54 protein-coding genes and 1 tRNA gene (1 of these 55 only partly in view) are annotated in these 57,671 nt (G+C 35.9%); 25 read left to right on the top strand and 30 right to left on the bottom strand.

Annotated elements, in window-relative coordinates; all coding sequences use genetic code 11:
- From ffh to HMPREF9071_RS07225, 5 genes are all read right to left on the bottom strand, one after another.
- On the bottom strand, positions 1-1,252 hold the 5' portion of the coding sequence (ffh, locus tag HMPREF9071_RS07245) for a signal recognition particle protein (RefSeq protein ID WP_009745957.1). The gene continues 95 nt to the left of window position 1, outside the view; only the first 1,252 of its 1,347 coding nucleotides appear in the window; its start codon is at positions 1,250-1,252; the stop codon falls past the left edge of the window.
- 111 nt (positions 1,253-1,363) lie between these two features.
- Positions 1,364-1,660 carry a hypothetical protein gene (locus tag HMPREF9071_RS07240; RefSeq protein WP_009745956.1) on the bottom strand — a complete coding sequence of 99 codons (297 nt, stop codon included), beginning with the start codon at positions 1,658-1,660 and terminating at the stop codon, positions 1,364-1,366.
- A 76-nt stretch (positions 1,661-1,736) separates the two neighbouring features.
- Complete coding sequence (gene lon / locus HMPREF9071_RS07235) at positions 1,737-4,202, bottom strand: endopeptidase La (RefSeq protein WP_009745955.1); 2,466 nt, start codon at positions 4,200-4,202, stop codon at positions 1,737-1,739.
- A gap of 267 nt (positions 4,203-4,469) precedes the next feature.
- Positions 4,470-6,059, bottom strand: coding sequence for a peptide chain release factor 3 (locus HMPREF9071_RS07230; RefSeq protein WP_009745954.1), 1,590 nt, complete (start codon positions 6,057-6,059; stop codon positions 4,470-4,472).
- Positions 6,060-6,317: 258 nt separating this feature from the next.
- Complete coding sequence (locus HMPREF9071_RS07225) at positions 6,318-8,279, bottom strand: M3 family metallopeptidase (protein ID WP_009745953.1); 1,962 nt, start codon at positions 8,277-8,279, stop codon at positions 6,318-6,320.
- 118 nt (positions 8,280-8,397) lie between these two features.
- On the opposite strand from HMPREF9071_RS07225, the gene HMPREF9071_RS07220 reads away from it, so the two are divergent.
- Positions 8,398-9,153, top strand: coding sequence for a polyprenol monophosphomannose synthase (locus tag HMPREF9071_RS07220; RefSeq protein ID WP_009745952.1), 756 nt, complete (start codon positions 8,398-8,400; stop codon positions 9,151-9,153).
- A 5-nt stretch (positions 9,154-9,158) separates the two neighbouring features.
- Here HMPREF9071_RS07220 and HMPREF9071_RS07215 read toward each other — a convergent pair whose 3' ends face one another.
- From HMPREF9071_RS07215 to HMPREF9071_RS07185, 7 genes are all read right to left on the bottom strand, one after another.
- Positions 9,159-10,103: a nitronate monooxygenase family protein gene (locus HMPREF9071_RS07215; RefSeq protein WP_009745951.1), complete on the bottom strand. Its 945-nt coding sequence runs from the start codon at positions 10,101-10,103 to the stop codon at positions 9,159-9,161.
- A gap of 347 nt (positions 10,104-10,450) precedes the next feature.
- Entirely contained in the window at positions 10,451-12,196 is a 1,746-nt protein-coding gene (locus HMPREF9071_RS07210; protein ID WP_040358072.1) for a thiamine pyrophosphate-dependent enzyme, read from the bottom strand.
- 176 nt (positions 12,197-12,372) lie between these two features.
- Positions 12,373-13,665 (bottom strand): MFS transporter, encoded by a 1,293-nt coding sequence (locus HMPREF9071_RS07205; RefSeq protein WP_009745949.1) that lies wholly within the window; start codon positions 13,663-13,665, stop codon positions 12,373-12,375.
- 76 nt (positions 13,666-13,741) lie between these two features.
- Complete coding sequence (locus HMPREF9071_RS07200; protein WP_009745948.1) at positions 13,742-14,518, bottom strand: hypothetical protein; 777 nt, start codon at positions 14,516-14,518, stop codon at positions 13,742-13,744.
- Positions 14,515-14,997, bottom strand: coding sequence for a septal ring lytic transglycosylase RlpA family protein (locus tag HMPREF9071_RS07195; protein ID WP_009745947.1), 483 nt, complete (start codon positions 14,995-14,997; stop codon positions 14,515-14,517). Before HMPREF9071_RS07195 ends, HMPREF9071_RS07200 begins: the two co-directional genes overlap by 4 nt.
- A 23-nt stretch (positions 14,998-15,020) precedes the next feature.
- Positions 15,021-15,548: a ribosome maturation factor RimM gene (rimM, locus tag HMPREF9071_RS07190; RefSeq protein ID WP_009745946.1), complete on the bottom strand. Its 528-nt coding sequence runs from the start codon at positions 15,546-15,548 to the stop codon at positions 15,021-15,023.
- Positions 15,548-16,060 carry a 30S ribosomal protein S16 gene (locus HMPREF9071_RS07185; protein WP_009745945.1) on the bottom strand — a complete coding sequence of 171 codons (513 nt, stop codon included), beginning with the start codon at positions 16,058-16,060 and terminating at the stop codon, positions 15,548-15,550. The genes rimM and HMPREF9071_RS07185 overlap by 1 nt, the downstream gene beginning before the upstream one ends.
- Positions 16,061-16,297: 237 nt before the next feature.
- Between HMPREF9071_RS07185 and atpD the strand changes: the two genes are divergently transcribed.
- The 5 genes from atpD (at position 16,298) to HMPREF9071_RS07160 (ending at position 21,973) form a co-directional block, all read left to right on the top strand.
- Positions 16,298-17,812 (top strand): F0F1 ATP synthase subunit beta, encoded by a 1,515-nt coding sequence (atpD, locus tag HMPREF9071_RS07180; protein WP_009745944.1) that lies wholly within the window; start codon positions 16,298-16,300, stop codon positions 17,810-17,812.
- Between the two features lie 5 nt (positions 17,813-17,817).
- A complete protein-coding gene (locus tag HMPREF9071_RS07175) occupies positions 17,818-18,093 on the top strand; it encodes a F0F1 ATP synthase subunit epsilon (protein ID WP_009745943.1) in 276 nt (91 codons plus the stop codon).
- Between the two features lie 101 nt (positions 18,094-18,194).
- Positions 18,195-19,604: a 23S rRNA (uracil(1939)-C(5))-methyltransferase RlmD gene (rlmD, locus tag HMPREF9071_RS07170; protein WP_009745942.1), complete on the top strand. Its 1,410-nt coding sequence runs from the start codon at positions 18,195-18,197 to the stop codon at positions 19,602-19,604.
- A 102-nt stretch (positions 19,605-19,706) separates the two neighbouring features.
- Positions 19,707-20,900: an ADP-forming succinate--CoA ligase subunit beta gene (gene sucC / locus HMPREF9071_RS07165; protein ID WP_009745941.1), complete on the top strand. Its 1,194-nt coding sequence runs from the start codon at positions 19,707-19,709 to the stop codon at positions 20,898-20,900.
- 65 nt (positions 20,901-20,965) lie between these two features.
- On the top strand, positions 20,966-21,973 hold the full coding sequence (locus tag HMPREF9071_RS07160) for a 3-oxoacyl-ACP synthase III family protein (RefSeq protein WP_009745940.1): 1,008 nt from the start codon (positions 20,966-20,968) through the stop codon (positions 21,971-21,973).
- Between the two features lie 68 nt (positions 21,974-22,041).
- Here the strand turns inward: HMPREF9071_RS07160 and HMPREF9071_RS07155 are convergent, their stop codons facing one another.
- From HMPREF9071_RS07155 to HMPREF9071_RS07140, 4 genes are read right to left on the bottom strand one after another with little or no spacing between them, the layout of a single operon-like run.
- Positions 22,042-23,166, bottom strand: a complete 1,125-nt coding sequence (locus HMPREF9071_RS07155) for a nucleoid-associated protein (protein ID WP_009745939.1) — start codon at positions 23,164-23,166, stop codon at positions 22,042-22,044.
- A 47-nt stretch (positions 23,167-23,213) separates the two neighbouring features.
- The gene (locus HMPREF9071_RS07150; RefSeq protein ID WP_009745938.1) at positions 23,214-23,843 is read right to left on the bottom strand and encodes a rhomboid family intramembrane serine protease; all 630 of its coding nucleotides are present in this window, start codon (positions 23,841-23,843) and stop codon (positions 23,214-23,216) included.
- A 6-nt stretch (positions 23,844-23,849) separates the two neighbouring features.
- Entirely contained in the window at positions 23,850-24,365 is a 516-nt protein-coding gene (locus HMPREF9071_RS07145) for a hypothetical protein (protein ID WP_009745937.1), read from the bottom strand.
- 12 nt (positions 24,366-24,377) lie between these two features.
- Entirely contained in the window at positions 24,378-26,162 is a 1,785-nt protein-coding gene (locus HMPREF9071_RS07140) for a long-chain fatty acid--CoA ligase (RefSeq protein WP_040358071.1), read from the bottom strand.
- A gap of 318 nt (positions 26,163-26,480) precedes the next feature.
- Between HMPREF9071_RS07140 and dnaB the strand changes: the two genes are divergently transcribed.
- Positions 26,481-28,046: a replicative DNA helicase gene (gene dnaB, locus HMPREF9071_RS07135; protein ID WP_040358070.1), complete on the top strand. Its 1,566-nt coding sequence runs from the start codon at positions 26,481-26,483 to the stop codon at positions 28,044-28,046.
- A 38-nt stretch (positions 28,047-28,084) separates the two neighbouring features.
- Here the strand turns inward: dnaB and HMPREF9071_RS07130 are convergent, their stop codons facing one another.
- Complete coding sequence (locus tag HMPREF9071_RS07130; protein WP_009745934.1) at positions 28,085-28,624, bottom strand: isochorismatase family protein; 540 nt, start codon at positions 28,622-28,624, stop codon at positions 28,085-28,087.
- 117 nt (positions 28,625-28,741) lie between these two features.
- Here HMPREF9071_RS07130 and HMPREF9071_RS07125 point away from each other — a divergent pair, with 117 nt between their 5' ends.
- From HMPREF9071_RS07125 to HMPREF9071_RS07100, 6 genes are all read left to right on the top strand, one after another.
- Complete coding sequence (locus tag HMPREF9071_RS07125; RefSeq protein WP_253908267.1) at positions 28,742-29,071, top strand: hypothetical protein; 330 nt, start codon at positions 28,742-28,744, stop codon at positions 29,069-29,071.
- A 6-nt stretch (positions 29,072-29,077) separates the two neighbouring features.
- Positions 29,078-29,374 carry a cell division protein ZapA gene (locus HMPREF9071_RS07120; protein ID WP_009745932.1) on the top strand — a complete coding sequence of 99 codons (297 nt, stop codon included), beginning with the start codon at positions 29,078-29,080 and terminating at the stop codon, positions 29,372-29,374.
- 185 nt (positions 29,375-29,559) lie between these two features.
- On the top strand, positions 29,560-31,134 hold the full coding sequence (gene rny, locus HMPREF9071_RS07115; RefSeq protein WP_040358069.1) for a ribonuclease Y: 1,575 nt from the start codon (positions 29,560-29,562) through the stop codon (positions 31,132-31,134).
- A gap of 132 nt (positions 31,135-31,266) precedes the next feature.
- Positions 31,267-31,656 (top strand): DUF4296 domain-containing protein, encoded by a 390-nt coding sequence (locus HMPREF9071_RS07110; RefSeq protein ID WP_040358068.1) that lies wholly within the window; start codon positions 31,267-31,269, stop codon positions 31,654-31,656.
- Positions 31,657-31,675: 19 nt separating this feature from the next.
- Entirely contained in the window at positions 31,676-32,347 is a 672-nt protein-coding gene (locus tag HMPREF9071_RS07105; protein ID WP_009745929.1) for a DUF4271 domain-containing protein, read from the top strand.
- A gap of 3 nt (positions 32,348-32,350) precedes the next feature.
- The gene (locus tag HMPREF9071_RS07100; protein ID WP_009745928.1) at positions 32,351-33,094 is read left to right on the top strand and encodes a uroporphyrinogen-III synthase; all 744 of its coding nucleotides are present in this window, start codon (positions 32,351-32,353) and stop codon (positions 33,092-33,094) included.
- A 48-nt stretch (positions 33,095-33,142) separates the two neighbouring features.
- Here the strand turns inward: HMPREF9071_RS07100 and HMPREF9071_RS07095 are convergent, their stop codons facing one another.
- A complete protein-coding gene (locus HMPREF9071_RS07095) occupies positions 33,143-33,502 on the bottom strand; it encodes a YraN family protein (protein WP_009745927.1) in 360 nt (119 codons plus the stop codon).
- Positions 33,503-33,534: 32 nt separating this feature from the next.
- Here HMPREF9071_RS07095 and HMPREF9071_RS07090 point away from each other — a divergent pair, with 32 nt between their 5' ends.
- Positions 33,535-33,972 carry a nucleoside deaminase gene (locus tag HMPREF9071_RS07090; RefSeq protein WP_009745926.1) on the top strand — a complete coding sequence of 146 codons (438 nt, stop codon included), beginning with the start codon at positions 33,535-33,537 and terminating at the stop codon, positions 33,970-33,972.
- Here HMPREF9071_RS07090 and HMPREF9071_RS07085 read toward each other — a convergent pair.
- The gene (locus tag HMPREF9071_RS07085) at positions 33,969-34,922 is read right to left on the bottom strand and encodes a PhoH family protein (RefSeq protein ID WP_009745925.1); all 954 of its coding nucleotides are present in this window, start codon (positions 34,920-34,922) and stop codon (positions 33,969-33,971) included. The two genes, HMPREF9071_RS07090 and HMPREF9071_RS07085, sit on opposite strands and share 4 nt — an antisense overlap.
- Before the next feature lie 160 nt (positions 34,923-35,082).
- Here HMPREF9071_RS07085 and HMPREF9071_RS07080 point away from each other — a divergent pair, with 160 nt between their 5' ends.
- Complete coding sequence (locus tag HMPREF9071_RS07080) at positions 35,083-36,015, top strand: sulfite exporter TauE/SafE family protein (RefSeq protein ID WP_009745924.1); 933 nt, start codon at positions 35,083-35,085, stop codon at positions 36,013-36,015.
- Positions 36,016-36,026: 11 nt separating this feature from the next.
- Positions 36,027-36,977, top strand: coding sequence for a peptidylprolyl isomerase (locus tag HMPREF9071_RS07075; protein ID WP_009745923.1), 951 nt, complete (start codon positions 36,027-36,029; stop codon positions 36,975-36,977).
- 63 nt (positions 36,978-37,040) lie between these two features.
- Here HMPREF9071_RS07075 and HMPREF9071_RS07070 read toward each other — a convergent pair whose 3' ends face one another.
- Positions 37,041-37,745, bottom strand: a complete 705-nt coding sequence (locus HMPREF9071_RS07070) for a ZIP family metal transporter (RefSeq protein WP_009745922.1) — start codon at positions 37,743-37,745, stop codon at positions 37,041-37,043.
- Between the two features lie 127 nt (positions 37,746-37,872).
- Between HMPREF9071_RS07070 and HMPREF9071_RS07065 the strand changes: the two genes are divergently transcribed.
- Positions 37,873-38,892, top strand: a complete 1,020-nt coding sequence (locus HMPREF9071_RS07065; protein ID WP_009745921.1) for a quinone-dependent dihydroorotate dehydrogenase — start codon at positions 37,873-37,875, stop codon at positions 38,890-38,892.
- A 40-nt stretch (positions 38,893-38,932) separates the two neighbouring features.
- Here the strand turns inward: HMPREF9071_RS07065 and purH are convergent, their stop codons facing one another.
- Positions 38,933-40,465: a bifunctional phosphoribosylaminoimidazolecarboxamide formyltransferase/IMP cyclohydrolase gene (gene purH, locus HMPREF9071_RS07060; protein WP_009745920.1), complete on the bottom strand. Its 1,533-nt coding sequence runs from the start codon at positions 40,463-40,465 to the stop codon at positions 38,933-38,935.
- A 160-nt stretch (positions 40,466-40,625) separates the two neighbouring features.
- On the opposite strand from purH, the gene HMPREF9071_RS07055 reads away from it, so the two are divergent.
- Positions 40,626-42,830 carry a bifunctional (p)ppGpp synthetase/guanosine-3',5'-bis(diphosphate) 3'-pyrophosphohydrolase gene (locus tag HMPREF9071_RS07055; RefSeq protein WP_009745919.1) on the top strand — a complete coding sequence of 735 codons (2,205 nt, stop codon included), beginning with the start codon at positions 40,626-40,628 and terminating at the stop codon, positions 42,828-42,830.
- Positions 42,831-42,979: 149 nt separating this feature from the next.
- Here the strand turns inward: HMPREF9071_RS07055 and HMPREF9071_RS07050 are convergent, their stop codons facing one another.
- A complete protein-coding gene (locus tag HMPREF9071_RS07050) occupies positions 42,980-44,602 on the bottom strand; it encodes a S8 family peptidase (protein WP_009745918.1) in 1,623 nt (540 codons plus the stop codon).
- 124 nt (positions 44,603-44,726) lie between these two features.
- Between HMPREF9071_RS07050 and HMPREF9071_RS07045 the strand changes: the two genes are divergently transcribed.
- The 5 genes from HMPREF9071_RS07045 to HMPREF9071_RS07025 all read left to right on the top strand — a co-directional run bounded on the left by HMPREF9071_RS07045 (position 44,727) and on the right by HMPREF9071_RS07025 (position 48,309).
- A complete protein-coding gene (locus tag HMPREF9071_RS07045) occupies positions 44,727-45,287 on the top strand; it encodes an L-threonylcarbamoyladenylate synthase (protein WP_009745917.1) in 561 nt (186 codons plus the stop codon).
- Between the two features lie 84 nt (positions 45,288-45,371).
- Positions 45,372-46,646: a serine hydroxymethyltransferase gene (gene glyA, locus HMPREF9071_RS07040; RefSeq protein ID WP_009745916.1), complete on the top strand. Its 1,275-nt coding sequence runs from the start codon at positions 45,372-45,374 to the stop codon at positions 46,644-46,646.
- A 197-nt stretch (positions 46,647-46,843) separates the two neighbouring features.
- A tRNA-Pro gene (locus tag HMPREF9071_RS07035) sits at positions 46,844-46,916 on the top strand.
- Between the two features lie 29 nt (positions 46,917-46,945).
- Positions 46,946-47,461: a hypothetical protein gene (locus HMPREF9071_RS07030; RefSeq protein WP_009745915.1), complete on the top strand. Its 516-nt coding sequence runs from the start codon at positions 46,946-46,948 to the stop codon at positions 47,459-47,461.
- A gap of 14 nt (positions 47,462-47,475) precedes the next feature.
- Positions 47,476-48,309, top strand: coding sequence for an alpha/beta fold hydrolase (locus HMPREF9071_RS07025; RefSeq protein WP_009745914.1), 834 nt, complete (start codon positions 47,476-47,478; stop codon positions 48,307-48,309).
- Between the two features lie 79 nt (positions 48,310-48,388).
- Here the strand turns inward: HMPREF9071_RS07025 and HMPREF9071_RS07020 are convergent, their stop codons facing one another.
- The 5 genes from HMPREF9071_RS07020 to HMPREF9071_RS07000 all read right to left on the bottom strand — a co-directional run bounded on the left by HMPREF9071_RS07020 (position 48,389) and on the right by HMPREF9071_RS07000 (position 53,264).
- Positions 48,389-49,036 carry a rhodanese-like domain-containing protein gene (locus HMPREF9071_RS07020; protein WP_040358412.1) on the bottom strand — a complete coding sequence of 216 codons (648 nt, stop codon included), beginning with the start codon at positions 49,034-49,036 and terminating at the stop codon, positions 48,389-48,391.
- A gap of 10 nt (positions 49,037-49,046) precedes the next feature.
- Positions 49,047-50,075, bottom strand: a complete 1,029-nt coding sequence (gene galE, locus HMPREF9071_RS07015; protein WP_009745912.1) for a UDP-glucose 4-epimerase GalE — start codon at positions 50,073-50,075, stop codon at positions 49,047-49,049.
- Positions 50,076-50,104: 29 nt separating this feature from the next.
- Positions 50,105-50,941 (bottom strand): mechanosensitive ion channel family protein, encoded by an 837-nt coding sequence (locus tag HMPREF9071_RS07010; RefSeq protein ID WP_009745911.1) that lies wholly within the window; start codon positions 50,939-50,941, stop codon positions 50,105-50,107.
- A 108-nt stretch (positions 50,942-51,049) separates the two neighbouring features.
- Positions 51,050-52,486: a cell division protein FtsA gene (gene ftsA / locus HMPREF9071_RS07005; RefSeq protein ID WP_009745910.1), complete on the bottom strand. Its 1,437-nt coding sequence runs from the start codon at positions 52,484-52,486 to the stop codon at positions 51,050-51,052.
- Positions 52,487-52,544: 58 nt separating this feature from the next.
- Positions 52,545-53,264: a cell division protein FtsQ/DivIB gene (locus HMPREF9071_RS07000; protein ID WP_253908266.1), complete on the bottom strand. Its 720-nt coding sequence runs from the start codon at positions 53,262-53,264 to the stop codon at positions 52,545-52,547.
- A 203-nt stretch (positions 53,265-53,467) separates the two neighbouring features.
- Between HMPREF9071_RS07000 and HMPREF9071_RS06995 the strand changes: the two genes are divergently transcribed.
- On the top strand, positions 53,468-54,385 hold the full coding sequence (locus HMPREF9071_RS06995) for a UDP-3-O-(3-hydroxymyristoyl)glucosamine N-acyltransferase (RefSeq protein ID WP_040358067.1): 918 nt from the start codon (positions 53,468-53,470) through the stop codon (positions 54,383-54,385).
- Between the two features lie 19 nt (positions 54,386-54,404).
- On the top strand, positions 54,405-55,700 hold the full coding sequence (locus HMPREF9071_RS06990; protein WP_040358066.1) for a glycosyltransferase: 1,296 nt from the start codon (positions 54,405-54,407) through the stop codon (positions 55,698-55,700).
- Between the two features lie 151 nt (positions 55,701-55,851).
- Here HMPREF9071_RS06990 and HMPREF9071_RS06985 read toward each other — a convergent pair whose 3' ends face one another.
- From HMPREF9071_RS06985 to HMPREF9071_RS06975, 3 genes are all read right to left on the bottom strand, one after another.
- Positions 55,852-56,376: a hypothetical protein gene (locus HMPREF9071_RS06985; RefSeq protein WP_009745906.1), complete on the bottom strand. Its 525-nt coding sequence runs from the start codon at positions 56,374-56,376 to the stop codon at positions 55,852-55,854.
- Positions 56,373-56,990: a hypothetical protein gene (locus tag HMPREF9071_RS06980; RefSeq protein WP_009745905.1), complete on the bottom strand. Its 618-nt coding sequence runs from the start codon at positions 56,988-56,990 to the stop codon at positions 56,373-56,375. The genes HMPREF9071_RS06985 and HMPREF9071_RS06980 overlap by 4 nt, the downstream gene beginning before the upstream one ends.
- Before the next feature lie 136 nt (positions 56,991-57,126).
- Complete coding sequence (locus tag HMPREF9071_RS06975) at positions 57,127-57,363, bottom strand: hypothetical protein (protein WP_009745904.1); 237 nt, start codon at positions 57,361-57,363, stop codon at positions 57,127-57,129.
- Positions 57,364-57,671: the final 308 nt, after the last annotated feature.

Here is a 57,671-nt window from a genome sequence, read left to right as displayed (position 1 = left end):
GATCAAATTGCTTGAGAAGCTGGTTGACTTCTGCAATATTACGTCCGCTTCCCTTAGCAATACGATTTTTACGAGAGGTATTAATAATAGAAGGATTGCTACGCTCAGCGGGAGTCATTGAAAAGATAATAGCTTCAATATACTTAAAAGCATCATCACTGATATCGAGATCTTTTACAGCTTTACCTACTCCGGGAAGCATTCCTAATAGGTCTTTCATGCTACCCATTTTTTTGATTTGCTGTATTTGAGCGAGAAAGTCATCAAAACCAAATTGGTTTTTAGCAATTTTCTTCTGGAGCTTACGAGCTTGTTCTTCATCAAATTGTTCTTGAGCACGCTCCACCAAAGATACTACGTCTCCCATGCCCAGAATACGGTCAGCCATACGATCAGGATAGAAGACATCTATTGCGTCCATCTTTTCTCCTGTACCAACGAACTTAATAGGTTTGTTAACTACCGATTTAATAGAAATGGCAGCTCCACCACGGGTATCTCCGTCCAATTTGGTAAGGATCACTCCGTCAAAGTCTAATACATCATTGAAGGCTTTGGCAGTATTCACGGCATCTTGCCCGGTCATAGCATCCACCACAAAGAGTGTTTCCTGAGGATTTACTGCCTTGTGAATTTCAGCTATCTCTTTCATCATTTGCTCGTCCGCAGCCAAACGACCTGCAGTATCTATAATTACTACATTAAAGCCATTACTTTTAGCATATTGAAGTCCTTTTTGGGCAATATCTACAGGATTATTATTTCCTCTTTCAGAGAATACAGGAACTCCTATTTGTTCTCCTACTATATGAAGTTGATCAATTGCAGCAGGACGATATACGTCACAGGCAACCAGAAGAGGTTTTTTGTTTTTCTTGGTTTTTAAGAAATTGGCTAATTTCCCAGAAAAGGTAGTTTTCCCAGAACCTTGTAATCCAGACATGAGGATTACGGAGGGATTTCCACTAAGATTTATCCCTGTAGCATCTCCTCCCATGAGTTCTGTGAGTTCATCTCGGACAATCTTCACCATGAGCTGTCCTGGTTGCAAAGTAGTTAGCACATTCTGTCCAAGTGCTTTTGCTTTTACCTTAGAGGTGAAGTCCTTAGCAATGGAGTAATTCACATCGGCATCCAGGAGGGCACGGCGTACCTCCTTAAGCGTCTCTGCTACATTGATTTCGGTAATTTGTCCATGTCCTTTAAGAACATGTAAAGCTCTTTCTAATTTATCACTTAAATTATCAAACATAAGTTATCCTATTGAGGGTTGGCAAAGATACAACTTTTTTCTTATATTTTGAAATAGAATTTAAAAAAATCCGCTTTTTATGCGGATTTAATAAGGTAATTTGAACCTTTTTTAGAATAAATTTTTAACAGCATCTATTCCCTTTTTGAGTCCATCAGAGAGAGAACCTGAAGAGAGGTCTGTGAAAGCTTTTTTAGCTTCTTCCCATTTGTCTCCTGAAGCATTCTTTAAGGCTTCAAATTTTTCAGTAAGGGAGGATTTATCAGCTAAAAGTTTATTAAGCTCCTGTTGAGCCTTTTCCTTAAGGTCTCCTGTCTTAAGCCCTAATTCTTTAGTTAAGGAATTGATTTTTTCTGTTAATACACTGATTTTCTCTTGTGCTTCTTTTAGAAATTGTTCTTTATCCATAACAAATTTTTTAATTAACTGTGCAAAAATACATGATTCCTCCTAAGAGAAGTGTTAATGAAATAATAAATTATAATTAATTATTCTTCTTGGAATCTTCAAAGGAAAAACTTTTAGGATTCTTTACATCTTCTTTAGTGATTGCCAAAGCGAGTACCTCTTCCATTTCAGTAACATAATGGAAAGTGAGTCCTTGTAGATATTCTTGTTTTATTTCATTGATATCCTTTTCATTGTCTTTACATAGAATAATCTCCTTGATACCTGCACGCTTGGCGGCAAGTATTTTCTCCTTAATACCTCCTACAGGAAGTACTTTTCCTCGCAGGGTGATTTCCCCTGTCATAGCTAAGTTCTTTTTCACCCTCTTTTGGGTTAGTAATGAATAAAGAGAGGTCAGTAGGGCAATTCCTGCGCTTGGTCCATCTTTAGGAGTGGCTCCTTCGGGAATATGTATATGGATTTTGTATTGTTCAAAGATACGGGTATCTAATCCAAATTGTTCGGCATGTGCTTTGATATATTCCAAGGCAATAGTAGCAGATTCTTTCATTACCGTCCCTATATTTCCAGTAATAGTGAGTCCTCCGTTACCTTTGGAAAAGGCAGATTCTATGAAGAGGATATCCCCCCCTACACTTGTCCATGCCAATCCTGTGACTACTCCTGCGACCTCATTGTTTTCATATTTGTCCCTATCCATGGTGGCAATTCCTAATATTTTACTAATATCCTCTAAGGATATTTTTGGATTATAATCCTCTTTCATAGCTATAGAACGAGCTATGTAACGTACAATTTTAGCAATTTGTTTTTCTAAATTACGTACTCCTGACTCACGGGTATAGCCTTCAATGATGCGTTCTATTTCCTTTTTACCCAATTGTACCTGTTTGGGTTCCATACCATGTTCCTTGAGTACTTTAGGAAGTAAGAAATGTCGGGCAATCTCTATCTTTTCTTCAATAGTATAGCCTGATATATTAATAATTTCCATCCTATCCCTAAGGGCAGGTTGTATGGTGCTTAGATCATTGGCAGTAGCAATGAACATCACCTTGGAAAGGTCATAACCAATTTCAAGGAAGTTGTCATAGAATTCGCTATTCTGTTCAGGGTCAAGTACCTCCAACATAGCTGAGGAAGGATCTCCTCCATAACCATTGCTAAGTTTATCCAATTCGTCCAAGACAAAAACAGGATTAGATTTTCCTGCTTTTTTGATTAGCTGAAGGATACGTCCAGGCATAGCTCCAATGTAGGTCTTCCTATGACCGCGTATTTCTGCTTCGTCACGTAAGCCTCCTAATGCCATACGTACATATTCACGTCCCAAGGCTCTGGCTATAGAGCGCCCTAAGGATGTTTTTCCAACTCCAGGGGGTCCATATAGGCAAAGGATAGGTGATTTCATATCATTACGGAGCTTGAGTACAGCTAAGTATTCTATGATACGGTGCTTAACATCCTCCAAGCCATAATGGTCTTTGTCTAAGATTTTTTGGGCACGCTTGAGGTCAAACTTATCCTTAGAGTAATCCTCCCAAGGTAGGTCTAATAGTAAATCAATATAATTACGCTGAATAGCATAATCGGGCATTTGTGGATTTAAGCGTTGCAGTTTAGCTAATTCCTTATCAAAGTGTTTCTGAATTTTTTCATTCCACTTTTTGTTTTTAGCTTGTTCTTTGAATTTTTCTATATCGGCTTCGAAGGATTCGTTACCAAGCTCTTTCTGGATGGTTTGTATCTGTTGGTGTAGAAAATAGTCTCGTTGTTGCTTATCAAAATCCAAGTTGACCTTATTCTGAATTTCCTTACGCAAGGTTGCTTTTTGTAGTTCTACTCCAAAATATTTGATAATAGCCCAAGCACGTGTTAGGTAGTTATTCTGCTCTAAAATGTCCTGTTTTTCAACCACAGACAAAGGTGAGGAGGAAGCCACATAGTTGATAAGGAAATACTCACTGTCAATATTTTGCAATACGAAAGGAATTTCAAAAGAGCCGTTGGACATTTCCTTTGCCAAGCGTAAAGAAATATCTCGGACTACTTCTACGGTAGCTGAGAATTCCTCATCATCAGGATTAGGACGAACTTCAGGAATTTCATTGATACGAGCTTTGAAATAAGGCTGTTCTTCTACAAATTCCTCAATCTCAAAACGACGAGCACCTTGAACAAAAATGCTAATACTTCCGTCAGGGATTTTAAGAGTTTTGAGTACATGAGCCACGGTACCCACTCGGTAAATATCTTCCTTATCAGGAATTTCATTGTTATTCTTCTGACTGACGATTCCTATGAGATTCTCATTTTTAGCCTCATGAATAAGTTGCATAGCCGATTCTCTCCTGATGGAGATAGGGGTTATCACTCCAGGAAAGAGTACGGTATTCTTTACCGGAAGTATAGGAATTATTTCAGGTAAGGGTTCCTCTTGAGTTTCGTGCTCCTCATCTGGGTTTGTTAAAGGAATAATTTCTGTATTTTCATTAAGATTCTCCTCATGTAAAAGGCTGTCAAAATTTCCTATTCTCATGTTCTATTTGCTATAATTATGTAATTTTGTCAGCGACTTTCTTGGGTTTATAATTAAGATAAAAAATAAAAACTCTCATAACTTGCTTATAATCAATTGCTCTTGTAAACAGTAAAGTACTGACCCTTGTAACAAGGCAATTAATGTGCCAAGAATAATTATTCAATTTATCTAAACTCTTTATAGATTTTCTTTTAGAGCATGTCTAACAGGTTGAACATTTTTGTTAGGTTTTCTAAGGAGTAGTAATGGTCAGTTACTATGATTTTAAAATTCTGAGGTAAAGTGTAATTTTAGGTTTGGATACTTCTGCTTGACCATCTCAATAGAGAAAGATGAGTCAGCAAGGAATACTAATTGACCTTGTTTGTCTCGGGCTAAGAACTTCTGTTTGACACGTAAAAAATCTAAGTAATCGGCGTCTTTTGTATTTTCAGGTTCCTCTACCCAACAAGCTTTGTAAATAGGAAAATTTTCATAGCTACACTTAGCACCATATTCGTGCTCTAATCTGTATTGGATAACCTCATATTGCAGAGCACCTACGGTTCCTATTACTTTTCTGCCATTAAAGTCCAAGGTAAAGAGTTGTGCAACTCCTTCATCCATAAGTTGGTCTATTCCTTTTTCTAATTGTTTAGACTTAAGAGGATCAGCATTGTTAATATAGCGGAAATGTTCTGGGGAGAAGCTTGGTATCCCCTTGAAATGCAATACTTCACCTTCGGTAAGGGTATCTCCTATCTTAAAGTTACCTGTATCGTGTAAACCTACGATGTCCCCCGCATAGGAAATGTCCACAATCTCCTTCTTCTCAGCAAAGAAGGCATTAGGGCTGGAGAACTTGAGTTTCTTGCCCAAACGGGTATGTAGGTAAGGTTTGTTACGTTCAAAAGTACCTGAAACAATCTTAACAAATGCCAAGCGGTCACGGTGATTAGGATCCATGTTGGCGTGTATTTTGAATACAAAGCCTGAGAAATTCTTCTCTTCTGGTCTTACTAAGCGTTCTTCGCTAGCTTTAGGGCGAGGTGCAGGAGCTATTTCCACAAAACAATCCAAGAGCTCCCTTACCCCAAAATTATTCAAAGCAGAACCAAAGAATACGGGTTGTTGTGTTCCATTGAGGTATGCATCACGATCAAAGGTAGGATATACTTCATACACTAATTCCAGATCCTCCCGGAGCTTTTGTGCAGATCGTTCAGAAATAATTTTTTCCAAATCAGAGTTATTGATATCATCAAAAGAAATGGTTTCCTCAATATTCTTACGACTATCACCCGAGAAAAGATTGATATTTTTTTCCCAGATATTATAAATACCTTTAAAATCATACCCCATTCCAATAGGAAAACTTAAAGGAGCTACGCGTAAACCTAATTTTTGTTCCACTTCGTCCAATAGGTCAAAAGCGTCTTTTCCTTCACGATCAAGCTTATTGATAAAGACAATCATAGGAATGTTACGCATACGGCACACTTCCACGAGTTTTTGGGTTTGTTCCTCCACCCCTTTGGCTACATCAATCACTACGATTACGCTGTCCACTGCCGTTAGAGTACGGAAGGTATCTTCAGCAAAATCCTTGTGTCCAGGAGTGTCTAAAATATTGATTTTATGCTCTTTATAGTTAAAAGCCAAAACAGAGGTAGCTACAGAGATGCCTCTTTGTCGCTCTATCTCCATAAAGTCGGAAGTAGCTCCTTTCTTAATTTTATTGGATTTGACGGCACCTGCCTCTTGGATAGCTCCTCCAAAGAGGAGTAGTTTTTCGGTAAGGGTTGTTTTTCCTGCATCAGGATGCGAGATGATGCCAAAGGTGCGGCGCTTTTGTATTTCTGTTTCTAAAGACACTTTTTTTAATTATTAATGGTCATGGTTAATTATTAATTTACTTCTTCTGTGGTTAGTCGTTAGCAGGCAATCTTATTTCTTGAGCATACTTAAAAATATTTTCTAATAATTCAATCGTTTACGACTTTTCTTATTAATTATACAACTTACTCAATGAAAGCAACTCACCAATTAGAAAACTGTAATGATATTAAAATGAAAGCTATTATAATAGAGAGATGAACATAAAATAAATATTTTTGTAGTCTATATCAAACATTAATCATTATTGGTATTCATCATGGATGTTATCATTTTTTGGTAATCCATAGTATTTCCTTTGGAGAGGATTTTCTTTCGGAAGCGCTCACCATTGGCTCGGGTGAGCCCACCATTTTCCTCAAACCAGTGATAGATGTCATGTGCAAGTATTTCTGAATATTGATAAGCATAATAACTGGCAGCATAACCTCCTGAAAAAATATGTGAAAAATAGGAAGATCGGTAGCGTACAGGGACTTCCTTAGGGAAGCGTTCGGTAGCTTTTTCTTCAAAAAGAGTCACATTAGTAATCTTACTATCAGAAGGAAGGGTATGCCACTTCATATCCAAATAAGAAGAGGCTAATACTTCAGTAAAGGCATATCCATGGTTAAAATCTCTTGAATCCTTTATTTTTTGGATAAGTTCAGCTTTTATAGGTTTCTTTGTTTGATAATCAGTAGCGTAATTGGCTAATATGGTAGGGTAGAGAGCCCAATTTTCATTAAACTGAGAGGGAAACTCTACAAAATCTCTGGCTACAGCGGTTCCTGCTAAAGAGGCATACTGCTGCTCGGCGAAAAAAGCATGTAGGGCATGCCCAAATTCATGAAAGAGAGTCTCTACTTCACTAAAAGTAAGCAAACAAGGTTGATCTTTAGTAGCAGGAGTATAGTTACATACATTGTAAATAACGGGCTTTTGTCCCAATAACTTAGAAGGAGTAACAAATTCACTCATCCAGGCACCTCCGCTTTTTTGTTCACGGGCAAAGAAATCTCCATAGAACAAACCTAAAGGATCTCCTTTTTCTTCAAAAAGTTCATATACTACTACATCCGGATGATATACGGGCAAATCAGTTCTTTTTTTGAAAGTAATACCATAGAGTAGGGTGGCGGCATAGAAAACTCCTTTTTCTAATACATTGAAGAGCTCGAAGTAGGGCTTTAATTCGTTTTCATCTAAGTCATATTTGCCTTTGCGTACTTTTTCTGTATAGTAATTCCAATTATAGGGTGCTATTTTAGTTTTCTGAGCTATGCCCTGAAGTGTCTTTAGCTCTTCTTTTACTTTTTCTGAAGAAGAAGGAATCACCTTCTCAAAGAAATCTATCACTGCTTCTGGGGTCTTCACCATACTTTTTTGTAAAGCCCATTCGGCATAGTTTCTATATCCTAATAAGGTAGCTTTTTTTTGCCGTAAATCTATGATTTTTAATATAATATCTTCTGTAGTATACTTTCCTTCAGTCGCACGATTCCATGATTTTTCAAAGATACGCTTTCTGATTTGCTCATTCTCTAACAAAGAGAGTATAGGCTGTTGGGTAGTATTGGTAAGAGAAATCTTCCAAGAACCATCAGTTTGTTCAAGTGATTTCTTTTCTTCTTGAGAGAGTCCTTCTAAGTCCTTTTCGTCCAAAATAATGAGGGCAGCTTCCTTACGTGCTTCTAAAGTATTAAAATTGAAATCATTCATTAAGGCAGCTAACTGACTATTGATTTCTTTAAGAGTTTGTTTTTGTTCATCTGACAGATTAGCACCACTAAGCACAAAATTGTCATAATAGTATTCAAGAAGCTTGTATGACTCATTATCCAAAGCTAAGGATTCACGACTATTATAGAGGAACTTTATACGTTCGAAGAGCTTTTTGTTGAGGAAAATATCGTCTTGATGAGTAGCAAGGCGTGGTAGAATTTTCTTTTCTGTATCATGAATTATAGGATCAGAATGTGCACTTGATAAAGCATAGAAGATGTTACTCACACGCATGAGCTCTATGTTACTCTTTTCCAAAGGGAGTAGAGTATTCTCAAAGGTTGGAGAGGTCTTATTTTGAACAATTTCTTCTATACGATTACTCTGTATAGTTATCGCCTCAAGAAAAGCAGGTATAAAATCCTCATTGTGAATTTGTGTAAAATCTGGTGCCTCATACGGAAGAGTGCTTTTTTTTAACAGAAAAGAAGACATAAATTGATAGTTAATGAATAAATTGAATGTTGAAGTTAGGGGAACTATCAAAAATCATACCAAAGAAACATTTGCATAATAACTTTCATAGTTGTATTTTTGCACTTTATTTTAAAAAATGAATACTTCTTTAGTGGAAATCCTCTCAGATAGTTTGGTGATTATCCCCACTTATAATGAGATAGAAAATATAGAGAGTATTATTCGGGTAACTCTTATGCAAGCGCCTCATTTTGATGTGCTTATAGTGGATGATAATTCTCCAGATGGTACCGCTCTTAGAGTCAGGGAATTACAAAAAGAGTTTCCCGACCGCCTATTTCTTACTCAAAGAGATAAGAAAGCAGGTTTAGGAACCGCTTATATACATGGTTTCCTTTGGGGACTTAGGAGTGAAAAAAAATATGCTTTTTTCTTTGAAATGGATGCTGATTTCTCCCATAATCCCACTGATTTATCACGCCTATATAAGGAATGTAAAGAGAATAATGCTGATGTAGCCATAGGGTCTCGTTATGTTAAGGGGGTAAATGTGGTTAACTGGCCCCTAAGACGTGTATTGCTCTCCTATTGTGCCTCTATCTATGTGAAACTCATCACAGGTATGAGGGTACAAGACCCTACTGCTGGCTTTATCTGTTATCGTAAAGAAGTTTTGGAGGGTATTGATTTTGATAAAATTAAGTTTGTAGGTTATGCCTTTCAAATAGAGATGAAATACAAAGCTTATATTAAGAAGTATCATCTTTCAGAGGTCTCCATTGTCTTTACCGACCGTGTGCGTGGAAAGTCCAAAATGAATGCCTCCATTATCAAAGAAGCTATCTTTGGGGTTTTAGCTATGCGTATTCGTCATCTTTTGGGAGAAGAATGAGAGGGTTATATCCTCTGCATTCTTATTTTTGTTTGTTCAAACTCTTGCAATATATCCTCAAATACAGCACTGACACTTTTCACTTCATGGATAAGGCTACTTACTTGTCCTATTTCTAATTCACCCTCATCAAGGTTGCCTTCATACATTCCCAAACGAGTACGTCCTTTTCCCAGTAACTGTTTAAGGTTCTCTGTAGTAGCTTCCTGCTTGTTATAAAGTGTTTCTATTTGTCCATAGAACTTGTTCTTTAGCAGGCGAACAGGTGACAATTCCTTTAAGGTCAGTATCGTATCTCCTTCTTTAGCTTTAATGACTTCTTTCTTAAAGAGAGGGTGAACTGAGGCTTCTTCTGTAGCCACAAATCTACTCCCCATTTGTATCCCTTCAGCTCCCAGAGCCATTGCAGCGTACATAGCCTCGCCAGTGGCAATTCCTCCTGCTGCGATAACAGGGATGTTTACTGTTTTACAAACTTCAGGGATAAGAACTAAAGAAGTGGTCTCCTCCCGACCATTATGACCACCTGCCTCAAACCCCTCAGCTACGATGGCATCTACTCCTACCTGTGCTGCTTTTAAGGCGAACTTACTGCTACTGACCACATGTACTACCTTAATCCCTTTCTCTTGCAATTGAGCGGTCCAAAGGGTAGGGTTACCTGCTGAAGTAAATACGATAGGAACATGCTCCTGCATAATCACTTCCATAGTATGAGCACTGTTTTCATACATAATAGGAACGTTTACTCCAAAGGGCTTTACTGTATGAGCCTTGCATTGCCTAATTTGAGCTCTTAATTCCTCTGAGGACATGGATCCAGAGCCCAACAGTCCTAAGCCTCCTGCATTGCTTACTGCTGTTACTAACTGCCAACCACTTGCCCACACCATTCCTCCCTGAATGATAGGATACTGTATACCAAATAATTCTGTAATACGCGTTTTCATCAGTACTGCAAATTCAAGTTTCTTTTCCTTAAACTATATCAAAAAGTGTTGCAAATGTACAACATTTTTGAGGTTTTGTCAAGTTAAAGTTTTATTAAAGTAAAAGCTATTAGCTGTGGATAATTTAATAGCTAAAGTTAAAAAGTTGGCGATGAAGGCGATAACTTTTACATCGTCTTCATTGTTCTTTTTTGTATTTGTATTTTTATTCTTTTTTGTCTTTGTTTTAAGCGATAATGGCGATAACTAAATCGCTCACAGCGATAATGGCGATGACAGCATAGTTTTATAAAAAAAAGTAGAGATGAGATATCACCCCTACTTTTCTGTATTTTTAATTTACTTATTTAGAACACATCTTTGATATGTTTCATACTATTGGCAATACTGTCTTTTGCATTTGAAAAATCACCTTGTCCTATTTTTTTGATGACATTAGTAGCAAAGCCTTTCATCTGATCGAAGGTAACATGAGGAGGCATCGCTAAGGTATCGCGATTGGTGTAGATATTCACCAAAGTAGGCCCGTCGTGCTCGAAAGCTGCTTTTACGGTGGCTTCGAGGTCTTCGGTTTTGCGCACTTCATAGCCTTTGATGTTCATCAACTCGGCGAGTTTGTCGAAAGGTGGGTTTACCATATTGGTTTGCCAATCGAGGTAGCCCGATACTTCCATTTCGAGTTTTACCATTGCGAGCGAACGGTTGTTGAACACAAATATTTTCACAGGGTATTGGTATTGCATTAGGGTAGCCAAATCGCCCAAGAGCATTGATAGACCGCCGTCACCACACATTGCTACCACTTGTCTGCCATTGGAGGAAGCCGCTGCACCAATCGCCATTGGGAGAGCATTTGCCATAGAACCGTGGTTGAACGAACCGGTGAGGTAACGTTTGCCCGTACCTTTGATAAAGCGCGCTGCCCATACTACATTCATACCTGTATCGACAGTGAAAATAGCATCGTTAGCGGCGTATTTATCCAAAAGTTTAGCCGCATATTCGGGGTCTATTTGATTCTCTTCGGTTTTCTTTTTGGTGTAATCATCTAATGATTTTTCGAGTTCCAAATATTCTTTGTGAATATCCTTGAGGAAACTATCGTCAGTGCGAGGGCTGAGTTTAGGCAATAAGGCGATAATTGTATCCTTCACATCGCCTGCAAAGCCGTAATCTACTTTGGCGCGACGTCCAATGATATCGGGGCGTTCATCTATTTGAATAATCGTATTTTTCTTAGGTAAGAACTCAGCATAAGGGAAATCGGTGCCAAGCATTATGAGTACATCGGATTTAGCACAAGCATCATAGCCAGAACGGTGACCGAGCAATCCGTTCATTCCCGCTATATAAGGGCTATCAGTACGGTCAAAGAATATTTTACCACGGAAAGAGGCGACGATAGGCGCTTTGAGAGTTTCGGCAAGCTGTTCTACTTCTTTCACAGCATATTGACAACCGTGACCGCAGTAAAGGGTTATTTTCTTGTTTTTAGCGTCGTTTAATACGGCTGCCAATTTGTCGAGTTCACTATCGGAGGGTCGTACCACAGGTTTAGCTAAGAAGGTTTGTGTAGCGGTAGATACCTCTTCGAGGTCGGCGCCTGCTACATCACCTGGGAGTCCCAACACCGCCACGCCTTTCTCGTTGATAGCCGTTTGTATGGCGCGTTGCATCATTGTGGTGAACTGTTTTGGGGTATTGGCTACATACACGTATTTACTGCAATCTTGAAACAGCAAGAAGGGGTTGGTCTCTTGGAACCAATGGGTGCCAAATTTATGGGTGGCGCAAGTGCTGGCTATAGCAATCACAGGGTTGCCTGAGCGATTGGCATCATAGAGTCCGTTGATAAGGTGTACGTGTCCAGGTCCTGAGCTTCCCATACAACAGCCTATGCCATTTAGTTCGGCGTCCATAGAGGCTGCATAAGCAGCTGATTCCTCGTGGCGCACGTGTATCCACTCAAGGCGACCATCGCGACGGATAGCGTCGTTCACAGGGTTGAGGCTATCGCCGGTAATGGCGTATACTCTTTTTACGCCTGCTTGTACTAACATTTCGACCAATTGGTCAGATACATTTTTGCTCATGATTTTTTCTTTAAATTTCGGTTGCAAAAGTACAGCTTTTATTTTTTCTAACAAATTTTTTATGAGAATAATGGATATAATACTCCTATTTTGAATGATTCTATGAAAAAACTAGTGGAGATTCCCCCCACTAGTTCTCATCGTTTAACCCTTTATTTAAATTAAAAAAAGAAAAATTATGCAATTGGAATGTCTTTGTTCACATTTTTGCTACCAATAAGGGCATAGTATAGGATGTAAGCAAGTCCTAAAATGACTACCCAGTAGCTCTGCACGTAGCCTAAGATATCTGCTACATAGCTCTGAAGAGTAGATAAGATACCTCCACCACATACCATAACCATGAAAATACCTGAAGCAGCAGCAGTGTACTTGCCTAAGCCTTCAGTAGCTAAGTTAAAGATACCTCCCCACATCACTGAAGTACAAAGTCCACAGAGAGTCAAGAGCATCACAGTAACAGGTACTTCAGCAAGACTAAAGGATATATTTTTATTGAATACAGGCATGTTCACCAATAAGTCTGTAGGTAGAAATATTGCCATGAGTACAAAGAGCAATCCTAAGGAAGCTACAAAAGAAAGCATAGCCTTGCTGGAGAATTTAGCTCCTAAGGTACCTCCTATAAATCGTCCTATGAACATTAAGAACCAATAAGTACCCACTACAGAACCTGCAGTAGTAGCATCTATGCCTAAGCCGCCTTTGTCTGCTTTAGCAGTCATGAAATAGTTCTCTACTCCAGGAATTCCCACTTCCACTCCTACATATACAAAAATAGCGATGATTCCAAAGACAAAGTGCCTGAAGGATAATGCACTATAAGGCTCTTTTACTTTGTTCTTTACTTTTTTTACAATATGAGGTTCAGGAATTTGCATTAGGGAGAGTACAACAAATACTAAAGCAAAGGTTCCCATGGCTAAGTATAAGGCTGGATTGGCTTTGTCAATAGAGGCTTTTTCTATATTTTCCCCTATAAGATATCCTACAAAAACGGGTACTATAGTACCTCCCATAGAGTTAAGTGCACCACCGAACTGTAGCAATTGGTTCCCTCGCTTACCTTCACCTCCTAAGGTATTGAGCATTGGATTGACCACTACATTGAGCATACACATAGAGAAACCTGCTATAAAGGCTCCTGTGAGATATATAGCAAAACTCTCCATCGCACCTGATAAGAAGATGATACACACCCCTATGAAACCAACTGTTACCGCCGCTAGTGCAGTCTTCTTATAACCTATTCGTTGTAACATCTGTCCAGCAGGGATTCCCATAAAAGCATAGGCGATGAAGTTGGCAAAAGTTCCCAGTTGTGCCTGAAAGTTGCTAGCACCAAATTGGCTCTTTACAATCACTCCCATAGGACTCTGTAAATTGGTGACGAAAGCTATCATAAAGAATAGAGCAAACATCATTATAATGGGAAGCAGATAACTCTTGTTTTGTTGATTTTGTTCCATATCTACTTTTTATTAATATAGGGACAAAATTAAAAAAATATCTTATGATATCAAAGAAAAACAACTTAATTTTTTTTTATTTGTAAAACAAATATAATGATATAAAATAGAAAATAGGGATACTCTCCACAAGGAATCCACTGTAAAAAGAAGATTGTTTTTCTTTGGCAAAAAGTAAAGAAAGGAGGGTAATCCCTGCGGTTACTATTTGTATTCTCAAAAGATAAATTGAGGAATGATAGAAGGCAAGGAGAATAAAGATTTCTATAATGATGGTTCCTATTATTTTTGTTTTTTTTATTCCTAATACAGTGGGAAGCGTTTGAAGATAGGACTCCTCTGAGGATTTGTCCTTGATGTCAAAAGGAAGTATCAGTACACATATCCAAAGAAAATATTGTAAGGAGAGTAAGCCTACAGTATAAGGATAGGAAAAGGTACTGTACTCAGATAATGGTAGAAAAATACTACCAGAGACCCAGCAGATAGCAACAATCCCTATTTTAAGAAAAGGAATACTCCGAAGATTTCTTCTGAGAAGGGGAGTATTATACATAATACTGAGTAATCCTGTTGCAAGTAGTATCACTTTCCCATATAGGGTTAGGAAAAAGAAATTATAACAAACCATAATAGCACATCCCCACCATAATACAGAATTATATTTTAGTGTCCTTCCCTTAGCAAAGGAGTAGGACAAAATAGTGCCTCCCCACAAAGAGAATAGAGGAGGGTACTTTATGGGCAAGCTAAAGATAAGAAAAGTGCTAATGGCTAAGGAAGTTACTGCAGAGGAAACGATAATATTTTCTCTTATTAGAAAGTGCAAAATACGGGAGAATATCTGCCTCATTGACTAATAACCTCAATATTTACCTGTAAGTTTCCTTTGTTGGGATTATCGGTAATAGTCATAAATGCTTTTCTAGAAAGATCAAGTACTTTTTCTTTGGTAAAAGGACCCCGATCATTTACTTTTACTATTACAGACTTTCCATTATCTATATTGGTTACCTTTAGTAAGGTTCCAAAAGGATAAGTACGATGAGCTGCTGTAAGTTTATTATTATTGAATACTTCTCCGCTGGCAGTTTTGCGCCCATTAAACTTATTATGGTAATAAGAAGCTATACCGCTTATCCTGCTAGGGCTATCGGAAGTACTTGCTTTAGTAGCTATAGTTGTTGGCTTAGTACTTTGAGAAGTGTTTTTTGCATTCTTAATAGTTATTCTACTGCCTTTATGGGTTGTCCTCTGCTGAGCTACCTTTTGTGTATGACAACTTACCAATAAAAGAATACAACTTATTTTTAGAATGTAAGAGAGTTTCATAAAAGAAGATTTTAATTGGAGATTTATTGTAAATATAAGTCAATGAGTCCTTCTGGAGTCTCTACAATGATTTTCTTTTCCTTACGATTAACCTCCTTAAGGAAATTATCGTGGATAGGTATAAGTATCTCTCTCCCGTTATGTTGGATTTCAAAGAGTGGCTGAGAGGAATGATCATTGATATGAGTAACAGAGCCTATAAGACCATGCTTTGTATCATATACTTCAAAACCAACTACTTCATGGTAGTAAAATTTATTTCCAGAAAGTTTTGGTAGCAAGGTTAAGGGTAAGTATAAGTGATGTTTGAGAAGAGTTTCAGTATCTTTTTCAGTGTTTACTTCTTCAAACTTGATTCTAAATAGGGAGGACTTGTGTAGGCTGCATTTTTCTATGAAAAAAGGAATCAGTTCATTGCCTAATTCAACAAAAACTGATTCCACATTTTCAAGTAAGGAGAGGTCATCCGTGTCTGTTTTGACAAGGACTTCTCCTTTGAAGCTAAATTTGGAGACAATTGTTCCTACAAAGAAGCAATCTTCCTTTTTCATTAAACTTCTGTTTCATTAGCTCCTTCTTCAGAGGATTCAGCGGGAGCTTCTGCTGCTTGTGCTTTAGCAGCGATAGCTTCCTTGCGTTTTTGGCTATAAGCTTGTTCTGCTTTTACACTTTCTTGCTTGGCAGAAACTTTTCCTTTTTGAAGGGCTTCTTTTTTAGCATTGATTTTCTGCTCTTTTTCAGTTAACCAAGCAGCAAATTTAGCGTCTGCTTGCTCCTTAGTAAGAGCTCCTTTCTTTACACCTCCTTCCAAGTGATACTTAAGCATGACCCCCTTATAAGAAAGGATGCGGCGTGCAGTATCAGTAGGTTGCGCACCGAAGTGAAGCCATTTGATAGCTTCATCAATATTTAGCTCAATCTGAGCTGGGTTAGTAGTTGGGTTGTAAGTACCTAATTTTTGAAGGAACTTACCATCGCGAGAAGCTCGTACATCTGCAGCTACTACCCAATAAAAAGGTTTCCCTTTTTTACCATGTCTTTGTAATCTAATTTTTACAGGCATAAATTTTAAGACTTTTGAGGTACACGACCTCCGTTAACAGAGCGCAAAAGTAATACATTTTTATATTACAGACAAATTTTTTGGAAAAAATGTACTTATTATTCTATTATATTGATTTTCAAAAGTATTAGATTAAAAGGGAGATTTATTCCAAAAAAGAAGAATATTTCTTGTCATTTACAAATAAAATGAATATCTTTGCCCTCAAAAATAATGCGTCTTTTTTAAATAAGAAATATGGCTCAATACAAAGGTAAAATAGCACAGGTAATCGGTCCTGTGGTGGATGTAATATTTCCTTCCGAAAAGGAAATGCCTAAGATTTATGATTCATTAGAAATTATAGGTGAAGATGGAAAAGTTTTGATTCTGGAGGTACAATCTCACATAGGAGAGGATACTGTTCGTGCCATTTCCATGGATGCTACTGAAGGACTTAGTCGAGGAATGGAAGTGATTGCTACAGGTCATCCTATTCAAATGCCTATAGGACATGATGTATTTGGACGGTTATTCAATGTAATCGGAGATGGTATTGACGGACTTGGCAACTTGCCCAAAAGTGGAGAAAATGGGCTTCCTATTCACCGCCCAGCTCCTAAGTTCGAGGATTTATCCACTGTAACAGAAGTACTTTTTACAGGGATTAAAGTAATTGACCTTATTGAGCCTTATGCAAAAGGAGGAAAAATTGGACTCTTTGGAGGTGCTGGAGTAGGAAAAACGGTACTTATCCAAGAGCTTATTAATAATATTGCTAAAGGACATGGAGGGCTCTCCGTATTTGCAGGAGTAGGAGAACGCACGCGTGAGGGAAACGACTTGCTTCGTGAAATGCTTGAATCAGGTATTATAAGATATGGTGATGAGTTTATGCACTCTATGGAAGAAGGAGGTTGGGACTTGAGTAAGGTTGATAAAAAAGCCCTTAAGGATTCTAAGGCTACTTTCGTATTTGGACAGATGAATGAGCCTCCTGGAGCACGTGCCCGTGTTGCCCTTTCAGGGCTTACCATTGCTGAATATTTCCGTGATGGAGCAGGGGAGGAAGAAGGAAAGGATGTTCTTTTCTTTGTGGATAATATATTCCGTTTTACTCAAGCAGGTTCTGAGGTTTCTGCTCTTTTGGGACGTATGCCCTCTGCAGTGGGTTACCAGCCTACTTTGGCTACTGAAATGGGGGCTATGCAAGAACGTATTACTTCTACCAAGAAAGGTTCTATTACTTCTGTACAAGCAGTATATGTACCTGCTGATGACCTTACAGACCCTGCACCAGCCACTACTTTCGCACATCTTGATGCCACTACGGTACTCTCTCGTAAAATTGCTGAACTTGGTATCTATCCAGCTGTTGATCCATTGGACTCTACTTCTCGTATTCTTACTCCTGAAATCCTTGGAAAAGAGCACTATGAGTGCGCACAGAGGGTTAAGGAATTACTACAACATTATAAGGAATTACAGGATATTATCGCTATTTTGGGGATGGAAGAACTCTCTGAAGAAGATAAGTTAGCAGTAGCACGTGCCCGTAGGGTACAGCGATTCCTCTCCCAACCTTTCCATGTAGCTGAGCAGTTCACAGGTATTCCTGGTGTGTTCGTAGATATTAAGGATACTATTCGTGGCTTTAACATGATTCTTGATGGAGAGCTTGACCATTTGCCTGAAGCAGCCTTTAACCTAAAAGGTACTATTGAAGAAGTAATTGAAGCAGGTGAAAAAATGCTTGCTGAGGTACAAAACTAAGTATTATGATATTAGAAATAGTAACTCCGGAAGCTATACTCTATAGGGGAAAGGTTAAAATAGTTACCCTCCCAGGAGTTAAAGGTTCTTTCCAGATATTAGAGAACCACGCTCCCATTGTCTCCCTGTTAGAGAAAGGTACTTTATCCTTTAAGGAAAGTGAATCCCCCGCAGTATTTATGCAAGAACATTTTATACAAGAGAAGGGAGAATATGCTTTGCCTATTGAAGGGGGTGTTGTAGAACAAAAAGATAATAGAATAATAGTACTTGCTCAATAAGTAAACTATAATTGATTTGGTTTAAATGTAGGGGCGAATTATAATTCGTCCCTACATTGCATTAATATTCATTCTTAACTTCTCTATAGGATATCAATTACATGAGAAAAGATAAAAAACCTCTTTTAATAGAAAAAGTTACTGTAACTGATGCGGGTGCTAAAGGGAAAAGTATTGCTCATGCCCCTGATGGAAGGGTTATTTTTTTAGAAAATGCAATTCCAGAAGATATAGTGGATGTACTTATAACTAAAAAGAAGAAAGCATTCTATGAGGGAACAGTGGTGAAATTTTATCAAAAATCCCCTTTAAGAGTACCTCCTGTCTGTGAACATTTTCTCTATTGTGGAGGTTGTCAATGGCAAGATATGAACTATCAAAGTCAGCTCTTTTACAAGCAAAAGGAAGTGGTAAATAACCTTAAGCGCTTAGGAGGAATTGTTCCTGAAGAAATATTGCCTATTTTAGGGAGTGAAAAGGAGTATTTCTATAGAAATAAAATAGAATTTTCCTTTAGTGAATCCCGATGGCTTACCTCAGAAGAAATTGAATCTAAGGAGGAAATAAATAATCGTAATGGATTAGGTTTCCATATTGCAGGTGCTTGGGATAAAGTGTTGGATATTCATAAGTGTTACCTTCAGGAAGATCCTTCTAATGCCATTCGTAATGCTATAAAAGAATATGCTAATACTCATGGATATACTTTCTATAATCCTTGTAGTCATTCAGGTTGGTTACGAACTATGATGATTCGTATCACTTCTATAGGGGAAATTATGCTTGTTATACAATTCTTAGAGGAGAGAAAGGAAGAAAGAAAAGAGTTGTTAGACTATTTGTTGGTACAATTCCCTCAGATTACTTCTCTTCAGTACATTATTAATAGTAAGCCTAATGATACCATTTATGATCAAGAGGTGATTTGTTATCATGGAAGAGAATTTATTCATGAAGAGATGGAAGATTTACGCTTTAAGATTAATGCTAAATCTTTCTTTCAGACTAATTCCTTACAGGCTTATCAGTTATACAAAGTAACTAGAGATTTTGCAGCACTTACAGGAAAAGAATTAGTGTATGACCTTTATACAGGCACGGGAACAATTGCACAGTTTATAGCCAAAGGAGCTAAAAAAGTAATAGGAGTAGAGTCTGTTCCAGAAGCTATTGCTGATGCTAAAGAGAATGCACATACTAATCAAATATATAATGTGGACTTCTTTGTGGGAGATATGAAGAATATCTTCAATGAAGAGTTTATCACCAAGCATGGTACCCCTGATGTGATTATTACAGATCCTCCCAGAGATGGTATGCATAAAGATGTAATAGCACAAATCCTTAGAATAGCTCCCAAGAGAGTTGTTTATGTGAGTTGTAATAGTGCTACTCAAGCCCGAGATTTAGCTCTAATGGATCCTATGTATAAGGTGGTCAAAATACGACCTGTAGATATGTTCCCTCAGACTTATCATATTGAAAATGTAGCACTTTTGGAATTGAAATAATCTCTTAAGCGAAATTGAAATATTTTTGCTAACAAAAAATAGAAAAAATATAAAAATATCATTATTTTTTTGTACATTTGCCACTATAAATAAAGTTACATTATGAATTTACACGAATATCAAGGAAAGGAAATTCTATCAAGTTTTGGTGTACGCGTACAACGTGGAATCGTAGCTACTTCAGCTGATGAAGCTGTAAAGGCAGCAGAGAAACTTACAGAGCAGACAGGAACTCAATGGTATGTAGTAAAAGCACAAATCCATGCAGGAGGACGTGGAAAGGGAGGAGGGGTAAAGTTAGCTAAGAATTTGCAGCAAGTAAAAGAAATTTCTTCTCAGATTATTGGAATGCACTTAGTAACTCCTCAAACTCCTAAGGAAGGAAAAGAGGTTCACCAGGTATTGATAGCTGAAGATGTATTCTATCCAGGAGAAAGCGAACCTAAGGAATATTATATGTCTATCCTGCTTAATCGTGCCAAAGGAAAGAATATGATTATGTACTCCACCGAAGGAGGTATGGATATTGAATCCGTAGCGGCAAATACACCCCATCTTATCTTCACTGAAGAGGTAGACCCAGAATTAGGGTTGCTCCCCTTTCAAGCAAGAAATATAGCTTTTAACTTAGGGCTTGAAGGAGAGGCTTTTAAGGAAATGGTAAAATTTGTAACCTCTCTGTATAAAGCCTATATCTCTTCTGATGCAAATCTGTTTGAGATCAATCCACTTCTTAAAACTTCGGACAGCAAGATACTTGCAGTAGATGCTAAAGTAACTATTGATGATAATGCTCTTTTCCGACATAAGGATTATGCTGCATTACGTGATACTCGTGAAGAGCGCCCTATAGAGGTAGAAGCAAAAGCAGCAGGGCTTAATTATGTGGATTTGGATGGAAATGTAGGATGTATGGTTAATGGAGCAGGACTTGCTATGGCTACTATGGATCTCATAAAACAAGCAGGAGGAGAACCAGCTAACTTTTTGGATGTAGGAGGTACTGCTGATGCTGCTCGTGTGGAAACCGCATTCCGTATTATTTTGAAAGATCCCAATGTAAAGGCTATCTTAGTAAATATCTTTGGAGGAATTGTACGTTGTGACCGTGTAGCTCAAGGAATTGTAGATGCTTATAAGAATATGGGCTCTGCTATTAAAGTTCCTATTATTGTTCGACTACAAGGAACTAATGCAGAAATTGCTAAGGAAATTATTGATAAATCAGGACTTGCTGTACATTCTGCTATTCAATTTCAAGAGGCTGCTGATAAAGTGAAAGAAGTATTGAGATAAACAATTTTATATTTGTAATAAAGGAGCCTTGTTATCAAGGCTTTCTTTTTAATATTAAATGATTTATGTATAATTCTATTATTGTAGGTACAGGTTATTATGTACCTGAAAATATTGTTACCAATAATGATCTATCCAAGATGATGGATACTTCAGATGAGTGGATTCAAGAACGTACTGGCATACGAGAGCGCCGGTTTGCCACCAGAGGAAAGGATACTACTACTTCTATGGGAGTACGTGCTGCCCAAATGGCTATGGATAAAGCGAATATAGCTAAAGAGGATATTGATTTTCTTATTTTTGCTACTTTGAGTCCGGATTATTATTTCCCAGGCTGTGGTGTGTTAGCTCAAAAAGAATTAGGGCTCAATACTATTGGAGCTTTAGATATCCGTAACCAATGTTCTGGATTTATCTATGCGCTTTCAGTCGCTGATCAGTTTATCAAAACGGGTATGTATAAGAATATCTTGGTTATTGCCTCTGAAACACAATCTCCAGCTTTAGATCTTACTACACGGGGTCGTAATATGGCAGTACTTTTTGGAGATGGAGCAGGAGCAGTAGTGCTTTCTCGTTGTGAACAATCCAATCGAGGTATTCTCTCCTCTCACTTACATAGTGAGGGTGCTTATGCTGAGGAATTAGCGATCATTACTCCTGGAGTAGGAAAGAAATGGATTACGGATTTGCTTAAAGAGAATGATCCAGAAGATACCTCCTACTTCCCTTATATGAATGGACAGTTCGTTTTCAAAAATGCAGTAGTGCGCTTCTCTGAAGTGATCATGGAAGGATTAAAGGCAAATCACCTTACCGAGGAGGATATTGACCTATTTATTCCTCACCAAGCAAATTTGCGTATCTCCCAGTTTATTCAGCAGAAATTTAAACTCTCAGATGAGAGAATATTTAATAATATCCAGAAATATGGAAACACAACTGCTGCCTCAATAGCTATTGCCTTAGCCGAAGCCGTAGAACAGAATCGCGTTAAGGAAAATGATATCCTTATTTTAGCCGCTTTTGGTAGTGGTTTTACCTGGGGAAGCGTGGTGATTAAGTGGTAAAAGAAAAAGTAAAAGGTAAAAAGTTTTCTACTCCTATTACTTTTTACCTTTTACCTATACCTTATAATTTAGCTTTTCTTTTCTTCATTAAAATAAATGAGATAGTAGAACATACCTCGTTCTTCATCCCAGCCTTTTTCTACAAACTTTTCAGCAGATTCGGGATTGACAAAATCCATACGGATTTGTATATTGGTATCCAGATCAATGACATTTTTAATTTTCTTACGCATATCCGATACTGCTTTATTAACAATAGGGAAAGAGGAAACATCCTCAATGTAGTATTTCTTTCCTTTGGTTTCTTTAAAGTTACGAAATTCAGGGATAAGATCCATATACCCTTCCGTAAGGCTCTGATCTTCATCATCCTCATGAGGAGCGTATTCTTTTTTGAATACTTTGTCTCCTAATACCTCATTAAGGAAATGAGTTTCCTCAAACTCATCGTTTTTAGCAAAGTGGTTCACAGCACGGTTCATAAATAGGATTTCTTCCTGCTTACCTTCCGTGGGAAGTACAACTTCTTTAGCGAAATCCTGACACATTTTTAGGTATTTTTTGGTAAAAAAAGCATCATCGGCAAGGGCATCAATACCTAAGAATTGCTCTGTCCAATATTTGGTATCATAGCGATTACTATCTACAGATAGAATTTTATATCCCTCTTCTTTATTTACATTGAAAATAAGACAACCTTTATCCAACTTATTGACATTCACTCCTTCTTCTAATAGAATATCTAACTGGTTCTGTTCTTGCTCAAATTGGAGAAAGTTTTGTTTCATTTCAGACTTAAAAATTCCAATAGCCTCTACTTTGGCATTGTCAAGAGTAATATGAGAAAGATAGGCTACATACAACTCCCCTGACTTGATATGAGGATGATTGGATTGCTCATACAGCAACTGAGCAATACGTAGTGAATGGGTATGAATAGAGGATGGATTAGCGAAAATTTCGGTAGCTAAGGCAAACATCTCATTGAATTCTAAGGAAGTTTCATTCACAAAGTGCATATAATTTTCTTCTTTCTCTCTAAAAGGTTTTAGAAAATATTCCTTAAGTACACTTATCATCTGGTCATCAAGAGCATAAGGCTGTTGGGAGAGGAAGAGGTTTTCTCCTTTTTGCATATTTCCCACTTGATGAATAGAAAGAGATTCTATTTGAGTATTAAAAAGGTCAAGCATTTGTCTCGTTTTGATTTTTTAATGGGTGCAAATGTACAAAAAACTTTTTATTTTTTTAATAATTTATATCCCATATACCCTAAAGGAAGTGCCATGATACCTAAGTAAAGAGCATTCTGGATAATTACCATAGGTTCAAAGAATGCAATGGCAACAAGCCCAAAAATAGCGCCTCCTAAGTGAGCTGCATGCCCTAAGTTATCTCCTTGACGAGGATTAAGCATCATATATACAGAATAGCTAAAATAGAGTGTCCCAAAGAACCAACCTGGAATAAAGTTTACTTGGAGATATGGGAAAAGAGCAATAGCAGCAAAGATAATACCTGAAACACCTCCTGATGCTCCTATAGCTGAGTAGTAGGATTGATGTCGGTATATATATAGGCTAAAAAGATTCCCAAAAACAATGGAACCCAAATATATAAGTAAAAATATGAAACTCCCCATTCCATGAATGATAATTCCATGAAAGAAGTACAAAGAAATCATATTGAAAATGAGATGCTCCCAATTGGCATGTAAGAATCCAGAGGAAATAAGACGTAGATAATCTCCCCTTTGGACAGCTCCTACATTGAACATATAGCGGTTAAAAAAATTGGAATTATTAAAGCCATAATAGCTTACTCCTATAGTGGTGATAAGTATAGCAAAAAAAAGAATATTTGTTGTCATCTGTTTCTAAGAATAATAATCATCATCATTGTATCCATGATATTCATCAAACTCATCTTGATCAAATTCAAAGTCATTGAATTCAGAATCAAATTCATTAAAGTCCTCTGCTACAAAGTTCCTCTCTGGTGCATCTTCAGGGACAGAACCATGCTTAACCAAGATATTAGGATAAGTAACACCTTTTTGCTTCTGACCTATTTCTTTCAAGTCTACAAAAAAAGTCCACATATTGTAGAAATCATATACATAGAGTAAGTGACGATTATCTTCGTCCATTATGGATTCCAAAATAGTATCTGCCATTACAGGAGTATCTCCTTCGGTGTCAAAAAGGCTAAACTCTTCTCCTTGGTTCCAATCCTCATCACTTTTGTAGAAAGAAGCCATTTCTTCTCCATTGAAGCCAAAGGATTTTGAAATACATTTGTGAAAATCTTCTAAATTAATTTGACTTTCCACTTCAATATCACGGAATACATCCGTATCCACATCTAAAATAATTCTAAAACGATATATCATAATTACTCTTTTCTATGATTGAGATTCTTTATTATAAAAGGTATTATAGATATCCTTGTACTTTTCAAGGATAATACGTCTTTTGAGTTTGAGGGTAGGGGTGAGGTGTCCAGCATCTATACTCCATTCATCAGGAGTAAGGTCAAATACTTTTACTTGTTCCCATTTACCTAATTTTTTATTAATGTGTTCTATTTCCTGAGCAATTCGTTCTCGTACTCGCTTATCTTTTACAAGTTCTGCATTACTAAAATTCTGCGTATTCCCATGTCGCTTGAGCCACTCTCTTATAAAAGAAAAATCGGGTTGGAGGAATGCTCCAGGCATCTTCTCTCCTTCACCTACTACCATCGCTTGTTCTATGAAACGAGATTGTTTGAGCTTATTCTCAATGTATTGTGGTGCTATATATTTACCACCAGAGGTTTTGAACATCTCTTTTTTACGATCTGTAATGGTAAGATAACCATCCTCATCAAGAAAACCAATATCTCCCGTGTGGAAGAAGCCTTCCTTATCAATAGTATTATGGGTTTGTTCTTCATTCTTGAAGTAACCTAACATTACATTGCTCCCTTTACAAAGGATTTCTCCATCTTCAGCTATTTTGACTTCAATATTATCTATAGGTTTTCCTATAGTACCTATTTTCCAGAGATTTCCTTTCTTACAATTTACAGAGATAACAGGAGAAGTCTCTGTAAGTCCGTAACCTTCCCAAATAGGAATTCCTGCTGCAGAAAATACCCGTACTAAGCGGGGTTGTAGAGCAGCACTTCCACATATCATTTGCAAGTTACCTCCTAAGGCTTTTTTCCATTTGGAAAATATAAGTTTTCTGGCTATCTTTAGTTTGAGACCATACCACCAACCATTCTTTCCATAAGGTTTATATTGATACCCTAATTTTAGAGCCCAAAAGAATAAGGATTTGGCTATACCAGAGAGAGCGACTCCTTTGTTATAAATATTGTCATATACTTTCTCCACTACACGTGGTACTACTGTAATAAGGTGAGGCTTTACTTCACTAATATTTAAGGCTACTTTATCAAAGGATTCAGCAAAATATAGGCGAATGCCATTATACTGGTATAAGTAAGTAAGCATTCGTTCGAATATATGACATACAGGTAGAAAGCTAAGACAAACATCTCCTGCTTTTACAGGAACCCGAGCATGACAGTTTTTAATATTACTAATAATATTATCATGAGAGAGCATTACTCCTTTGGGCTTTCCTGTAGTACCCGAAGTGTAAATAATAGTTGCCATATCAGTGGGCTGTATTTGTGCCTTAATAGCTTCTACTTCATTCTGATTCTCAGTATTTTCGCCTATAGAAAGGATTTTACTCCATCCGCGTACATTTTCTATATTATCAAAAGTAAATATTTCTTTTAATGAGGGAACTTCCGGTACTATATTTCTTATTTTCTCTAGCAAATCTTTGTCTGACACAAAGCAATACTTCACTTCAGCATGGTTGAAGATGTAAATATAATCTTCTTTTGGAATAGTGGGATAGATAGGGATATTATGTGCTCCAATTTGCATAATAGCAATATCCAATATGTGCCATTCGGTACGATTATTGGAGGAAACAACGGCTATTTTATCCTTCGGTTTTACTCCTAAATATAGCAATGCTCGGCTTACTTGGTTTATTTTCTCTACATAATCCTTAGAGGAAATGGCAGACCATTTATCATTATATTTAGTGACTAAAGCATTTTCTATAGGATATTTTTCTAATTGATAATAAGGAATATCAAACAGGCGAGTTACCTCTTTCATTAAGTGTAATTTTAGCATTTTTATTTCTACTGCAAAAATACATTAAATTTTTGAAATAGCATTAAAATATTGAAAAAACATCTCTCAAAAAAACTTTTACACAATGCACTTTCTTTTGTTGAAAAATAAAAATCATAGCTTCTGTGACTTTTATTATCCAAATGAAAAATCGTAAAATCAGTTCTTTATCTTATATATTAAAAAATATAAAAATAGAAATATAAGAGTTTGCATTTCCCTTATCTAAAAAATGAATGTATTTTTGCCAAGGATTTCAAAGAAGTCCATCTTATATCTAAATGCTTAATTGTTAAATACATGGAAAATATTTCTCCACAATCTATAGAGACAGTTATTGCTCCTCGTACAATTCCTACACTTGAAAAAGGGAAGATACCTCCCCAGAATTTGGAGTTAGAAGAAGTAATACTTGGAGGTATGCTTATAGATAAGCGTGGTGTGGATGAGGTAATAGATATCCTTTCTGATGAGGCTTTTTATTCTCCTGCTCATCAGAAAATCTATGCAGCTATCTATAAGCTCTTTAAGGATTCCCAACCCGTGGATATGATGACGGTACGTGAACAATTACTTAAGGACGGTAATTTAAAAGAAGTAGGCGGAGGAGCCTATTTGGTATATTTGACAGAAAAGGTGTCTTCTTCTGCTAATATAGAGTTCCATGCACGTATTCTTATCCAAAAGTATATTCAGCGTAGGCTTATTAAGATGTCTAATGAAATTATTGAGGAAGCATACGATGATGAAACCGATGTATTTGACCTTTTAGATAGCGCAGAAGGAAAGCTTTTTTCAATTACTCAAGGGAATATTACTCGTACCTCTGAATCTGCAAGAGAACTAGTTATAAAAGCACGTAAAAAGATAGAGGAGTTACATAATAAAAAAGAAGAGTTTAGTGGAATTCCTTCAGGATTTACCAAAATAGATGAACTTACTGCAGGATGGCAACCAACAGACCTTATTATTGTGGCGGCACGTCCTGCAATGGGGAAAACAGCCTTTACACTAAGCATGGCAAGGAATATAGCAGTAAATAGTAAAATTCCAGTAGCTTTTTTTTCCTTAGAAATGTCCTCAATACAGCTTATTACAAGGCTTATTGCTTCAGAAACAGGAATAAGTTCCGATAAACTTCGTACAGGGAAATTAAGTGATGATGATTTTGAACAACTAAATAAAAAAATACAAAGTTTGCTCGATGCTCCTCTCTATATAGATGATACTCCTTCACTTTCCATCTTTGACCTTCGTGCGAAAGCTCGTCGTATGGTTTCTAAGTATGGGGTAAAGATTATTTTTATAGATTACCTTCAACTAATGACTGCCAATACCAGTGGAAAAATAGGAGGAAACCGAGAACAAGAAATATCTGCTATCTCTCGTAATCTTAAGGCTTTAGCTAAAGAATTAGATATTCCTGTAATAGCTCTCTCACAACTCTCACGTAATGTAGAAAATAGACCAGGACATAGGCGCCCTCAACTCTCTGACCTTCGTGAATCAGGTGCTATAGAACAAGATGCTGATATTGTTACTTTCCTTTACCGACCTGAGTATTACAAACTTAATACTTGGGATGATACAGAACAAACCCCTACTGCTAATCAAGCTGAACTCATAGTAGCAAAACATCGTAATGGAGGATTGGATAATATTCGTTTACAATTTGTTAATGGAGTATTCAGCAACTTGAGTAATAATTTTTCCTTGCAACAAGAAGAGAGACAACAAATTCAATCTTATAATTCTAGATATAATGATCAAAAAGATGAAGTAATACCATCTCCTACATCAATACCAAAAGGAAATATCGATAATGCCTTTGAGAGTAAATCAATCAATCCTGATATTAATTTCTAGAGAGAAAAAAAAGGTTGTCCAAAAGGGCAAACCTTTTTTTATTTGATTAGCTTTGCTATATCTCTAAATTTTTCATGTTGTGAATCCTTTAGCAAAGAGAATAGAGCTCCTTCAACACTGATAATTTTTCCTTGAGTTTGAATGATCATCTGCAAACCTATATTTCTATTTTCAACTGTACGAGAAGAAACAGCATCAGCCACTACAAAAACTTCATATCCTGCATTAACCAAATCGTAAGCTGTTTGATAAATGCAAATGTGTGTTTCGATTCCTATAAGGAGTATTTGTGGACGAAGGTTAGCTTTTACTCTTTCAGCAAAATCCTTATTCCTATAGGCAGAAAAAGTATACTTTTTGATAGGAGATAACTCTGAGAGGGATGTTGCGATGATGGAATTAGTATCTCCTAACTTTTCAGGGGTTTGTTCCACCCAGATGATGGGGATATTTAGTAATTTGCATCCTTGAATAAGCAAATGACTTTGTCTGAGTATTTCCTCAGATTTGTATACAATCTGAGATAGCTTTCCTTGAATGTCAAGGATAACTAATTGAGTATCATTAACAGATAACATAGATATATTTTGTTTAATTTTGCCACAAAGATAATAAATAATATAATAATCAGCAAATTATGAAATTAAATAAATATTTATCTAAATAGTTGTTTTTAACTATAAAATGTCTTACCTTTGCACACCAAAAGCAAGGGTTGTTTCTCTTACTTAGAGAATAAGATGGAAGAATGGATTGAAAAAATAGAAATATTACTTCCGGAGGTACAGCAATATGTACTTTCTTTGCAAGAGAAAAATGGGGTTCTTTTGAAGCAGATAGAGGAACTTAATCAAGAGCTTCAACAAGCACAACAGCAGAAGAATTTGTATGAACAAAAGTATAATGCATTGAAAGTGACCCAGGCTCTTTTAGGCAGTGATGAAACAAAAGCGGAAGCCAAACTCAAAATAAATAGGCTCATTCGTGAAATAGAGCAGTGTATTGTACAACTTTCACAAAACTAAATAAGAATGAGTGAGAAATTAAGAATAACTTTGAAGATAGCCGATAGGGTATATCCCTTGAAAATCTTCCCTGAACAGGAAGAAGCTTATCGAAAAGCTGCTGAAAAAATTAATGAACAAGTCAGATATTTTGAGCAAAATTTCCCTATAAAGGATCGCCAAGATTCATTGGCTATGTGTGCTATTTCTTTAGCAACACCTCTATCCCAAGAGGTACTTACTAATGAAAATCAAAGAAAGGATAATATAGAAAAATTAGAGAAAATATATAGAATATTATCAGAGATCAGTAACAATAGATAAAAATACTGCCTGCAAGAATAGTTTTTTTGGTAAACTCAACAGAAAATAATTCAGAAGGGTGAGTCAAACCACCAAAGCGTGCTGTGTTCACTTACAGATACTTGAAGGGTTTGGTAGCTCTAAATATGCTTTTTAGGAGTTTATTCACAGGTCTTCTTGCAGGCTTTTTATATAATTATTTTTTTATGGATATAACAACATTAATAGTAGGAACCATTATTGGAATATTTGTGGGAGCTGCCCTAGTATGGTACTCCCTTAAGAAAAAGCAAGAAAAATATGCTTTTAAAGTGGTCAGAGATGCACAAGATGAATCGCAAAATATCCTCAAGCAGGCCAAAATAGAAGCTGAAAATATTAAAAAAGAAAAAATTTATCAGGCAAAAGAAAAATTCTTAGAACTTAAGGCAGAACATGAAAAACTTATCTTAAGTAAAGAAAAAAAGATCTCTGAGGCAGAGAAACGTGTAAAAGATAAAGAATCTCAAGTTTCTACTGAATTAGCTCAAAATAAAAAGCTCAATGAAGAGTTAGCCCAGAAAACTCAAGAATGTGAATATCGTATCTCTTTGGTAGATAAAAAACAAGAAGAAGTAGATAGATTACATAAAAGTCAAGTAAAACAATTAGAAGTAATCTCCGGGCTCACTGCCGAAGAAGCTAAAACACAGTTGATTGACTCCTTAAAAAGCGAAGCAAAAACAGATGCTATGGCTTACATCCAAACTACTATTGAGGAGGCTAAGCTTACAGCTCGACAAGAAGCAAAGAAAATTATCATCAATACTATACAGCGTATTGGTACAGAGGAAGCTATTGATAATTGTGTGTCAGTTTTCAATCTTGAATCAGATGATGTAAAAGGACGCATTATTGGACGTGAGGGTCGCAATATTCGTGCCTTAGAAGCGGCTACCGGAGTAGAAATTATTGTAGATGATACACCAGAGGCAATTATCCTCTCTTGTTTTGATTCAGTAAGGCGTGAAATTGCACGTCTTTCTTTACATAAATTGGTTACGGATGGTCGTATTCATCCTGCACGTATAGAAGAAGTGGTAGAAAAAACAACCAAACAAGTAGAAGATGAGATAGCAGAAATAGGTAAAAGAACAATTATAGACTTAGGTATACATGGGCTTCATCCAGAACTTATTAAGGCTGTAGGGCGAATGAAATATCGTTCCTCCTATGGTCAAAACCTATTACAGCACTCTCGTGAAGTATCTCGCTTATGTGGTCTCATGGCTGCAGAATTGGGGCTTAATGTGAAATTAGCTAAGCGTGCTGGACTCCTTCATGATATAGGGAAGGTGCCTGAAACAGATACAGAGACTCCTCACGCTCTCTTAGGTATGGAATGGGCTCAAAAATATGGTGAAAAGCCTGAAGTATGCAATGCTATAGGAGCACATCATGATGAAATAGAGATGACCTCTTTACTTTCTCCTATTGTACAGGTATGCGATGCTATATCAGGAGCGAGACCTGGAGCCCGTAGACAAGTATTGGACTCCTATATTCAACGGCTTAAAGAATTGGAAGATACTGCATTCTCCTTTCAAGGAGTGAAGAAAGCTTATGCTATTCAAGCCGGACGAGAACTCCGTGTAATTGTAGAAAGTGAAAAGGTATCTGATGAAAAAGCTGCTGAGCTTTCTTTTAATCTTTCTCAAAAAATACAAACAGATATGACCTATCCTGGACAGGTTAAGGTAACTGTAATTCGAGAAACAAGAGCTGTGAATATTGCAAAGTAAATTTTATAAATGGTAATAGAGAAAAGAGCTAAGGATTTTCTTTAGCTCTTCTATTTTATAGAAATTTGATTAGGAATTATCTTTGCCTATTTTAAAAAATGTTGTACTTTTGTACCATAATAATTTATAAGTGTGAAATACTTTTATAACCTTTTATTTTTAAGCTTAATAGCTTGTTCCCAACTTATTTCTCCTCCCTCAAAAAAATTGTCAGAAGAACAAATGGAGTCCATCTTTTATGATTTAGTCCTATTAAATGCCTCAAAAAGTGTTGACCCAAAGCTCTATGATGAACAGGGAGTGAGTATCTCCAATATCATTTATAAGAAATATGGAGTTGATAGTTTACAATTGGCACAGAATATATCTTTTTACACTTCAAATCCTCAAAAATGTAAGGAAATACTCTCCCGTGTGAATATTCGCTTGGAAAAGGAAGATAGTTTGCTGCGAAAAGAGAATATTCCTAATGTCCCTGTAAAAGAGTCTTCATCAGATAGTTTGAAAATAATAGAAAAGTAAATATTTAAAGAATTAATTTATGAAATGGACTCCTGTTGTTTCTAATAATATTGATTGGATTTCTTTTGTTTTTATAGCTATTTTAGCAATTATAGCTTTTATAAAAACATATCACTCCTTTCGTTTTAGAGAATTTTTGAATTTACTTTTTAATAATAAATATATTATCATATTTAACAAAAAAGAGAAGACAAATGTACTCTTTACCTCTTCGTTATTAGGGATACAGTGGTTAGTCCTTAGTATTACCATTTGGTTATTAATGAGATATTTTCTTATAGATTTTTCTTTTTATTCAATTCCTCTTCCTTATATTATTATGGTAGGGGTAGCTGCTTTTCTTTTATTGAAAATTACTTTTCAACGTTTTATAAGTTATGTATTTGATTTTGATCTGTTTTCCAGGTCATATCTTTTCATTCGCTTAAGTTATTCTAATTATGCTTCTTTTATATTGGTCTTTCTTCTTTTTTTCGATATTTATGGGATGAATAATAACATATATTTACTAGGATTTTCATTGATTACATTTTTATATATACAGATACTTGGATTAGTTTCATTTGTAAAGTTGTACAAAAATGAAATAAGACATTACTGGTATTATTTTATTTTGTATCTTTGCACCGTAGAAATAGTACCCTATATTTTTATTAAACATTGGATAATTAATTCCTCATCAATAAGTTAAATTATGAAAGTGAAAACAATCTTGGTCTCCCAACCAGAGCAGTCAGAGAATTCACCATATCACCAGATTATAGAAAAATATAAAGTAAAAATAGATTTCCGTCCTTTTACAGAAGTACAAGGAGTGACTGGAAAGGATTTGAGAACTCAAAAGATTGAACTTCAGAATCATACAGCTATTATTCTTACTAGTAGGAATGCCGTAGACCATTTTTTTCGAGTGGCAGAAGAAATGAGATTTAAAGTTCCTGATATGATGCGTTACTTTTGTCTTTCTGAAGCAGTAGCCTTTTATTTACAAAAATATATAACTTACAGAAAAAGAAAGATTTATGTAGGAAAAAAAGATTTTGCAGATCTTATACCATTTTTGAAAAAACATAAAGAAGAAAAGTTCTTTTTCCCTACTTCAGAAGTATTAAGCCCTACAATAGAAAAATCATTAAATGATTTAAAAATAGAGTGGAAAAGAGGTATCCTATTCAGAACTGCTCATGCTGATATTACAGATTTGAAAGATGTAAAATATGATGTAATAGCTTTCTTTAGTCCTGCAGGAGTAGAGTCTCTTTTCAAAAATTTTTCTGATTTTAAACAAGGAACTACTCGTATAGCTGTTTTTGGAGCTTCTACTCTTAAAACAGCTGAAGAAGCTGGACTGAGAATAGATATCCAAGCACCTCTTCCAGAAACTCCTTCCATGACAATGGCTTTAGAGAAATACTTAGAGAAAACGAACAAAAGATAATGGATATAAAAGACTACCTAAGTAGTCTTTTTTGCTGTGAACTAATTTTTAGAAAGGATAGAAGGCATCTTCTATATGCTCTAGGTGGTGTTCTGTATTATTTTTTATAATAGAAATAATATCAAAACGTACTTCCATATCTAAATTATTGATATTGATATAATGATTAGTTGCTTTAGCTAATAGTTTCATTTTTTGAGGATTTACAAAAGAATAGGGCTCTCCGTAATAAGCTGATCTTCTTGATTTTACTTCAACGATGATTAGTATGTTATTATACTTAGCAATAATGTCAATTTCTGCACTCTGCCAATAGAAGTTACGCACTAGAATTTCATATCCTAAATTCTCTAAATAAAGGACAGCTTCTTCTTCGGATTCTTTACCAAAGTCATTATGTTCAGCCATAAAATTATTTTTGTAATAGTTTGTTTTTTTATATGTTATCTGATACTTATTTTATGCAAAAGGCACTACAAGAAGCTGAGATAGCTTTTGAGCAAGGAGAGGTTCCTGTAGGAGCTATTATTACTATAAATGAAATTATCATAGCTAAAACTCATAATCTTACTGAAAGATTGGGTGATGTTACAGCTCATGCAGAGATTCAAGCCATTACTTCTGCCAGTGAATATATGGGAGGTAAGTATCTAACTAATTGCACATTGTATGTTACTCTAGAACCTTGTGTAATGTGTGCTGGGGCTCTTTATTGGAGTCAGATAGGCAAAATAGTTTATGCATCAACAGATGAAAGGCGTGGTTATCATCTCTATGGAAATCTTCTACATCCTAAGACAGAAGTTATTCATGGTATCTTAGAGAAAGAAAGTAGTCAATTACTTAAAAAATTCTTCCAACAAAAGAGGAATTTTTAGTCTTCTTCCTGCTCAGCGCGGGTATAAGCATTGATAATTTCTTTTACTAAAGGGTGTCTTACTACATCTTTATCATCTAACCAAAGAGTTCCAATACCTTTGATTTCTTTTATAATGTGTAGTGCTTCAATAAGCCCACTGGATACTTTTTTGGGGAGGTCTATTTGTCCAGGATCTCCCGTAATAATGAATTTAGCATTTTTTCCCATACGGGTAAGAAACATCTTCATTTGCACATAGGTAGTATTTTGAGCTTCATCTAAAATGACAAAGGCATTATCCAAGGTTCGTCCTCGCATAAAAGCTAAGGGGGCAATCTGAATAGTTCCATTCTCTATGAAAGAATTGAGTTTGTCAAAAGGAATCATGTCCAACAAAGCATCATAGAGTGGTTGCATGTAAGGGTCTAATTTTTCTTTTAAATCACCTGGAAGAAAGCCTAAATTTTCACCTGCTTCTACCGCAGGACGAGTTAGAATAATGCGTTTTACTTGTTTGTTCTTTAAGGCTCTCACAGCCAAAGCTACACTTGTGTAAGTTTTCCCTGTTCCAGCAGGACCTATAGCAAAAACCATATCATTTTTGCCAATTAGGTCTAATAACTTTTGTTGGTTGGGGGTCTGTGCACGAATGATCTTCCCTTTTACTCCATGTACAATAAAATCTCTATCTAAGAGTGTGGAAGGGAGTAGTATGCTATTGTCAGAAGTTAGGATACGTTCAATAGTATTTCTGTCCAGATGATTATATTTCTCAAAATGTAAGATGAGTTGCTCTAAGCGTTTTTCAAATTCATCAAGGAGTGATTCCTCTCCAAAAGCATGAATTTCATTACCTCTTGCCACTATCTTCACTTTAGGAAAGTAACTTTTTAAGAGGTCAATAGTACTGTTCTGTTCTCCGAAGAAAGCTTGCGGGTTTACTTCTAATAGGATAGTTCTTTGATTCAAATCTTATTTTTTGTCAAAATTACGTATTTTTTTTGAATTAGAAAAGAGAGGGTAATTTTATTTTTCAATTATAAAAAGAACTTCATAGAAAAATGGTTAATAGAAAAAAAAGTTATATCTTTGCCCTTTGATATTGTAACACAAAATATAATAATTACTAATGAAGAGTTTTAAAGAAAACGAAAATAACCCTCCTATAGTGCAAGCACAATTGCTTAAAAGACAAAAAAGGAATAGGTTACTTTTGTTTTTTATTTTTTTTCTTTTAATAGGAATCACTCTTTGTATCATTTATTCTACAGAATCTCTGATATCGTTAAAAAATACTTTGGCTCAAGAGAATTACTTGTTCTATTGGATGATATTGGCAGGTTGTGGGGCAGAGATCATTGCAGGCTCTATGGGGATGGGATATGGAGTCATTTGTGCCACTATATTACTGATAATGAATGTAGATCCTCGTGCTATTAGCGGTAGTATTCATGCATCTGAAACGGTTACGGCAGCAGCGGGGAGTATCAGTCATTTTAAGCTTAAGAACATGGATAAGGAACTCATTAAACGATTGCTTATTCCCGCTATTATAGGAACTGTGATAGGAGCTTTGTTATTACTTTATTTGGGAAATGAAGGTAATGGATTGGCTAAACTTACAAAACCTTTTATTGCGATGTATACCATTGTTCTGGGATTTAAAATTTTACGTAATGGTTTTCGTGGAAAGGTAGAGAATAAAGAGGTAAAGACCATTCCTCTGGGGCTCTTTGCAGGTTTTGTGGATGCTTTTACAGGAGGAGGATGGGGACCTTTGGTTACCAGTTCCTTTATCAAAAATGGTCATACTCCACGATATGTGATAGGAGTCTCTACTTTTACTAATTTTGCTATTACTGTAGTTAGTACAATTATTTTTATTACAGTACCTGAGGCTATTAATTGGCGCATTGCTTTAGGACTCATTATAGGAGGAGTAGTTACAGCACCTATTTCTGCTTTAGTTACTTCTAAACTTCCTCCGAGAAAGATATTCTTTATCATAGGATTTCTTATTATTATAATGGGATTCACTACTATTTATAAAGCTATTTTTTAATATTTAATTTTATGGATATAACAAAGTTAGAGGATGGAATTTATGCACAAATTCAGACAGCAAAAGGAGATATTCTTCTTCGCCTCACTTATGAAAAAACACCTGCTACTGTGGCTAATTTTGTAGCTTTAGCAGAAGGAAAAATGAAAAATACCGCTAAACCTATAGGGATTCCCTTCTATGATGGATTGAAATTCCATCGTGTAATAGCTGATTTTATGATTCAAGGAGGATGCCCTCAAGGAACGGGAGCAGGAACACCAGGATATCGTTTTGATGATGAATTTCATCCTGACCTAAAGCATGACCGAGCAGGAATTCTCTCTATGGCTAATGCAGGAGCTAATACCAATGGAAGTCAGTTCTTTATCACACACCGTCCTACGCCTCATCTGGATAATAAACATACTGTTTTTGGCTATGTAATAGAAGGTCAAGAGGTAGTAGATAGTATTGCTCAAAATGATAAGATAGAAGCAGTGAAAATTATACGAGTAGGACAGAAGGCTCAACAATGGGATGCTTTGAAAACTTTTGAAAAATTTAATGCTGAAAAGCAAGCTCGTATAGAAGCCGAAAAACGTAAACAACAAGAAGTTCTAAGGCAGATGACAGAAGGATTTGAAAAAACTACTTCAGGGCTCTTTTATAAAATCACAGAAAAAGGGAAAGGAAAAAAAGCAAAAAAAGGAGATAATGTAGCAGTACATTATACAGGAATGCTTTTGGATGGAAAAGTCTTCGACTCTTCTTTGTACAGAGGGAAGCCACTTAATTTTACTGTAGGAATAGGTCAGGTAATTGAAGGATGGGATGAGGGGATTCTTCTCTTAAGTGAAGGAGATAAGGCACGTCTTATAATTCCTTCTGACCTTGCTTATGGGGCACAAGGAGCGGGAGGAGTAATTCCCCCTAATGCACCTCTTATATTTGATGTAGAGCTTATAAGAGTATTATCCTAATCAAAGTAAAACTTGTTAAGTAGTAGTATCCAAAGAATTTTTGCAAGGGTTCTTTGGATATTTTTATACTCCATAAGCCAATATGAAACCTAAAATAATGACTCCAAGTTTTTGGTAATTAAACTTATGATTTTCTGAAGTTTCAAAAAGGATTACAGAAGAGATATGTAAGAAAATTCCTATTACAATAGCACTCATCTGTGTATGATATTTTACAAACTCAGGTACATAATTTACAAGGAAAGCCCCAAAAGGGGTCATCAAAGAAAAAAGAAATAGAAAAATAAATGTCTTTTTAGTGCCTATTCCCGAATCTAAAAAGAAAATGGTCAGTACCATGGCTATGGGTAAATGATGGATAAAAATACCGTATACCATGTTATTGTGTTCATGTAAAGGAAAACCTTCCAAAATAGAATGAATACTTAAGCTTATAAAAAGACCCCATGGAAATTGTGTTCTAAGTCCTTTGGCAGGAGAATGAAAATGCCCATGTTCCGCACCATGAGAGAAAAATTCTAAAATAATTTGCAAAAGTATTCCTATAATAATCCAGATACCTATATTCTTTATCTGAATATGGGAATGTGATTCTTCTATTATAGAATGATATACCTCTGGAATGAGTGTAAAAACAGTCATTCCCATTAGAAAAGCTCCACTGAAAGCTAAAAGCAGTTTGATACGATTTTTATTATTAGGTTTTACCCATAGGACGAAGCAAGCTCCTATAATAATGGAGAGAAAAGGAAGTAAATAATTTTTCATTCTGTATAGCTCAAAATAAGTGATGTTTTCAAGAGTGCAAAGGTAATTTATTTTTATGGAAGAAATGGCAAAAAATCATACAAAAAAATCAACTAAATATCGTATATTTGCAAGAAAATAATTATTCATGTATAAGTATCTTATTCGTCCATTATTATTCTTATTTGATCCTGAAAAAATTCATCGTTTTACTTTTTGTTGGCTTAAATTTATTAATAAAATTCCTTTAATCTCTAATCTGCTTAGGAGTCGTTACTTCCTTAGAGATAAGCGATTAGAGCGAGAAGTCTTTGGCATAAAGTTTCCTAATCCTATAGGATTGGCTGCAGGCTTGGATAAGAATGCAGAACTCTATACAGAACTTTCTAATTTAGGATTTGGCTTTATAGAAATTGGTACGGTAACCCCCAAGCCCCAACCAGGAAACCCTACCAAACGGCTTTTCCGTTTGGTAGAGGATAAAGGAATTATCAACCGTATGGGCTTTAATAATGATGGGGTAGAGGCAATCACTGCACGACTCAAAAAGAACAAGCATGTTATCATAGGAGGGAATATAGGGAAAAACAAATGGACAGAGAATGAGAAGGCACATGAGGATTATTTGTATTGCTTTGGACAACTAGCCCCTTATGTGGATTATTTTGTAGTGAATGTTAGTTCTCCTAATACACCTAACCTCCGTTCTCTTCAAGAAAAAGAGCCTCTTCAAAAACTCTTAACCCTCTTGCAGGAGGCTAATGGGAAACTTCCTAAATCTAAACCTATACTACTGAAAATAGCTCCAGATCTTACCGATGAGCAGTTATTGGATATTATAGATATAATTAAGCAAACTCAAATAGCAGGGGTAATCGCTACCAATACTACTATAAGCAGGAACGGACTGACTTCTCCTAAGCAGGTGGAGACAGGAGGTCTAAGTGGCAAACCGCTAGCCCAGCGTGCTACAGAGGTGATACGCTTCTTAGCCGAGAAGAGTAACCATGGCTTCCCTATCATAGGGGTTGGTGGCATACATTCTCCCCAAGATGCCTTGGGAAAATTTCACGCTGGAGCTTCTTTGATACAAATTTTTACAGGATTCATCTATGAAGGTCCTTCTCTTATCAAGAAGATAAACAAAGCAATACTCAATGAAAAGTGAAGAATGATTGTTCACTCTTCACTTCTTGCTATTCTTTTAATTAGTGTTTGAAATGACGTATACCAGTCATCACCATAGCGACTTGGTGAGCGTTGCAGTACTTTATACTTAGGTTGTCCTTGATAGACCCTCCTGGTTGTATGACGCTTCTAATGCCTTCTTTCTGAGCAATTTCTACACAATCAGGGAAAGGAAAGAAGGCGTCACTTGCCATAACAGCTCCTTGTAAAGAAAAGTTAAACTCTTTAGCTTTTTCAATAGCTTGCTTAAGGGCATCTACACGGCTTGTTTGTCCTGTTCCAGAGGCAAGGAGTTGTTTGTTCTTAGCCAGTACAATAGTATTGGATTTGGTATGCTTGCATATTTTGGAAGCAAAAAGCAAGTCTTCTAAGTCCTCAGCAGAAGGTTTTTGGTCAGTAACATAAGAAATGTCGGAAACAGCATCTGTCTTTAGATCTTTGTCCTGCCATAGATAACCATTTAGGCAAGAACGAATTGAGATTTGTGGCAATAAAGTTTCTTTTTGTACCAAAAGAATACGATTTTTCTTGTTTTCAAGGATTTTCAAAGCTTCATTTTCATAACCAGGAGCGATTATCACTTCGCAGAATAGAGGATTGATAGCTTCAGCTGTCGTTTTGTCTATAGGACGATTAGCAATAAGAATACCTCCAAAGGCAGAAACAGGATCGCAGGAGAGTGCAGTGTTATAAGCATCCAATAGGGTAGAGCGAGTGGCAATTCCGCAGGTGTTATTATGTTTTAAGATAGCAAAAGTAGGAGAGTCATTCATGAATTCGTTCATCAAATTTACTGCTGCATCCACATCTAATAGGTTGTTATAGGAGAGTTCTTTACCATGTAGTTTGGTGAAAAGAGCTTCAAAATCTCCAAAGAATACTCCTTTTTGGTGAGGATTTTCTCCATAACGAAGTGATTGTGCTTTGTCCTCACTTATACGTAGGCATTCTATAGAAAATTCTCTATTAAAATAGTTAAAGATGGCTGTATCATACCTTGATGAAGTAGCAAAAGCCTTTAAGGCAAGGGACTTCCTTTCTGAAAGATTTGTTTCTCCATTATTTTCGGATAGAATTTGTAACAGAATAGGATATTCCTCTTTAGAAGAAATACAAACAGTATCCTTGAAGTTCTTAGCAGCTGCACGGATAAGAGAAATTCCTCCTATATCTATCTTTTCAATAATATCTTGTTCAGAGGCACCATTAGCAACTGTTTCTTCAAAAGGATATAAATCTACAATAACTAAATCTATTTGAGGGATATTATAGGTTTCCATTTGTTCTTGGTCTGTAGGGTTTCCTTGTCGGTTAAGGATACCTCCAAATATTTTAGGATGTAGAGTTTTTACTCTCCCCCCCAGAATGGAGGGATACTCAGTAACATTCTCTACAGGAATGACAGGGATATTTAAGGATTTGATAAAGGCTTCTGTACCTCCTGTGGAATACAGAGTAATCCCCAATTCATTCATTTTATGAATGATAGGTTCTAATCCCTTTTTACTGAATACGGAAACTAAGGCTGATTGAATACGTTTTTTTTGTTCCATTTTTTGTAGATTTATTTAGATAATGAAAGTACAAAAGTAAACATTTCTAATATAAAGAACAAATTTTTATTTTTAAAAAAAGGCATGATTTTTTGTTAAAAAACTTTTTTAATTTAGAAAAAAAACGTAATATAGCGGTTGATTATAAGAATTCAATTTTATGGAAACCGAATATTATACTCCTGAAGAGAGTAAAGAAATAGCTAAAAGATATAAAGATCTATTGCGAGAGAGTTATCAGATTCTTAGTGAGGATGATAAGAAGCTTATTCGCAAAGCATTTGATATGGCAGTGGATGCCCATAAGGAACAACGTAGGAAAAGTGGAGAGCCTTATATATTTCACCCCATCGCAGTGGCGAAAATTGTAGCTTATGATATAGGCTTAGATGCTATTTCTATAGCATCAGCTCTGTTGCATGACGTGGTAGAGGATACTCCCATTACCATAGAAGAAATTGCTCAAAACTTTGGAGATACAGTCGCTAAGATAGTTAAAGGACTTACTAAAATTTCAAATCTTAGTCGTGATACGGATGTTTCTTTTCAAGCTGAAAATTTCCGAAAAATGCTCCTAACACTCAATGATGATGTCCGTGTTATCCTTATTAAAATTGCTGACCGTTTGCATAATATGCAAACAATGGATGCAATGCCCACCTACAAACAACAAAAAATTGCCTCTGAAACACTCTTTATTTATGCACCATTAGCTCATAGAATAGGACTTTATAATATTAAAACTGAGTTAGAGGATTTAGGACTTAAATATACAGAACCTGAACAATATTATGCCATTCTAAGTAAAATAGAGGAATCTAAAGAAGAGCAATTGCAGTATATAGAAGAGTTTTCCAATACTGTAAAAGCAGCTTTGGACAAAGAAAAAATTGATTATTATATTAAAGGACGACCTAAGTCTATTTATTCTATTTATAAAAAGATGGTCTCCAAGAAGATACCATTTGAAGAAGTATATGATAAATTCGCTATACGTATTATCTATAAAAGCACCCCTGAGAATGAGAAGTTCCTGGCTTGGAAGATATATTCCATCGTAACAGATTATTTTCGTCCTAATCCTACACGGCTTAGGGATTGGCTTTCTTCTCCTAAGAGTACAGGATATGAGGCTTTGCATATAACGGTGGTAGGTCCTAAGAACAAGTGGGTTGAGGTGCAAATTCGTAGTGATCGCATGCATGAAATAGCAGAGAAAGGATATGCTGCTCATTTTAAATACAAACACGGAGAACAGAATGAACGAGGTATAGAGATGTGGCTTAATCGGTTGCAAGAGGTCTTAGAAGATAATGAAGCTAATGCAGTTGAATTTGTACAGGAATTTAAAATGAATCTTTATGCAGATGAAATCTTTATTTTTACTCCTAATGGAGAAATTAAATCCTTACCAAAAGGTGCAACTCCCTTAGATTTTGCCTTCAGTATTCATACAGAAGTGGGAATGCATACTCGTGGAGCTAAGGTAAATGGAAAACTTGTTCCTTTAAATTATAAGCTCAGAAGTGGAGAACAAGTAGAAATTATCACAGCGGAGAATGCATCACCTAATCCTAATTGGTTGGATTATGCTACTACTACTAAAGCGCTTGCTAAGATTAAAGGAGCACTCAAAGAAAATCGTAAGAAGGTAGCTGAGGAAGGTAAGGAAATATTAAGACGTAAGTTAAAGCAACTTAAGATAATACTTGATGAAAAAGTAATTAATGATATGGTTACTTATTTTAAAACAAAAACCAGTCAAGATATTTTTTATCAAATGGCAACAGGGGAAATTAATAACCAGATGCTTAAGAATTTTGTAGGAAGTAGAAGTACTACTTCTGCTTTCTTTAACTTCTTCAGAAAGAAACCATCTACTCATGTAGTTCCTGAAAAATCTAAAGATGCTCATGAATATGACATGATTGTATTTGGAAAAGATGAACAAGTGTTAGATTATACTTTCTCAAAATGTTGTACACCTATTCCTGGAGATGAAATTTTTGGTTATATAGCTGTGAACGGAGGTAGTATAAAGGTTCATAAGAAGGATTGTCCCAATGCACTTTCCATGTTCTCCAATTATGCTTATAGAATAATTCCTGCTAAATGGGTAAAATCTACAGAAAGAGAGTATGAAACAACCATCAAAATTATAGGAGTAGATAGGAAAGGATTAGCTGCAGAAATTACCAATCATATTACTCATAAGGGGTTAGGAATGAATAATATTCAACTAATGAGTAAAGGAGGAATTTTTGAAGGAGAGATAACCCTTTTGGTTTCCAATACTGAATCCTTAAACTCCTTATTAGATAGTTTAAGAAAACTTAATGGGGTAGAAAAAGTCTTCAGAGAATGATTACAAATTAGAAAATATGAAAATAGCAGTGAATGTGAATGTGTAGGGGAGTTTGGTGGGACTATGGCTTTATAATAAGTTAGATAAAAAGATAATAAAAAAAGAGGCTGCCCTTTTTGGATAGCCTCTTTTCCATTAATCTAAAAACATTATTTGCTCCTTTTGGCGGCTAAAATAATCGCATTATAAGCATTCAATATTCTTCCAGATTTGCTAAGATTAGAAAAAGGCATAAGTTTTGACTCAGCACCTTCTTCCTCTCCAATAAGAACTTCTTTAATAGTAGGTACTATTCCTGATTCCATAAGAATTTGCTTTACTTCTCTGGCTTTAAGTTTAGGAAAATAAGCACGAATGAGGGCTGCTACTCCTGCTACTTCAGGGGATGCCATAGAAGTACCACTTAAGAATTTGTATTTATTTTCCGGTACAGTAGCATATATTTGCACCCCAGGAGAGAACAAATCTACATTATTTTTTCCATAATTAGAGAATTCAGCTACTAAATTTTCATTGTATTTGTAATTAAGAGCTCCAACGGTAATCATTGTATCTGTAAATTCTTTTCCATTGATATTGTCATCAGGAAAAGAAGTATTGGTATCCATGTTTTTTGTCTCATTTCCAGCTGCATTTACAATGAGAACATCTTTTTTAGCTGCATATTTTAGTGCATCATATACCCATTCTTTATGAGGGGAGAATTCTTTACCAAAACTGGTATTAATAACTTTTGCTCCGTTATCAATAGCATAACGCAAAGCAAGAGCTACATCCTTATCATATTCATCACCATAAGGCACAGCACGTACAGGAAGAATACGTACATGGTCGGCTACCCCATCCATGCCTATATTATTATGACGTATAGCAGCAATAATACCTGATACATGAGTACCATGCAAGGCTCCCTCGGCAGTAGGTCCTATTACATTATTATTCCCATAGATTTTGTCATTAATATCATCTGGGTTGTCCTTAAGAATTTTTCTTGGAGAAAAATCTTTATTTAGGTTATATTTTATACGGTCTTCATAATATTTTAATCCATCTTCGATATTTTCTAAAGTTTCTTTTACAGTAACTCCATTGCTAAGTAAGCGTTTCATACCACGTACAGCATCTGCTAACTGTGTTGATTCAATATTGATCTTATCTAAATCCTCTAAAGTATATTCTTTTTTAGCCAAATGGCTTTGGATAAGAGCATCACTCATGGAAATTTTTTCTTTTATTTGCGTAAGGCGTTCTATGCCCTCTTGAGACTCTTGGTACTCTTTCTTATAAGCCTTCTCTGCCCTCTTGTAATCGGGATTATTAGTATCTCCTGATTTGAGAATACGTACATATTCGAGATTATCTTGATTAATTTCTCCTAAGAAATTCCAACCATGTACATCGTCCACATAGCCATTTTTATCATCGTCAATTCCATTGTTAGGAATCTCTTTAGGGTTTGTCCAAATAATGGATTTAAGATCTTCATGGTTAATATCCACTCCGGAATCTACCACTCCTACAATAACAGTTTTTGCCTTTCTGCCTTCAAGAACTTTATAGGCTTTTTCTAAGCTAATACCTGGATAGCCAGTAGTAAGCAGATCTTGATGAGGCCAACTTTTTAACTCCTCTTCAGAGGGAGATGCTGGTTGGGAAGGAATTGTCTTTCCATCCAAAGTTTCAAGTGGCAAAGAAGCAATCTTAGAAGCTCCTCCACAGGCTACCATAAGCCCAGACAAAGCCACATAAAAAATAGGTTTTCTTGTATTCATTATGAAATCTTTTAAAAACTAATGCAAATGTACTACATTTTTTTCAAATAAAATAAATAAAAGATATATATTTTCCTTGAAAAGAAGTACTTTTGTCCCCTCAAATAATTTATGTTATAAGTCAATGAAGATAAAAGAAATAGTGAAGCTAACACTTCCCTTCTTACAGGAGAATAAGGTAATCCTTTATCCTACAGATACTATATGGGGATTGGGATGTGATGCCTATTCTTATCAAGGAATAGAAAGAATACGGCAGATAAAAAGAAGAGATATTAATAAGAATTTTATTCTTTTAGTCTCTTCCTTGGGTATGCTCAAGCAATATGTGAAAATACCCTCAGAAATAGTCTTCTTTTTAAAGAGTCAAACACGCCCAACTTCTGTAATATATCAAGAAGTTTGTAATAGTTATCTTCCTTTAGCAAAGGATAATTCCTTGGCTTTCAGAATAGTTCAGGATGAATTCTGTAGAGAGCTTATCAAAGCATTTGGAAAACCTATTATTTCTACTTCTGCAAATATAACTGGAGAACCAAGTCCTATGACATTCTCACAAATTAGTGAAGAGATTAAGAATTTAGTGGATTATATAGTTCCTTACCACCAGCAAAATCAAGAAGGAAAAACTCCTTCTCAGCTTGTAAAGATAGAAGAAGGAGAAATTATATTTTTAAGAAAATAAATTAAAAAAACAAAGAGGAAAAGTAGTTAATCAGTAAAAAAAGTATTATATTTGCACCACATAAAATAAAAATATTTATTTCCTATGAAAAGAGACCAACAGATTTTTGATCTTATCCAACAGGAGAAAGAAAGACAATTAAGAGGTATAGAACTTATTGCCTCTGAGAACTTTGTAAGTCCTGAAGTAATGGAGGCAGCAGGTTCTGTACTCACCAATAAGTACGCAGAAGGATATCCTGGAAAGCGCTATTATGGAGGATGTCAAATAGTAGACCAAGTAGAGCAATTAGCTATAGATCGTGCTAAGGCTCTCTTTGGAGCAGAATATGTAAATGTGCAACCTCACAGTGGTTCTCAGGCAAATGCCTCTGTATATGCAGCATGCCTTACTCCAGGTGATAAAATCTTAGGCTTTGACCTTTCTCATGGAGGGCACCTCACTCATGGTGCTGCAGTGAACTTCTCTGGTAAGCTTTTTAGACCTATTTTTTATGGAGTTGAAAAAGAAACAGGACTTTTGAATTATGATAAAATAGCTGAAATTGCTCAAAGAGAAAAACCTAAAATGATTATAGCAGGTTATTCAGCTTACTCACGTAATATTGATTTTAAGAGATTTAGAGAAATAGCGGATAGTGTGGGAGCTTTCCTTATGGCTGATATTGCACATCCAGCAGGGCTTATCGCTAAAGGCTTACTGAATGACCCCATCCCTCATTGCCATTTTGTTACTACGACTACTCATAAAACACTTCGTGGTCCGCGAGGAGGTATGATTATGATGGGAAAAGATTTTGAAAATCCTTTTGGTGCTAAGACACCTAAAGGGGAGATTCGGATGATGTCTTCCCTAATAGACCTATCTGTATTTCCAGGAAACCAAGGAGGACCTTTGGAACATATTATTGCTGCGAAGGCAGTATCCTTTGGGGAAGCACTCTCTGATGATTTCTTACATTATACAATTCAGATACAAAAGAACGCCAAGAAATTGGCACAGCTCTTAGTGGGAAAAGGCTACAATATCGTCTCAGGCGGTACTGATAACCACTTGATGCTCATTGACCTTAGAAACAAGAATATCAGTGGTAAGGAAGCAGAAACAGCTCTGGTAAAAGCCGATATCACAGCCAATAAAAATATGGTACCTTTTGATGATAAGAGTCCTTTTGTAACCAGTGGTATCCGTTTGGGTACGGCAGCGATTACTACACGGGGCTTGAAAGAAGGTGATATGGAAGTTATAGCCAATTATATAGATGAGGTTATTACCCATGCTAAGGATGAGAAGTTATTAGAAAGTATAGCTCAAAAAGTAAATAAATATATGTATGATAGACCTCTTTTTGTAGAGTAAGTGGATGTATTTGATTAAGTTTAATTTTAGAAGCTGTTAACTGTAAATAATTCTATTAGTTAGCAGCTTATTTTTTTGACTATACATTAATTTATTGAGAATTAATTTTTTAAAAATACGGGAATAGGAGTGAAAAATATTTTTTTAGTTTAGAAAAAATGTGTATCTTTGCACTTGCAAATCGGAAGTGATTTGATCGGGATGTAGCGCAGTTGGTAGCGTTCACGTATGGGGTGCGTGAGGTCGCTGGTTCGAGTCCAGTCATCCCGACTATTTTTTAATCTACCTTTTACATAGAAATGTTTCACAGATATATTAAAATAGTTATAGCAGTGCTTATTTTTGCATTTGCCATCTATCAATTTAGCTTGGGAAATATTGGAAATGGGATTTTTTTGATACTTCTTTCTCTTTTTCCGGTATTATTTTATTTCAAAAATGAATTTCTTATATTGGCTTTTTTAAGGCTCCGTAAGCAAGATATAGCAGGAACTAAGAAATGGCTTGATTATATAAAGAATCCTGAAACTGCTCTTATAAAGAAACAAAGAGGATATTATAATTATTTGTATGGAATAATCACATCACAGGTTAATCTTACTCAAGCTGAAAAATATTTTCGTACCGCCTTAAAATATGGGTTAAATATGAAATATGATGAAGCTATGGCAAGGTTGAGTCTGGCAGGAATATCAATGCAAAAGAGACGAAAAAGAGAGGCTCAAGAGTTCTTGACACAAGCTAAAAAATTAGATAAACAGAATTTACTTAAAGATCAAATTAGAATGATGCAAGAACAAATGAAGAAGATATAAATTTTTATTCTATTATGAAAAATAGTATTATCACTTTCCTTTTTCTTCTATTCATATTGCCTTTGTCGAGTTATGGACAAGTTCCTTTCTCAGTGCAAAAAATAGGGAATAAAGGGAATTCTATTTTATTTATTCCAGGGCTTGCCTGTTCTAGTGAAGTATGGCAAGATACTGTAAAAGAACTTAGCTCTAATCATACCTGTTATCTGCTTACCTTAGCAGGGTTTGCAGGGACTCCTCCAGTAAAAAATCCTAGTGTAGAGTATTGGGCAAATACCATTATCTCTTATATTAAAAAGGAAAAAATTAAGAATCCTGTGATTGTAGGACACAGTTTAGGAGGAATGCTTGCTATGAAAATAGGGGCAAAAGCACCTAAACTATTTCAGAAAATAGTAGTGGTAGATGCACTACCTGCGCTTGCTGCCCTTTCCAATGACAACTTTAAAGTAGATCCCAATAAGGATTGTACTCCTACTATCAAGGAATTAACAAGTATGTCCAAGGAGGCTTTCCAGCAAGCACAAACATCATCAATGGTTTACTATACTGAAAACAAGGAGAAAGTACCACAAATAGTACAATGGAGTGTAGATTCAGATAGGGGAACTATTGCAAAAATGGTCTGTGAATTATCTAATACAGATCTCAGAGAGGAGATACAACAGATACAGGTGCCTACTTTAGTCTTATTAGAGTCTGTTTTTAGCTTTTCAAAAAATAAAATAGAACAACAATACGCAAAGTTGCCTAAGAAAGAACTTAGATATGCCAATAAGGGGCTCCATTTTATCATGTATGACGACTATGATTGGTATATACAACAACTAAAAGAGTTTATTCAATAAAAGTAAAAGAATATAATATATGAAGAGAGGCTACCCGAAAAAAAGTAGCCTCTCTTTGTTAATAAGTAGTAATTTTGATCTACTCTTGAAAATACTTTGATTTGGTGAGTATAAAAAGGTTTTCGTCTTCAACGCCTATAAGTTCATGTTCTACATTGGCAGGAATATTATAGGTATCCAGTGCCTTTAGAAGAATTTCTTCTCCATTGATAAGGAAGCGTACTTCCCCCTTAATCATGACAAGGAAGGCAGGAACATCTGTAGTATGTTTTTTAAGGATTGCTCCTTTTCCCAAGGCTACACCTACCTGTTTGATTCCCTTTCCATTTTTTATCACAGATACAGTTTGCTTATCAGTACGATAGGAGAGCCTGTCCATTAAATTTTCCTTTTGTAGGCTTTTAACAAAGAGATAACCTTTCCCATTGACAGCTTGTATTTGGTGCTTTAAAAGGAGTTTTCTGGCGGCTTCAGCACGTTTCCCTGTTCTACAGAATAGGATAATATTGCTCTTTCCTTGAAATTGAGAAAGTTCTTTTTCTACACGATCTAAAGGAATGTTTATGGCATTTAGAGCACTTCCCTGGTTAAATTCCTTTTCAGTACGCACATCTACAAGGAAAGCATCTTTCTCATTAATAAGAGTAGCCAAGGATTTTTCTTGAGCATGAACAATCACTCCTAATAGGGAGATAATTGTTAGATAAAATATTTGATTTATTCTCATAAATATAAAATTAAGCATTTTTATTTCGTAATTTTTTCTCCCAATTCCAAGCAGAAAGAAGTGCTTCTTCAAGAGATAGCTTAGCCCTCCATTGGAGTTCCTTATTTGCTTTTTGAGTATCGGCATAAGCGGCAATGACATCTCCTTCTCTACGTCCTACTATCTTATAGGGAAGGTTTTGCCCACTTGCTTTTTCGAAGGCTTTGATAACTTCTAATACAGAACTCCCTTTTCCAGTTCCTATATTGAACACTTCATAATTACTTGAATTTCTATTTTGTAAAAGTCGTTCAAGGGCAGCCAGATGAGCTTCGGCTAAATCAACTATGTGAATATAATCTCGAATACAGGTGCCATCAGGAGTAGGGTAGTCATCACCATATACAGAGACAATTTCCCGTAACCCAATAGCTGTCTGTGTAATATAAGGAATCAAATTCTGAGGAATTCCATTGGGGAGCTCTCCTATAAGGGCAGATTCATGAGCTCCAATAGGATTAAAGTAGCGTAGAGAAATTGCCTTGATATTGGGTTGTACAGCACAAGTATCACGGATGATTTCTTCATTGATTTGTTTGGTGTTTCCGTAAGGACATTCTGCTTGTTTGAAAGGAGCGTCTTCCGTTACAGGGAGCTTGTCTGCTTGACCATATACAGTGCAAGAAGAACTAAAAATGAAGGCTGTATTTTCCCTTTTTTGGAGTTCCTGAAGAATATATATAAGGGAAGTTATGTTGTTTTCATAATACAAAAGAGGTTTTTTAACACTTTCACCTACTGCTTTTGAGGCAGCGAAGTGGATTACTCCGTCAATATTGGGGTAGCGATGGAAGAAATCTTGTACTTTCCCCTTTTCTCTGAGGTCTAATTGTTCAAAAGTAGGAGCTTTACCTGTAATTTGAGCAATTCTGTCCTTTACTTCAATAGAGGAATTGGATAAGTTGTCAATAATAATGACTTCATACCCTGCTTGCTGGAGAACTACAACGGTATGAGAACCAATAAAACCTAAGCCTCCTGTTACTAAAATAGTTGACATATATTTATTAAAAATTATAAAATTAAAAATTAATTGGGTATAATATGAACATCTGTTTGAGGAAAAGGAATCTCAATATTTTCCTTATCAAAGCTCAATTTCATTTGTTCTACTAAGTAAAAATGAGTATCCCAATAATTCTCAGTATTTGACCACACACGTAAAGAGAGATTGACGGAACTATCCGCTAATTCTTCCACATATACAATAGGTATAGGATCCTGTAAGGCTGTGGGACACTCTTTTGCTAAAGTATATAGTATTTCTTTTGCTTTTTTAAGGTCAGAACCATAGCCAATACCCACTATAATTTTATCTCGTCGTTTCTTAGTTCGAGAATAGTTAACAATATTATCAGAGAAGAGAGGCCCGTTGGGAATCATTACCTGTTCGTTTCCAAACTTAATAATGGTAGTATAGAACATTCCTATGCGTTCAACATTACCAATATGACCTTTCGTCTCTATAGAATCTCCTATACGAAAAGGTTTGAGAATAAGGAGCATAATTCCTCCCGCAAAGTTAGAGAGAGAGCCCTGCAAAGCAAGACCTACGGCTACACCAGCAGCAGCTAAAGCTCCTAAGAAGGAGGAAACGGGAACTCCTATTTTCTGGATAACAGTTAAGAAGAGGATAATGTAAAGAATCCATCTGAGTAGTTCGTTCACAAAGTTCTGGATTGTGGTATCAACGCTTCGGCTTATCATGATACGTTTTACAAACTTTCTGATAATCCTACACACCCATATTCCCACAACAAAGAGAATAATAGCTCCTATTAAATTAGGTAAAAAAGAAATAGTTTTATCAATAAACTTATTTAAAAATGCTTCAAAATCATTAAAAGAGGCAGGGCTTTGTTTCATAAGGTTCTATTTTTAGAGGTATTATTGTATAAAAATAGGGATTATATTGTATAGAAACAAGTACAATCCACTATCTTTTTGTATTTAGTCATGCAAATTAATCCAAAATTACTCCATTGTTTTAAAGAATTCCGTAAATTTTTCAGATATTGATCTTAAAAAGTTCTTATTCTCGGATTTACTTTCTTCTTCCTCTTCTTTTTTCTCCTCTTTTTCCATTTCAGAAATATTATTTATAGTAGGAGGGATAATAGGAGTTTCCTCTTTAGGTTGCTCCATTTCAGGAGTCAGTACAGTATGTGCTTCATTGGAAGTAAGCTCTCCATGTATTTGAGAGAAATCAATACGTTGTCCTTCTGAGCGTTCTCTTTCTATAGCATCTAACAATAACCCTATGGAAGTAGCATAGATAGGTGATTCCAATTCAGTAGAGGTATTGCTGGCTAAGTGTTCATTAGGAAGTCCAATGCGTGTAGGAAGTCCGGTTACATATTCTACTAATTGTCGCAAATCCTTTAACTCACTTCCTCCTCCAGTGAGGACAATTCCTGCTATTAGTTTTTTTCGGGGTTGATCATAACCATAGTTTTTAATTTCATTGAAAATAGCTCCAATAATCTCTTCCATACGGCAACGGATAATACGAGCTAAGTTCGTTACTTGTATTTCTAAGGGTTCTCTATCTTTGAGAACTTGAATATTGATAACTTCATTTTCCTTAGTATATTCAGGCCAAGCAGAGCCGAACTTAATTTTCAATAATTCTGCTTGTTTGTCAAAGACTCCACAACCTTCTTTGATATCTTTATCTATGATATTTCCGCCAAAAGGAACTACAGCAGTATAGCGAATGTATCCTTCTTTAAAAATAGCCAAGTCAGTAGTTCCTCCACCTATATCTACCAAAGCTACCCCTGCTTCTTTCTCTTCTTCGCTTAATACAGAAGCAGAAGAAGCTATAGGCTCTAAAGTAAGCCCTTTTAGTTCAACACCAGCTTTGGTTACGCAGCGGTGAATATTCTTGATAGGAGCCACTTGTCCTGTAACAATATGGAAAGTTCCTTCCAAGCGAGAACCAACCATGCCAATAGGATCATGAATATCATCTTGCCCATCTACTTTGTATTCTTGAGGGAGAATATGGATTACTTCTTCACCAGGAAACATATTTTTCATACTCATTACACGTAAGCAAAGAGCTTCTAAATCCTTAACAGTGATCATCTCATCAGCATTTTCTCGAATAATGTAATCAGAGGCTTTATCACTATGGATATGTTGTCCAGCAATTCCTACGTATGCTTCTGAGATGGAAACTCCTGCTTTGGCTTGTGCTTGTGCGACAGCTTGTTGTATGGAGTCAATGGTTTTTCCGATATTGCCTACCATGCCACGAGCAATACCTTGACTTTTAGCTTTGCCATATCCTAAAATTTCTAACTTACCATATTGGTTCTCGCTACCAATAATGGCAACGATTTTAGTAGTTCCTATGTCAATTCCTGCAATATATTTTTTCTGATTCATTTTAGCATCTGTCTTCATCTCTGATAATTATTTTTGCGTTTCCTTAAATTATATTTTGTGTTTTTTAACAAATTCACTAATTATCCTCTTCTGCTGAAGAGGGTTTTGTACAAACAACTTGATTATTGTATTGTAGATTTATCATTGTATATCTGTCTAAGAAATGATCTTTGGAGGCTTTTCTATAAAAAGCTTTCAGATTATTGAATTTTAGGGAAATATCTTGAGCGTTTCCTAAGCAGACTAAAAAATCAGCTCCTCTTAGTTTGGCATAGAACACTCCTTTATCGGCAATAACTTCTACTATATTTTCTTTTAGGAAGTTATCCTTGTATATATAGGAGAGAATAAGATGAGTGTCTTCCCATACAGTTTCTGTAATGCCACGAACGATGGGTACTCTTGCAGAATAAGCATTTGAAAGAGGCATTTGCTTACCTTGCATATCCATATAGTAGAATTGATCATTATTGACGATTCTTGCAATAGGCTCACGCTGCTTTACAATAACCTTTACAATACCATCAATAGTTAAGTAGATATCAGCATTTTCTACCATAGGATTAGCATCCAATCTTTTTTCTAATAAGTTGATATTTATCTCCTTAGTAAGGTATTCTTCTGGATTCTTTATTGAAAACAGCAAATTCTCAATAGCATCATTGGTAATATACTGAATGTTCTTAGGGCTTCCTAAGCGAGTAATGTCCACTTTTTGAATTTTCCTAATATTGTTACGATGATTAGCAAAAGATTGTAATATGATAGGAAAACCAATAATAATACTGATTTTCAATATATTAATGATTCTATTCCTTTTACTATTCATTGATAAAAAACACTCGCATTCTCTTAGCAAAGGTAGTGATAAATAAATTAAAAGTAATAGGTAAGTAAACTAAATTTATTAACAATAATCTATCACTTTTTTTAATAAAAAATTCACTATTTATGTATTTATATTTTCTGTATCTTTGTACCCAAATAGCAAGAAATAAAATGAAATTTCCGCAACCCTATACTTTAGAACAAATAGCCACGATTATTGGCAGCCGCTATATAGGTGATAAAGATTTTCCCGTATTGGGGATGAATGAGATACATGTAGTGCGGGAGGGAGATATTGTCTTTGTAGACCATCCTAAGTACTATGATAAAGCGCTACAATCCAAGGCTACTGTAGTACTCATTAACAAGGAGGTACCTTGCCCTGAGGGAAAAGCCTTACTTATTTCCGAGGATCCTTTTCGTGATTTCAATAAGCTCACCCGCTTCTTTAGGCCTTTTGAGAAAGCAACCACCCTTGTAGCAACCACTGCAAAAATAGGTGAAAATACTATCATTCAACCAGGGGCTTTCATAGGTAACCATGTAGTGATAGGTAAGAACTGTCTCATCCATGCTAATGTTACTATCTATGACCATTGTGTGATAGGTGATGAGGTAACTATCCACTCAGGAACCACTCTTGGTGCCGATGCTTTTTATTATAAAAAACGACCTGAAGGCTTTGATAAACTTCTCTCTGGCGGGCGTGTAGTGATAGAAGATCATGTGGACTTGGGAGCACTCTGTACGATAGATAGAGGTGTAACAGGCGATACCACTATCAAGCGAGGAACGAAAATAGATAACCATGTGCATGTAGGTCATGATACGGTAGTAGGGGAGGAGTGCCTAATTGCTTCCCAAGTGGGCATCGCAGGATGTGTGGTGATAGAGGATAGGGTAACCCTATGGGGACAGGTGGGTATCACCAGCGGGGTGACCATAGGCGAAAAAGCAGTTATTCTGGCACAGAGTGGTGTGACCAAATCCTTAGAAGGCAACCAGACTTATTTTGGATCTCCTGCTGAAGAAGCCCGTAAAAAATATAAGGAACTAGCTTCTGTAAGAAATTTTGCCAAAACACATTAGCCATTAGGGCATGCCGCAGATGAAAAAAGTACTGATAGTCACCTATTATTGGGCGCCAGCAGGAGGTCCTGGCGTACAGCGTTGGCTAAAATTTGTCAAGTACCTACGTGATTTTGGGATAGAACCTATCATATATACCCCAAAAAATCCTACTTATCCTATGGTAGATGCCCATATAGCCGATGACCTACCCCAAGACCTGACCTTACTTCGGACGAAGATATGGGAACCCTACGGCTTGGCCTCCTTCTTTTCCAAAGAGAAAACAAAGAAGATCAGTGCAGGGATTATCCCTACCAAGAAGTTCTCATGGGTAGACAAGTGTCTGCTATGGGTACGTGGGAATCTCTTTATCCCCGATGCTCGGGTACTATGGGTACGTCCCTCAGTGAAGTATTTGTCTGACTATGTTACTACTCAGGGCATAGATACTATTATCACCACAGCGCCCCCTCATAGCATACACCTCATAGGGTTACACCTAAAAGAAAAATACCCTACCCTACGATGGATAGCCGACTTTCGCGATCCGTGGACGAATATAGGTTACCATTCCCAACTTAGACTTACCGAGAGGTCAGCCCAGAAACACCTCGCCTTAGAGCGCAAAGTACTCCAGAGCGCCGATACTATTATCGTAACCAGTCCCAGCACCCAGCGGGAATTTACTGCAAAGACCTCAAAGCCCATTGTACTTATCACCAATGGCTATGATGATGATACCTTCGGGGAGGAAGTTCCCCTATCTCCCTACTTTATGCTCTCCCACGTAGGCTCCTTACTCTCTGAGCGCAACCCAGAAACCCTTTGGCAGGTATTGGGAGCCATGGCAGCAGAAAGCCCTGCCTTTAGGCAGGATTTACGTATATGCTTGGCGGGGAAGGTAAGTGAGGAAGTCTTTGTTACCATAGAGAAATATGGGCTTAGCTCCTCCTTGGAGTACAAGGGGTATCTAAGTCATACCGACGCACTGGCGCTACAGCGAAGCTCTCAGTTATTACTTCTTTTGGAAATCAATCACCCTAAGACAGAAGGCATTATTCCAGGAAAGCTCTTTGAGTATATGGCTGCACAACGTCCTATTCTTGCCTTGGGCTACTCGCAGTGGGATGTGAGAGAAATCATCGCTCAGACCCATACGGGTATTACTCTTTTGGTAACCGATGCTCCCGCTATTAAGCAAGCCCTTACCCATTACTATACCCTATATAAGGCAAATCAACTCCATACCCAGCCCACCTCCCTTGGTGCCTATCATAGAAAGGCACTTACCCAAAAGCTTAGTGAGGTGATTTTGGAGAGAGGAAAAGGCTAAAGGGAGTAAAAAAATGATATTTTTAGTAGGTAGATTAATCCAATTCCACTCTATATTTGTAGCCCTATCATCTATGAAAAAGCTGTACCATCGCTGATATCAATAGGGAATAAATGGCTGCCATCTAACCATCCTCCGTCTCTTGTCTTCTTTATTGTTTTACTGAAATAGAGCTTAGGAAAGTATTCTTTTCTGTATAAGCTTTTTGACTGTCATTCATAAGAATACATTGGAAAGAGACAGCCCTACCGCGGACAAATAGAATAACATTCCCCCTATTAGTAACTTCTCCATTCATAGGATTAATTGCAGAAAAACTATATTTTTTGCCATAGAACTTACCTTTTTTGATAGATTGTATTTCAGGTTCACTTTCAGAATTAGCTAAAGCTCCTTGTATAAAATGATTAAGAAAACTTTCTGCAACCTCTTTTTTCTCAGCTTCAGAGAAGTTTTTCTCAGCCATAAGATACTCCGCTCTACGAGGGACATCAGCTATGATAGCCATAAAAATAGCATTATCTGTTTGGGTTATATATTGCCGAGCTCCTTGCTCTGTCTGGTATATAGGCGTATTAGGAAAAGTAACCCATACCCCATTATCTACCTCTTTCTTCACTTGGGAGAAAAGAGAGGTTGTGAGTAAAAGGCTAAAGATAATTGTAATGGTTTTCATAAATTTCTATTTGAATAATCCTTTAATACTTGTAAAGCTCCAATATATCTACTATCTTTATAATCTTTTTTGAATAGATTAATTTTTTCAGAATCTTCTACATTCCAATAATAGTAGTAATATTTTCCTCTTGGATATAAATGAGGGTTATCAAAAAAATCTTCTTCTATATCTTCTTTCAAAATTCTGCATTCTCCTACATTTATTTTAGGCTTTGCTTGGCTATCTAAAAAAGCCTTCACATAAGCATTTCCCATCATAAGGTTTTTTGATATTCCATTAAATCCTCTTCTCTCCTGATAGAAGAAATCACCATAGGCAATATTTGTTGTTAGCATATAATCGGCTTCCAACATTTTCAGATTGATTGATCTTACAATTCCTAATAAAATTTTTAATTTCTCTTCTTTTGGAGTATCTTTTGTAACATATAAAATACCACAATCAGAAATAAAAATTCCATTTATGTCACGACAGGCTTGTAATTCATCATAACCAATTTGATAGAATTTATCTAAAACTCTAGATGCTTTATTTTCTTCACTCATCATTGCCTTAAATCCACAAATATCAATAAAGGCAACAAATGTTTGACCAGAAAAATTGTTCAACATATTATTTATTTTTTAGATTATTTAAATTTTTACACCCTATAGAGAGTTCTTTAAAATGAGCCAGTTCGCAGGATTTTTCATACCTATAAAGCTCTTGCTTGATTAGCTTCCATTTCTAAAACAGACTTACTCATAATTATCTTAAATAATATTCTTTTTCAGCAAGTTGGATCTCTATAATAGGATATTCTTTGGGATTATTTGCTGGTTTATATTTTATTACAAATATATTTTTATCACCTATCCAAGTCCATTTTTTTTGATTTTTATTTGAACTTACATTAGTAGGTGTGCCAAACTTTATAGTATATTTATCTATAATTTCATTATAAACATCAATAATATTATATTTTTCTCTTATTTCGAGTTCCATAAAAATACTTATTATACTCTCTTTTTCATAATTGGAGTGAAAAGGGAATGATTTTAGTTCTTCTTTTGTAAAAGAATTTGCAAAAGAATCATTTTTTATTTTTTCTTCATCCCATTTTCTAGTACAAACTATTTTGAAATTTCTTATATAGGGATATATTGCATACTTTCCTATATATAAACCTAAAAAACTACGATATATAATATAATCATTTTCTTCACTTCGAAGAAGAAGTTCTTTATCATCATTGCTATATATTTCTCCAATTTTAAGACCACCTAATGTAGGGTCATCGTCTACACTTTAAA

The organism is Capnocytophaga sp. oral taxon 338 str. F0234, assembly GCF_000192225.1.
Classification (GTDB): Bacteria; Bacteroidota; Bacteroidia; order Flavobacteriales; family Flavobacteriaceae; genus Capnocytophaga.
This window is presented reverse-complemented; position numbering and strand designations above follow the sequence as displayed.

Coding starts and splice junctions, on each gene's coding strand:
- HMPREF9071_RS07130 (WP_009745934.1), bottom strand. CDS start 28,624: ATGTTATCTGTTAATGATACTCAATTAGTTATCCTTGACATTCAAGGA.
- HMPREF9071_RS07240 (WP_009745956.1), bottom strand. CDS start 1,660: ATGGATAAAGAACAATTTCTAAAAGAAGCACAAGAGAAAATCAGTGTA.
- HMPREF9071_RS07100 (WP_009745928.1), top strand. CDS start 32,351: ATGAAAGTGAAAACAATCTTGGTCTCCCAACCAGAGCAGTCAGAGAAT.
- HMPREF9071_RS07095 (WP_009745927.1), bottom strand. CDS start 33,502: ATGGCTGAACATAATGACTTTGGTAAAGAATCCGAAGAAGAAGCTGTC.
- HMPREF9071_RS07205 (WP_009745949.1), bottom strand. CDS start 13,665: ATGGAACAAAATCAACAAAACAAGAGTTATCTGCTTCCCATTATAATG.
- HMPREF9071_RS07140 (WP_040358071.1), bottom strand. CDS start 26,162: ATGAAAGAGGTAACTCGCCTGTTTGATATTCCTTATTATCAATTAGAA.
- HMPREF9071_RS06985 (WP_009745906.1), bottom strand. CDS start 56,376: ATGAAAACCATTACAATTATCTTTAGCCTTTTACTCACAACCTCTCTT.
- galE (WP_009745912.1), bottom strand. CDS start 50,075: ATGTCAACTATTTTAGTAACAGGAGGCTTAGGTTTTATTGGTTCTCAT.
- dnaB (WP_040358070.1), top strand. CDS start 26,481: ATGGAAAATATTTCTCCACAATCTATAGAGACAGTTATTGCTCCTCGT.
- glyA (WP_009745916.1), top strand. CDS start 45,372: ATGAAAAGAGACCAACAGATTTTTGATCTTATCCAACAGGAGAAAGAA.
- rlmD (WP_009745942.1), top strand. CDS start 18,195: ATGAGAAAAGATAAAAAACCTCTTTTAATAGAAAAAGTTACTGTAACT.
- HMPREF9071_RS07010 (WP_009745911.1), bottom strand. CDS start 50,941: ATGAAACAAAGCCCTGCCTCTTTTAATGATTTTGAAGCATTTTTAAAT.
- HMPREF9071_RS07145 (WP_009745937.1), bottom strand. CDS start 24,365: ATGATATATCGTTTTAGAATTATTTTAGATGTGGATACGGATGTATTC.
- lon (WP_009745955.1), bottom strand. CDS start 4,202: ATGAGAATAGGAAATTTTGACAGCCTTTTACATGAGGAGAATCTTAAT.
- HMPREF9071_RS07195 (WP_009745947.1), bottom strand. CDS start 14,997: ATGAAACTCTCTTACATTCTAAAAATAAGTTGTATTCTTTTATTGGTA.
- HMPREF9071_RS06975 (WP_009745904.1), bottom strand. CDS start 57,363: ATGGAACTCGAAATAAGAGAAAAATATAATATTATTGATGTTTATAAT.
- HMPREF9071_RS07020 (WP_040358412.1), bottom strand. CDS start 49,036: ATGAGAATAAATCAAATATTTTATCTAACAATTATCTCCCTATTAGGA.
- HMPREF9071_RS07065 (WP_009745921.1), top strand. CDS start 37,873: ATGTATAAGTATCTTATTCGTCCATTATTATTCTTATTTGATCCTGAA.
- HMPREF9071_RS07160 (WP_009745940.1), top strand. CDS start 20,966: ATGTATAATTCTATTATTGTAGGTACAGGTTATTATGTACCTGAAAAT.
- purH (WP_009745920.1), bottom strand. CDS start 40,465: ATGGAACAAAAAAAACGTATTCAATCAGCCTTAGTTTCCGTATTCAGT.
- HMPREF9071_RS07045 (WP_009745917.1), top strand. CDS start 44,727: ATGAAGATAAAAGAAATAGTGAAGCTAACACTTCCCTTCTTACAGGAG.
- HMPREF9071_RS07055 (WP_009745919.1), top strand. CDS start 40,626: ATGGAAACCGAATATTATACTCCTGAAGAGAGTAAAGAAATAGCTAAA.
- HMPREF9071_RS07070 (WP_009745922.1), bottom strand. CDS start 37,745: ATGAAAAATTATTTACTTCCTTTTCTCTCCATTATTATAGGAGCTTGC.
- HMPREF9071_RS07050 (WP_009745918.1), bottom strand. CDS start 44,602: ATGAATACAAGAAAACCTATTTTTTATGTGGCTTTGTCTGGGCTTATG.
- HMPREF9071_RS07150 (WP_009745938.1), bottom strand. CDS start 23,843: ATGACAACAAATATTCTTTTTTTTGCTATACTTATCACCACTATAGGA.
- HMPREF9071_RS07215 (WP_009745951.1), bottom strand. CDS start 10,103: ATGAAAACGCGTATTACAGAATTATTTGGTATACAGTATCCTATCATT.
- atpD (WP_009745944.1), top strand. CDS start 16,298: ATGGCTCAATACAAAGGTAAAATAGCACAGGTAATCGGTCCTGTGGTG.
- HMPREF9071_RS07185 (WP_009745945.1), bottom strand. CDS start 16,060: ATGCCTGTAAAAATTAGATTACAAAGACATGGTAAAAAAGGGAAACCT.
- HMPREF9071_RS07155 (WP_009745939.1), bottom strand. CDS start 23,166: ATGCTTGACCTTTTTAATACTCAAATAGAATCTCTTTCTATTCATCAA.
- HMPREF9071_RS07025 (WP_009745914.1), top strand. CDS start 47,476: ATGAAAAATAGTATTATCACTTTCCTTTTTCTTCTATTCATATTGCCT.
- HMPREF9071_RS07090 (WP_009745926.1), top strand. CDS start 33,535: ATGTTATCTGATACTTATTTTATGCAAAAGGCACTACAAGAAGCTGAG.
- HMPREF9071_RS06980 (WP_009745905.1), bottom strand. CDS start 56,990: ATGTTGAACAATTTTTCTGGTCAAACATTTGTTGCCTTTATTGATATT.
- ftsA (WP_009745910.1), bottom strand. CDS start 52,486: ATGAAGACAGATGCTAAAATGAATCAGAAAAAATATATTGCAGGAATT.
- HMPREF9071_RS07200 (WP_009745948.1), bottom strand. CDS start 14,518: ATGAGGCAGATATTCTCCCGTATTTTGCACTTTCTAATAAGAGAAAAT.
- HMPREF9071_RS07120 (WP_009745932.1), top strand. CDS start 29,078: ATGAGTGAGAAATTAAGAATAACTTTGAAGATAGCCGATAGGGTATAT.
- HMPREF9071_RS06995 (WP_040358067.1), top strand. CDS start 53,468: ATGAAATTTCCGCAACCCTATACTTTAGAACAAATAGCCACGATTATT.
- sucC (WP_009745941.1), top strand. CDS start 19,707: ATGAATTTACACGAATATCAAGGAAAGGAAATTCTATCAAGTTTTGGT.
- rimM (WP_009745946.1), bottom strand. CDS start 15,548: ATGAAAAAGGAAGATTGCTTCTTTGTAGGAACAATTGTCTCCAAATTT.
- HMPREF9071_RS07105 (WP_009745929.1), top strand. CDS start 31,676: ATGAAATGGACTCCTGTTGTTTCTAATAATATTGATTGGATTTCTTTT.
- HMPREF9071_RS07075 (WP_009745923.1), top strand. CDS start 36,027: ATGGATATAACAAAGTTAGAGGATGGAATTTATGCACAAATTCAGACA.
- HMPREF9071_RS07220 (WP_009745952.1), top strand. CDS start 8,398: ATGAATACTTCTTTAGTGGAAATCCTCTCAGATAGTTTGGTGATTATC.
- HMPREF9071_RS07210 (WP_040358072.1), bottom strand. CDS start 12,196: ATGAGCAAAAATGTATCTGACCAATTGGTCGAAATGTTAGTACAAGCA.
- HMPREF9071_RS07175 (WP_009745943.1), top strand. CDS start 17,818: ATGATATTAGAAATAGTAACTCCGGAAGCTATACTCTATAGGGGAAAG.
- HMPREF9071_RS07225 (WP_009745953.1), bottom strand. CDS start 8,279: ATGTCTTCTTTTCTGTTAAAAAAAAGCACTCTTCCGTATGAGGCACCA.
- HMPREF9071_RS07080 (WP_009745924.1), top strand. CDS start 35,083: ATGAAGAGTTTTAAAGAAAACGAAAATAACCCTCCTATAGTGCAAGCA.
- HMPREF9071_RS06990 (WP_040358066.1), top strand. CDS start 54,405: ATGAAAAAAGTACTGATAGTCACCTATTATTGGGCGCCAGCAGGAGGT.
- rny (WP_040358069.1), top strand. CDS start 29,560: ATGGATATAACAACATTAATAGTAGGAACCATTATTGGAATATTTGTG.
- HMPREF9071_RS07030 (WP_009745915.1), top strand. CDS start 46,946: ATGTTTCACAGATATATTAAAATAGTTATAGCAGTGCTTATTTTTGCA.